We start from the raw sequence: 57671 nt of genomic DNA, 5'->3' as shown, positions 1-57671 counted from the left end.
TATTTACCGAGAGTGACTGGATTGGTGTTTGTGGCCAAATGCAACATGCAAGTATTACCACTTAATACCAACTCATAGATATAATTAGTAGAAATGCCAGCCTCTATCGTCACTTGTGCAATCATCTGATTTAGTTCTTCAATAAGGAGTTGATTCATTTCGAATAAACCTTGTTCATTCGAAGCATATCTGATCCGAGATAATACATCTTGCGCCAATCGGCTTTGAGGATTAAGTGCTCCTGCTACTGCAAGTTCTTGACCTGTTAATAGATGAATTAGCGCAACAACAAGAGTCGTTGTTCCAATATCAATAGCCAAACCATAACTATCTTGTTCTGTATCACCTTGTTCGCTAGCAATGAATTGTTCATTGCGATAAACATTAGTTCTACCTGTCTCGGCAATATATTTTTTATTGATCACACCGTCGATCTCTACAATTGACGCTAAACCCTCATGCTTGATTTGAAGATTCCCATTGTCCTGACGCTCAATAATTTCCACCGTTACATCATTCTGAACATTCGTGTTGCAGGCTAGCACCGTCTCTGTCTGTTCATCAAGTACCGATACTTTTACTTTGCACTTACCGCATGTTCCATTGCCGTTACAGGGTGAATCTAGTATCACCCCTGCTTGCCTCGCAGCCGTCAAAATACTTTCACCAGCATGAACGATAATACTTGTCGTCTGCCCAGCGTGGTGAAATGTAACCTTCTTCATCATGTTATCCCTCCTTGACAGCATCAATCATGGTCTTGATTAATTTTAATGAAGTCGATGTACTTAGTCCACAAGCAGGGGAAATAATATCCACCCCATCCTTAACTAAACGACGAGTCTGGCTAGCCACCTTTTCAGTTGTTCCAAATTGCAATAGATAGGTACTCACATTCCCCATAGTCGTAAGCCCAGGAATATAGGCTTTGAGTTCTCGCAAGTTAACAACCGCATCCGTACTAATCGCATCCGCTCTAATTTCAGATATAAGAGAACGTACAGTGTTCATATTGCCACAAATATGAAGCAATATAGGAATATTTTTTTCATGCACGGCATCAACAATGCGGTTAATATAAGGAATGGCAAATTCTCGAAACATATTAGGCCCTAAGATTTCACCCGTAGCTGTCGGATCACTAATGGAAATAATTGTAGCGCCATTTGCAATCATTTGCTTAGCAAAACCAATTAATAGATCAGTAACATAATCTAATACCCTGTGGCAATCTTTTGGTTTTTTTCGAAATTCTTTCAATAAGGACACTGGATCTACGAGGGAAGCCGCCGTACTAACAGGTCCAGTCAAGTTACCAATAATAGGTACATCAGGATAACGTTTGGCTAGAATCCCCACAGCTTCCACCACTGTTCCAACGCGTCCACTACCCAACATTTCATTGACATCCCGCATTATGACTTCACTAGCAGTCAGAAAAACTTCTTTAGTAATTTTAGGCTCACAGGCTAATGTACCATAAGTGACTTCACTCCCCAAAATTTCAGCTTCAACTGTCATACAGAACGGGATTCCAATATTCTCAAACCCAGTTTGTTCATAAATGGCAGCAGCAAGGTCAGCCATTAATTGCGGATCACTGTGAGCTTCTGGCAAGGTATGGCCTGAATTGTTCATAATCTCAACAGTAGCTGCGTTCATCATTCCCCCTGTACATATCACTGGTGGACGATCTACTTTATCTCCCCTTAGTACTGTAAGCAATCGTTCCTTAGGATTTATCACATTAAATCATCTCCTCTTTTAATTTATTTGCACATATGAATAAGAAAATATAAAAAAAGGCTAAAGAAACGGTCTATGCCGTATCTCTAGCCTTCAGTTCTTTGATCAGCTTTAACTCTATAATTTTGCTGTAATTATATTATTTTTTACCATTCCTGTCAATCGTTAACAATGCCTTTTCGATTCGATGTAATGCTTCTAGCAATACACTTCGTTGCGTCGCAAGATTAATGCGAGCAAATCCTTCCCCTTGAGTGCCGAAATTTGCACCAGAATTCAAACCAACTTTTGCTATATGCACAAGGAAATGCTCTAACTCTTTTGCATTTGTGAAATAGGCTCGAAAATCCAGCCATGCCAAATAAGTCCCCTCTGGCTTATTTACTTTAACTCCAGGTAGTCTTGTTTGGACAAAATCAACTAAAGCATCCGCATTTTTTTCTAAATAGGAAAGTAGCGCATCTAGCCATGCATCACCTTCTTGATAAGCAACTTCCGTGGCAAGTACACCAAAGAGATTATTGCGGTTAATATGCAACCTATGCATCCACCTTTCAATCAGAGCACGTCGGCGCTGGCAAGGGATAATGATAAAAGAAGAGTTGAGCCCTGCGATATTGAAGGTTTTGCTAGCGGCCATAAAAGTGACACTTTGTTTACAAACAGGCGTGCCAAGAGAAGCAAATACAGTATGCTTATGCCCAGAAAATACTAAATCATTATGTATTTCATCAGACAAGACATCCACCTTGTATTTTTGACATAGTTCATAAACTTTTCTCAGTTCTTCTTCCGTCCACACACGTCCAACCGGATTATGTGGGCTGCATAATAACAGTAACTTATTTTTCGGGTTAGAAAGTTTTACTTCTAAATCTTCAAAATCAATTTCATAACGACCATCTTTTAAAAGAAGAGGATTTAGAACTATTTCTCGCTCATTATCTTTGATCGTGGTGAAAAACGGTGGATATACAGGAGGTTGAATGATAATACCATCACCAGGCTCTGATAGGGCAAGAATGGAAAGAGCAATGGAGGGAACAACCCCAGGAGCAAGCAAAATCCAGTCCCTTTCAATTTCCCATCCATGACGAACCTTAACCCAATCGACGATAGACTGATAGAGTGATGGTTCTTGTGTATTATACCCATATATGGGATGACTAGCACGCTCATTTATTTTTGTAATCACTGCTTCAGGCGGCGGAAAATCCATATCAGCAACCCATAGAGGCAATACGTCTTCACTGCCAAACACTTTTGCTAAGGAATCCCATTTAGAACACCCTGTAGCATGACGAGGTATTATTTGATCAAAGTTAAATGTTGTATTTTCTTTTGTCATTGTACGATATCCTCACTTATTTTTTGTAGTAAATAACTTTAAAACAGGTCAATTTCTTTTAGTCCTTCTTCTGCCGTAGGCGATTATAATAAGAATGTGCTGTATACAATGCTGCCACAGGATTGTGTCCTGTAACTCGATCTTTAGTAACCAGAGTGGTCACTAGTGCATCTGAGTATTTTGTAAACAAGGAATCATGCCCAACACATAATCCAACCACTACGTTCAAATCTGTTTTCTGGTAATTCAGGATGCGAGCTTGTAAGATAGGGTTACACATAGATTCATGAGTACCTGGTCTTATTTTATGTTCTTCTAGTATTCCAATTTCCGCCTTATCCACTGAACCCACTTTGCAAATAGCGCTATAAGATTCTAAACCTTTAGCCTTTAAAATCTCCGCAAAAATTTTAGCTTCTTCAATCAATCCAGCACAAGTAGCAATACCAATTTTTTTCGCATCAATACGATTCGCAAATTCAATAATTTCCTCTACTCTAGTTAGCTTTCCATAAAATAAGCCTTCTACTTGAGCCGATGCTCTAGCTACGACAGCGTCCTGTTCATCCCCTTGCAAATGAAGCTTAATTTCTTCAATATCATCCGCAATAGAATGTCCTTCATTATCTTTTGTAGTTAAACAAAACCCCGGAAATTGTTTACTTCTGTTTCTACAATTGTAAATACTGCAATCTGTACAACTTAAGTGATTCAACTCTTCCTCTTTACTCATTATAATGCCTCCAATTAATTACTGTTATTTATCATAAGAAAGGACTTGGCCTGTGCCAAGTCCCTGGACGCAGGCAGAAGACTTAGCCGTTCTTACTTGGAATCAGAAAGTGTTATACTTTCTGATTCCGCAAAAAAAGCCGAAAATGTATAAAACATTTTCAGCCTTCAGTTTCTCTGATCAACCAAAATAATAAACCTTTATTTATATTGTCCAGCTAATTACATTCTAATTGCAGCTAAAGGCTGAAATCAAAAAATTTTATTCTTAATCTATCATATTAGCAGTTTACTGTCAAGTTATATAATATCATTTTATTAACGGAATTTAAACTTCTCCACGGTATAATCGCTTGTAAAGTTAAAGGACTAGTTAGTGTCATTCTAGCGATTGCTATAGTAGATTTGACCATCTTTGTACAACGCCTGATTATCATCTGGACTAGGCCAGCTATGATTATGTCTATGCCAACCAAATCTATAATTATGCCTATGATTATGCCTATGCCAGCCATCTCTATCATTAAATCTAGTGTCAAATCTATTGCCATTGTTATACCTAGTATCATAGTGAGAACCGTTGTTATCTCTGGTATCATAACTAGCACTAGTATTCCTGTTATCATACCTAGTATGATAGGTAACGTTATTGTTATTCCGAGTATCGTATCGAGTGTCATAATGAGAGCTGTTATTATTTCTAGTATCATACCTAGCACCATAGTTAGAATGACTGGTAACTACTGTTTGTTGCTGTATAGGATGAGAATTTGCAGGATTTTCTGCAGCAAAGGTAGTTGCAGGAATTGCTGCTCCTGCTCCTGTTAGTATAGCAGCACCTGCTAAAGCTGCAGCATAGTGTTTATATTTACGACGAAGCATTTTTCTTTTCGATAATTTTCTTTCCATACATATCCTACCTCCTTTTTTTTTAGTTTTCCATAAACTCACCTCGAGCATCCGTGGAAAATTAACCTACATAAATTGAATTAAGTTTTTCTAAATTGACAGCAGTCTTTGTAACAGATCGTAACCTTGCTAAATAAGAAATTAGTTTTAAAATTGTTTTTACATTAAGAAATAGGCTGCCTCAAATAAAAATAAAATTTCTATTTTGGGGCAGCCCATTTTTATTGCTATATATGACAACTATATATTTTTATTATTTCTAAGTTGGACAATAGTGTCCAAAAGCAATTTTATTGCTTTTCTAGGACTTGTAGCAACAACAAAATAGCAATCCTTTGGCGTTTTAAGTAATAAAAAAGGCTTCGTAAATGCTTACGAAGCCTTGAATTTACTGGTGGAGATGAGCGGGATCGAACCGCTGACCTTCTGAATGCCATTCAGACGCGCTCCCAACTGCGCTACACCCCCACACGATCAATTGTGTCATCAGCAATGCTAACATTCCTGCCGACATGAATTATATTATCACAGATAGTTACATAATGTCAATAAGATACATAAGATATTTCTTCTAATTACAAACACTTATCATCCAAAATGCCTATCAATTGGACAATTTCCGGTTTGGAAACTTGACCATCTGCGCCAATAGCTTCACCCTTGCGACGCATTTCTTCATTAATTAAAGAAGAGAAAATCACTACAGGTAATTTTGCCAATGCTCTATCTTCACGAACTCTTTTCAGCAGGTGATGACCATCCATTTGCGGCATTTCAATATCGGTAATAAGCATATGTACATTTTCTTCAATAGGTGATCCTGATTCAGCTAATGCGTACAAAGCATCCCAAGCCTCTTTACCATTATTATAGGCAGTTACATTCAGATAACCTGACTCATGAAGGGTTTCAACTAATAAATCTCTTAGCATTTTAGAGTCTTCCGCTATGAATATTTTTTTAGTTTTGCGCTGTTCTTTTGCAGCATCTGTACTTTCAGGTAATGTAGTTAACTTAATGTTAATCTGAGGATTAATCTCAGCAACAATCTTTTCAAAATCTAGGAGTATAACTATTTTTTCTCCCATCTTAATGATACCAACAACCATATCAGAGTTAGTAACATTCGGAGGTGGTTCCATAACTGACCAGGACACTCTATGGATACGGGATACCTCATTTACTAAAAATCCGATAAAATAATTATTTAATTCACTTACAATAATATTCTTAGTATTTGATTCTGAATTCTCAGCTCCTAAACAGCGAGGCAAATTAACAAGGGGCATTACCCTTCCACGCAATGTAAAGATACCATCAACGTAAGGGTGAGAATTTGGCATTTCGGTAATAGGAACTAAATTAATAACTTCTCGAACCTTTGCTACATTAATTCCATAATTGACCTTGCCAACTGTAAATTCTACAATTTCAAATTCATTTGTACCCGTCTCTAATAAAATTCCCTTTTTAGCATTTGCAGCATCGCTCATAGAAACGCCTCCAATTTTTTATACTGACTCACCGCAACGAACTTGCGACTGCCTATATTTTTTAATTATCTCTTAATCCTTAATTTTCTCGAAAAAACCAATAATTCCTTCTTTACAAAAGGTCATTTTGACAAAATTACGCTAAAAAGAAAGATTATTGTCACTTTTATTGACAATAATCTTATTTAAGACCTATTCCTCTGTATTATCTAATTCTCGAAGATATGTCCATCCTTCTCTCTGCTCTACATATCCTGTTCTAATTAGATTACCCAGGGCTCTTTTAAAGGCCGATTTACTAATATGAAACCTTTCCTTAATGATTTCAGGCGAAGTAGCATCACTATATGGCATTTTACCATTACGAGAATGCAAGAGGGAAAGAATCGCATCGGCATCTGCACTAATCGCTTCGTGCTTTAAAGGACGCATGGAAACATTGATCCGTCCGTCTTCTCGAATATGCGTAATACGCGCCGTAATCTCATCTCCTACATTGGGTCTCGTTGTAATTTCACTTTTATGCATAAATGCAATATAACGTTCTTTTGTAAAGAGGAAGGCACCTTCTTCATTGTAGTTGTAAACTGAACCTGTTACCATATCACCAATTTTAGCCTCTGTTGCTGGAACAGATGCAATTCTAAGTTCATCTTCTACTTCCATACTAACCGCAGGTCGTCCTGATTTATCGATATAGAGTTTCACCCATACTTTATCACCGCGCTTTAGATTACCGCGCATGCCAGCAAAAGGCATAAATACACCACGTTCGGCACCAATATCGACAAAAGCTCCATCACGAGTGGTATTAATTACAGTAACACGAGCTACTTGTCCTACTTGCATCTTAGGCAACTTCAGACTAGCAGTAAGCCGGCCCTTAGGATCAAGATACAAATAGACAGGAATTTCATCCCCAACCGCTACTGTTTCTGTTCCTTGCTGTTGTTTATGCAACAAAATATCATCGTTTGTATTACCCGTTCCAGCGTCTAGAAATACGCCAAATTCACTTGCTCTAACTACTTTAAGTGTTACTACACTACCAGGAGTTAGTTTACTTGTATTTTCTATTTCCATTCTAACTACCACCTATACCAACAGTATTTCGCCACATTAGGCTAAAACTGTCAGCAATTTATTCATTTTCATTTAATTGGTCTTGCGTCAATTCACCACTCCGTGCATTACCCCACAGACGCTCCAAATTATAATATTCCCGCTCTTCTTCCAAAAATACGTGGGCAATGCAAGTACCAAAGTCTAATAAGATCCAACGTCCTTGACGATGCCCTTCTTTGTGTAACATATTTATCCCTTGTTTTTTTAATTCATCTTCAATATTATCAGCAATAGCCTGAACCTGGATCGTTGATTTCGCACTGCAAACTACATAAGAATCAGTAACAGAAGAAACCCCACCCACGTCAAGAATTACAACATCTGTAGCTTTTTTATCCTCGGCAGCCACCACAATCTTTTCTGCTAAGGTCTTAGTTGTGTCACTCATAAAATCCTCCTATTTTTCAAATAAATTATCATCTTTATTATTGTCCCCATTTTTTAATTGGGATTTACCGAAGTAGAAAATATTCCACTCATTTTAGCATCTTCATTAACAAACATACGGTCTACCAGTTGTTTTGTCTGTTCTTGATTATGACTCCAAAAACTGATGCCATCAATTGTAGCGAAGTTTCCTGGCAGCATGTCCGCGTGCAAATCGCCAGTCTTATATGATTTAAGAACGTTTGCCAGTTTTATCATTTTGAAGGTAGTTATATCTGTTGTTACATATTGCCCCATAGTATGTAGTAAGGTAGGTACTTTTAAAATTGTACTAGCGTGCATTGTCCTTTCCATCATAGCTTTTAAAAAACGCTGCTGGCGCTGCACACGACCAATATCACCTAATTCATCACTACGAAATCTAACGTACTGTCCTGCCTTATTACCATCTAAATGTTGGTACCCTTTTTTAAGATGAATTGCTAAATTGGCATAAGGATCTTCATAATTCATGTCAGCTTCCACATAAAGATCAACCCCGCCTAGTATATCAACCACTTTTATAAAGGCCTGCCAATCAATGACCACATAATAATGGACGGGCACTTGCAATAGTTGCTCAACCGTAGTAATGGCCAAGGAGGAGCCCCCATAGAAAAAAGCATGGGTAATTTTTTCTGCACCCTTATGCCCAGGAATCGTAACTCGAGTGTCCCGGGGAATGGATAATAGATTTACAGTTCCATTTTCCTGATTGACACTGGCTAAAATCATAGTATCAGATCGTTGTGGCGCATCAGGGTGCTCATTATCACCTTCGTCAACACCCATTAGCAATATATTGATGTATTTACCAGTGACCTCTGGCTTTTTGCGGGTTTCAACATTGCTACTGGCAACGGGTACAGAAGAAAATCTTTGGTAAGCATATACTGCGGCCCAAGATAAAGATACCAAAAAGGCTACTAATATAAACAATAGCAAGTACAATCTTTTCCAACGTATTTTGCGACGCTGAGGACGCAGCTCTGACATGCGTTTTCCTCCTCTCTAGAGCATAACCTAAAGAATTTCTAAATAGTGCATAACATTTTCAGGAACTCAATCTATATTAAGTCTTCTTTATCAGTAGTTCATTCCGTGCTTCAATTGTAGCTGGATGCAGTAGTCCGCCACGTTTTAAAATATACTGTATGCTTTGATCCAATGTCATTAGTAATGCCTTGTCCAAATCGATGCGAGCTATCGCTCTAAGTTCTTCCAAATCTTCATACTGACGACCTGGCTCAATGGCATCTGCCACATAAATAATTTTATCTAACAAAGACATGTGAAGTCCGCCAATCGTATGCAAACAAATCGCTTGAAAAATTTCCGCATCATTAATACAAAAATCAGACTGAGCTAACTTCGCAGCAATAAAAGCATGTAACAGAATTGGCTCTGCTCTTTCTATATCACTCATTACTATACCAAAGGCCTCAGCTCTTGACAAGAGTTCATCCACTGGTATCTCCCGCGCTACATCATGCAAAAGCCCTGCTACCCTAGCCTTGCCTTTGTCACAGCCGAATATTCCAGCTAATTCTTCCGCTGTTTCACTTACACCAATTGAGTGCTGCAATCTTTTTGGCGTTAAGATTTTTGATAATTGGGCTATCATCTGTTCATAATCCATTTTTTCACCACAGTATTTTTATATTTAGAACCATTCTTTCCCCAAACAACTAATTATATGTAATATAGTAAAATTCGTCAAATTATATCATTTTCCTGCTAACAAAAAAATAAAAGCCTTCATCAGAAGGCTTATTTGTTACTTATTGTTCTCGTGGTCTGGCCTCATTGACTACCAGTTGTCTTCCTCCAAATTCACTACCATTCATCATAGAAACCATTTTTTCAGCATCATTGTCATCTACTTCTACAAATCCAAAGCCTCTAGAGCGACCTGTTTCTTTATCGGTAATTATACGACTGGAGACTACATTACCATGTTCTCGAAAAGCATCTGCTAAATCGCTATCATTCGTTGACCAGGGCAGGTTGCCCACATAGAGTGTTTTTGACATTTGGAAATTCACCTTTCTTTTGCTAATTTATAAAGATCTTTCTACTAACATTATGGTACGAATGGCTAGTATTTATGCCTAACTTTATTTGCCAAAAGAAAGGATAGTCTCCACTACTTACCTTACTAAAATCTTTTATATAAATTTTCTTTTATAATATAGTTTTCTACGCTTTCAGGGACGATATATTTAATAGATCTCCCTTGACGTACTCGTTCACGTATATCCGTCGAAGATATTTCTAGTTCTGGAGTCTCTAATGAGTGAATACGCTGACACCCCTTCACGCCAAAATGCTTAATAATATCTTCTAATGTATAACTACACCCTGGACGGGTAGCTGCAATAAAATGACACACCTCCAAAAGCCGATCCACGTCTTTCCACGTTGACAACTCCTGAACTGCATCAGAGCCGGTAATAAAATAAAACTCTGTGTTATTTCCATATTGTTCAATTAATTCCAATACCGTATCAATGGTATAGGAAAGCCCTGCTCTCTCTAGCTCGATGGGCGATACAAAAAAGTGAGGATTGGAATAAGTAGCCATTACAGCCATCATGTAGCGATGCATTGCCGTTTCCACTTGAAAATGTTGTTTGTGAGGTGGATTGGCTGCAGGAATAAACAGAACCCTCTCAAGATCATATTCAACACGTACAGCTTCCGCTATAACCAAGTGCCCCGTATGAATAGGGTCAAAGGTACCACCCATTATACCGATCTTACGTTTCGTGTCTGCCATAAAGATTCTCCTATGATACATTTAGTTTGTATCATTATATCATACCCTATGGGGTATGATTATTTTTTTCTGGATTAACTAGGGTTACATGTTAAATAATGTATTAATTAAGATGCGAATTCCGATCATCACTGCTGCCATAATCAAAATTGCTCGAATATAATCCAAACAATCATGTCTTCCCTTATCTGTTTTTAAATACTGTACTAACGAATAAAAATATCCCATACCTTTCTCCTCATATATCTAAGATAAAAATATACTTCCACATGCTGCCATTTTTTATTCATAACGCAATGCATCAATTGGATCCAATAATGCAGCTTTTCTTGCAGGATATATGCCAAAAAACAACCCAATGGCTACTGAAAATCCAAAAGCCATCAAAATTGACTCAGCAGAAATAGAAGTATTCCAGCCAGCAACTGCCGAAATGCCATATGCTGCGCTAATACCCAAACCAATGCCAATCAGACCACCTGTTACACCAATCACAATGGCTTCTATAAGAAACTGCAATAGAATATTATGATACGTAGCTCCTAACGCCTTACGAATTCCGATTTCTCTCGTACGCTCTGTAACAGATACTAGCATAATATTCATAATACCAATCCCACCTACTAACAGCGAGATTGCCGCAATATTCCCTAAAAGCAATGTAATGGTACGAGTCGTTTCTTCCGCCGTAGCCATTACTGCAGCTAAATTACGTACCGTAAAATTATCCGGGATATCTTTTGCTAACTTGTGCCGTGAACGTAATAAGGTTGTTATATCATCCTGCACTTGATTAATCACGTCTGGAGTTGCAGCCTGTACGCTTATGGTTTGCACGTAACTAATCCCCATCATACGTTCTTGTGCTGTTGTAAGAGGAATCACGACAACATCATCTTGATCCATACCACCAGCTGACTGTCCTTTCCCCTCAAAGACACCAATCACAACGAAGGGGGCCGAATTAATACGAACCGTCTGGCCAACTGGATAAATTTCACCAAATAGATTGTCTGCCGTAGTTTTTCCGAGGACGACAACTCTCATCCTCGTATCTAAATCTTGGTTGCTAAAAAAATGTCCTCTTTCAACATTAAAATTACGAACACTTACAAACTCGGGCGTTGTCCCTTGCACTGTTGTCATCCAGTTTTTGTTGCCATACACTAATTGGTATTGTTTGCTAACACTAGGGGCTACGCCACTGACTCCTGCAATTTGCCGGCCAATGGCCACAGCGTCTTTATTGGTAAGGGTAGTACTAGAACCAGCTGCTAGTTTTACGCCAGAAGGTGATGTAGCACCAGGAGTAACAATAATGAGATTACTCCCTAAACCGGCAATCGAACTTTGTACTTTTTCTCTAACGCCCATACCAATTGACACCATTGCAATTACAGCCCCCACCCCTATGATAATCCCTAACATAGTCAATATGGAACGCAGCTTGTTCGCTCTTAACCCTTCTAACGCTATCATAATGCTCTCAAAGAACATAATATCACCTCCTTATCGTCGCTCATCACTGACAATCAGACCATCGCGGAAATAAACCACACGCCTTGTATAGGTAGCAATTTCTGGCTCATGCGTAACCAAAACAATGGTCCGCCCTTCCTGATTAAGACTCGTAAAAATATCCATTATTTCATCCCCAGACTTGCTATCAAGATTACCTGTGGGTTCATCTGCCATGATAATGGTAGGATTATTCACTAAAGCCCGAGCAATGGCTACACGTTGGCGCTGTCCCCCGGATAACTCATTCGGGCGATGCTGCATACGATCTTTTAAACCTACCATTCCCAAGGCTTGTGCTGACAGCGCATCCCTTTCCTCTTTTGTTACTCCTGCATAAACAAGAGGCAAGGCCACATTTTGTTGTGCTGACATGCGAGGCAGCAAATTAAAATTTTGAAAAACAAAACCGATTTTCTTGTTCCTAGTAATAGCTAATTCATCATCGTTTAAAGTAGCAACTTCTTCACCATCTAGTATGTAAGAACCACTAGTAGGCCTATCTAGACACCCTAAAATATTCATTAAGGTAGACTTTCCTGATCCTGAAGGTCCCATAACGGCAGTAAATTCTCCCGCAAGAATTTCTAATGAAACTCCCGCCAAGGCTGCAACCCGATTATCCCCCATTTGATATATTTTGCTTACTTTGGAAAGTACAATACTCATTTCATCCTCTCCCTTAGCGACCTAATGCACTGCGCATTGTACTAGAACCTTTAGCAGCATCCGATGCTTGCGGCATTCCTTTAGCCTGTGGCAATAAAATTTGATCAGTATCTGTTAAACCACTAAGAACTTCTACCTTCTCATCCCCTGATAGGCCAATTGTAATATTGATATTTTCTACTTTACCATTAACCATAGTCTGGACATAAGACTGTCCTTTGTTTTCTTTAATCGCGGCAAGAGGCACCAGAATTGTATTTTTGCTTTCCCCAACATGAATTGATACTCTAGCAGTCATAGTTGGTTTTAACATAGTTCCAGCTCCCTCTACGTCAATTGTTACGTTATAATACACTACGTTTTGCTGAATATTCGCCTTCTGCGAAACATTAGAAACGATACCATTAAATATTTTCCCAGTATAAGCATCAACCGAAAAATCAACTTTTTGTCCTATTGAAATTTTTCCGATATCTGATTCATCCACTTGGGCTTCAATTTGCATTTTTGACAAATCAGCTACACTCATCAGTACCATTGGAGTGGAAATACCAGGGGCTACCGTTTGACCTGCTGGAATAGGCTTACCAATAATAACACCGTCAATCGGTGCTTTGATGACAGTGTCATCTAATTGTGACACTGCGTCATCATAAGTCGCCTGTGCCACACTATAATCCATACTGGCAGCATCTAATTGCTGGTTAGAAACAGCACCAATACGATTTAGCTGCTGATTTCGCTCATAATTCGCTGCTGTATTAGCCAATTTCGCTTTCGACTGGGAAACTTGTGCCATAAGCCTTTTATCATCTAATAAGATTAATATTTGCCCTGCTTTTACCTGCTCATTCTCGTTCACCCTGACTTCTTTTATTAGTCCAGTTATCTTCGAACTAACATCCACCATATTTACAGGTTTAATCGTGCCCGTTGCTGACACGAGTGATACAACATCACCTCGTTCTACTGATACAAGTTGTCCTGTCATTACTGGTTTGTTTTTGTCTGCATACATAGCTATTCCAAATTTCCCTGCCACAGCTACTATCAGCACTAATAATATTACTTTTTTATATCGATACACTTTTTTCCATAATTTACTACTCTCCATGAGGCACCTCCATAAAATACATCCAAATATTACAATTCTATTGTATGTTGTTTCGATTGCACGGTCAATTAGCCTTCTATGAAAAGCCCTCAGGAAAGCCTTTAATCCCATTAACCAATGCCTTGTGTTTTGCATACCATATAATAGTAAAAGTTCTTTTAAAAGATTTAAAAGGAGGGGCTTATAAATGAATTCTAATTGCGATCGTTTCAGACCTGGCCAAAGAAATAACGGAACGGGAATTATCGTCATTGTTATAATCATTTTATTGTTTTGCTTCATAGGTTGCGATGATGAGTCGTCTTGTACCTTCTTCTAAAAAAGCTCACGAAATTAACCCCATGTTATGAATATCATATTATTTTTTACATAAACCGCCTCCTTATTGGGACTGCGGTTTATTCTTTCCAGCAGATTTTTTACTTCTACCTCGCTGAATTATCATGCTTTTACAGTGTAAAGGACTATTAATAGAAGAGATGCAGCATCTGTTAATATCCTGATTAATAAACCAGGTAGGTGAATGATTTTGATGACAATCAGTTTATGCCTTATTGTGAAAAATGAGGAACAAACCATAGCTCGTTGCCTTGAATCGGTTAAATCTGGCGTCGAGGAAATTATTGTGGTAGACACGGGATCAACTGATAAAACAAAAGCAATTGCATTAACCTTTACAGACAAAGTATATGATTTTAAATGGATCGATAACTTTGCCGCGGCACGTAACTTTGCCTTTAGCCATGCCTCGCAGGATTACATTCTCTGGCTTGATGCAGATGATGTACTACTTAAGGATGATTTACAAAAACTGTTATTCCTAAAACAAAATTTCGATTCTCGTGTAGACTCTTATACCATGAACTATAATCTATCTTTTGATGAAAGTGGAAACGTGGTTACAAGTCTACGCAGAAACAGACTAGTCAAACGATCAAGAAACTTTGAATGGATCGGTGCCGTGCATGAGTATCTTGAAGTTGGCGGATTTATTATGAATAGCGATGTAAGTGTGACTCACAAAAAGGAACGACATGATACTTACGACCGTAACCTAACTATCTACGAAAACCGTCTTAGTAAGGGTGAAACCTTTTCCCCTAGGGATCTGTATTACTATGCCAATGAACTAAATGACCATAGAATGTATGAAAAAGCTGCTGAATATTATCAAAAGTTTTTGGATACTGAATTGGGTTGGGTAGAAGACAACATCGCTGCATGCGGAAAATTAGCAGATTGTTTCAACGCACTTGGAGATGAACAAAACAATTTGAAATTTATCTATAAATCCTTCGAATATGATACCCCACGAGCAGAATACTGCTGCCGCTTGGGGTACCATTTCTTGAGCGTAAAAAAATACTCCCAAGCTATATTTTGGTATAAACTTGCGACAGAATTAGAAAAACCAAAACAACACATCGCTCTCTTGAACAATGCTTGCTGGACGTGGCTACCTCACCTTCAATTATGTGTTTGCTATTCCAATATTGGTGAAGTGGATTTAGCCTACAAACATAACAAAATAGCAGAATCCTATGCTCCCAATAATCCTAGCGTTCTTTTTAATAAAGATTATTTTGAAAAATTATTAAAGGGATCCTCATAAGAAAGTCTGAAACTGCTTCTCATCTAGCAGGGGAGCAACTATGATTTTGTGTCAAGACATACTATTTATGTCACACCATTATCACCATTCTCATACGATACTATAGAAACAGATTTTTAAAAGGTGGCGAATAACAATATGGCTTTTAATGATCACCCAACGATTTGCGAATATTGCGGCGGAGAGCAAGATGGAAAGATCATAGAGAATGCAGAAACGCTTTGTAAGCGATGCAAAAAATGTCGGTACAGGCGCAAATGTAAGAGTAAATCCCATTCAAACTCTCATTCAGGTAAGCCTCCAGAACCTTGCCATGGCATAACTGGTCCTAAGGGAGCAACTGGTGCCACGGGACCAACTGGTCCTAAGGGGCCTACAGGAGCAACTGGCCCTAAGGGAGAATGTCATTGTAAGCATTGCCATCCATGCAAACATTCCGAATGCCATCCATGGGAAGATTCCCATTCTTGTGGACATTTTGAATGTCATTCATGGGAAGATTCCGAATGCGATACATGGGAAGATTCCCATTCATGTGAACATTCCGAATGTGATTCATGCAAGCATATTAAATGTTGCTGTGTAACTGGCGCTACTGGCGCTACTGGCGCTACTGGACCTACTGGTACTACTGGAGCTACTGGTGCTACGGGAGCTACTGGCGCTACGGGCGCTACTGGACCTACTGGATCTACTGGCGCTACGGGTCCTAGTGGACCTAGTGGACCTACTGGGCCTAGTGGCGCTACGGGCGCTACTGGACCTACTGGCGCTACTGGACCTACCGGACCTACCGGACCTACTGGACCTACCGGCGACACCGGCGACACTGGTGATACTGGTGCTACGGGAGCCACTGGTGCTACGGGTGCTACGGGAGCTACCGGGGCCACTGGAGCTACGGGAGCTACCGGAGCCACTGGACCTACCGGAGCCACTGGACCTACCGGAGCTACCGGAGCCACTGGACCTACCGGACCTACTGGACCTACTGGACCTACTGGCGCTACTGGCGCTACGGGCGCTACGGGAGCTACTGGCGCTACGGGTACCTGTGAATGCAATGAAGTAGCCTGTGCGTGTGAAGCGCAGATGGTAAATATTATACAGCAAATCATAGCAGCCTTCCCAACCTCAAACATTACCGTAAACTTCAATAATGGTGGTACAGCATCTGGAAGACCATTTGCAATCGTTAATAATGGTGTATTTGAATTAACAAATGGAGCCGGAGCCATTACCGATAGAATCAATATCTGTTCAATAGCCTTTATTAGTCTAACTGGTGAGGACACTTTTACCGGCTTCACCTTCTTACCACCACCTTCACCTCTTCCAACAGATTGCGCAGCACAATGCGAACAGGCGGTAAGAATTGTCCTACAATCCTTTGTAGGCGGCGCTAATGTAAATGTCAGGGCAGGTGGTTCCTCAACTGGTAGTAAGTCTGTCACAAGTACTGCATTTGGAGTTGCGATATTAGGTAATAATACTGCTGTATCAACATGTGCCGTAGAAAATATAACCTAATATCGTGTCTTATGGGAAGTATTATGCATTGTTTCTCTAGGTGCGATTAGATGCTTGGCGATTAATCTTCTCCTAGATTGTAGGGCAAACTATTTCAAGAGAGGATGAGTCAAAGGGAAACCTTTGACTCAACTTTTCCTGTAACGAACCTCTCATCCTCTAAAACTTTGAATGTCTCAAAATATACCTTTCAAACAATTTTGATCCGTAAATATCCATGCATATTCGTTCTTATTTTTTGATTCTTTGATCTCTGTATTTTTAGGTATCGAATTGGATTGCAATCATCATAACATAATTACATTTTCTCTACGTAAACAGCACACCATTATCATCATTCACATAGGATAGTATGGAAGTAAATTTAAAAAAGGTGGCGAATAATGATATGGCTTTCAATGATTATCCTACGACTTGCGAGTACTGTGGTCGTGTGCTTAATAGCAACATAGAGACTGCAGAAACGCTTCGTAGCTGTTGTAAAAAGTGTCAATCTATGCACAAATGTAAGAGTCACTCCCATTCAGAATGCCATCCGTGCAAACATAATCAATGTTGCCAATGTGCTACTGGAGCTACGGGACCTACTGGATCTACGGGGGCCACGGGAGCTACGGGGTCTACTGGATCTACGGGGGCCACGGGAGCTACGGGCACCACTGGCGCTACGGGGCCTACGGGGGCTACCGGGCCTTCTGGTGGGGCTCCTGGGCCTACTGGACCTACTGGACCTACTGGCAATACCGGACCTACCGGTAATACTGGACCTACCGGTAATACTGGACCTACCGGTAATACCGGACCTACTGGCAATACCGGACCTACTGGCAATACCGGACCTACTGGCAATACCGGATCTACTGGCAATACCGGACCTACTGGCAATACCGGACCTACTGGCAATACCGGACCTACCGGACCTACCGGATCTACCGGAGCCACTGGTGATACAGGCGATACTGGAGCTACGGGAGCCACGGGAGCCACGGGAGCCACGGGCGCCACGGGAGCTACGGGAGCCACGGGAGCCACGGGCGCTACGGGAGCTACGGGAGCTACGGGAGCTACGGGTGCTACGGGCGACACTGGCGACACGGGTGACACAGGCGCTACAGGAGCCACGGGCGCCACGGGAGCCACGGGAGCTACGGGACCTACGGGCGACACGGGCGACACGGGTGACACAGGCGCTACAGGAGCCACGGGAGCCACGGGCGCTACGGGAGCTACGGGAGCTACGGGAGCTACGGGTGCTACGGGCGACACTGGCGACACGGGTGACACAGGCGCTACAGGAGCCACGGGCGCCACGGGAGCCACGGGAGCTACTGGACCTACGGGCGACACGGGCGACACGGGTGACACAGGCGCTACAGGAGCCACGGGCGCCACGGGAGCCACGGGAGCCACGGGAGCCACGGGAGCCACGGGCGACACGGGCGACACGGGCGATACTGGCGCTACGGGAGCCACTGGCGCTACGGGCGCTACGGGAGCTACTGGCGCTACGGGAGCCACTGGCGCTACGGGCGCTACGGGAGCCACTGGCGCTACGGGCAATACTGGACCTACTGGACCTACCGGAAATACTGGACCTACTGGCGATACGGGTGACACGGGCGCTACTGGACCTACCGGACCTACTGGACCTACCGGACCTACCGGCCCTACCGGCCCTACCGGCGATACGGGTGACACCGGCGCTACGGGTTCTACAGGTGCTACGGGAGCCACGGGGCCTACCGGACCTACCGGTGGTACGGGACCTACTGGCGATACGGGCGATACTGGTGCTACCGGGCCAACCGGTTCTACGGGAGCTACAGGAGCCACGGGGCCTACCGGACCTACCGGTGGTACGGGACCTACGGGGGCTACTGGCGATACCGGCGCTACGGGACCTACGGGTTCCACAGGAGCTACGGGTGCCACTGGACCTACCGGACCTACGGGCGGTACGGGACCTACGGGGGCTACTGGCGATACTGGTGCTACCGGACCAACCGGTTCTACGGGAGCTACAGGAGCCACGGGGCCTACCGGACCTACCGGTGGTACGGGACCTACGGGGGCTACTGGCGATACCGGCGCTACGGGGCCTACTGGCTCAACAGGAGCTACTGGAGCTACAGGATCCACTGGACCTACCGGACCTACTGGCCCTACTGGACCAGGAGGAAGTACGATCTATTTAGGTTCAGATCAATCAGTTAGCAATAATGATTTCCTTGGACTAGGTACCTCATCTTCGTCGTTTGTACGAAATACCCTAGTCATACCACAGGGCACAACGATTACAGGCTTAGCTTTTAGTATCCGTGACAATGCTTTAGGCGCACTTGCTACAGCATCGGCTGAAATATTTCTAAGCACAGATTGCGGTGTTACGTCTACAGCCACAGGTATCATAGCAACGATAACCGGACCAAATCCGCCAAATTGTTTTGCATTTACCGCCTCTAGTCTCAGCGCTGCCCTAGGTAATCTAATATCAGTAAGGGTTACTACTGGTGGCGGAGCTCTTGCGGGTGGTGCAGCAGCCACTATCCTATTTTCTGTCCCATAATGAAGGGAAATCGGATCTTTATTTAATATTGATTATAGGGCAACTTTCAAGAAAGGATGAGTCAAAGGGAAACCTTTGACTCATCTTTTCCTTTAATGCATCATTACATAATCACACTTTTTTTCTACATAAACAGCACACCATTATCGCCATTCACATAGGATAGTATGGAAGCAAATTTTTAAAAGGTGGCGAATAACGCTATGGCTTTCAATGATTACCCTACGACTTGCAAGTACTGTGGTCGCGAGTATAATAGTAACGATATAGAGACTGCAGAAACGCTGCGTAGCTGTTGCAAAAAGTGTCAACTCGTACACAACTGTAAGAGTCACCCCCATTCATGCAAACATATTGATTGTTGCCAAGGTGCTACTGGAGCTACCGGACCAACAGGCACCACTGGCACGACGGGAGCTACCGGGCCTACTGGCACGACAGGTTCTACTGGCGCAACAGGCACCACTGGCGCTACTGGGCCAACAGGAACCACGGGACCTGCTGGTGGACCTCCTGGACCTACCGGCAATACTGGACCTACCGGCAATACCGGACCTACTGGTAATACGGGATCTACCGGAAATACTGGACCTACTGGCAATACTGGACCTACTGGCAATACTGGATCTACTGGCAATACCGGATCCACTGGCAATACCGGGCCTACTGGCAATACCGGGCCTACTGGCAATACTGGACCTACCGGTAATACCGGACCTACCGGTAATACCGGACCTACCGGAAATACTGGACCTACCGGTAATACTGGTGATATAGGACCTACTGGTGCTACTGGAGCTACCGGCAATACTGGACCTACTGGCAATACCGGGCCTACTGGCAATACTGGACCTACTGGTAATACCGGACCTACTGGTAATACCGGACCTACTGGCAATACCGGACCTACTGGTAATACCGGACCTACTGGCAATATAGGACCTACTGGTAATACTGGACCTACTGGCAATACTGGACCTACCGGTAATACTGGACCTACCGGCAATACCGGACCTACTGGCAATACTGGACCTACTGGCAATACTGGACCTACCGGTAATACTGGACCTACCGGTAATACTGGACCTACCGGTAATACTGGACCTACCGGTAATACTGGACCTACCGGTAATACTGGTGATATAGGAGCTACTGGAGCTACTGGAGCTACTGGCGCTACTGGCGCTACCGGAAATACTGGGCCTACTGGAAATACTGGACCTACTGGCGATCTTGGAGATACGGGCTCGACGGGACCTACTGGTTCAACAGGAGCTACGGGTGCCACGGGACCTACTGGACCTACGGGAGGTACAGGACCTACTGGTGATATTGGCGACGCAGGGGCTACGGGACCTACTGGCTCCACAGGAGCTACGGGTGCCACGGGACCTACTGGGCCCACTGGCGGTACAGGACCTACTGGCGATATTGGCGATATTGGCGCTACTGGACCCACGGGTTCTACTGGTGCTACGGGAGTCACTGGCCCCACCGGACCTACTGGACCTACGGGATCTACTGGCGATATTGGCAATACTGGCGCTACGGGGCCTACTGGCTCCACGGGAGCTACGGGTGCCACTGGACCTACTGGACCTACTGGCGGTACGGGACCTACTGGCGATGTAGGTGATACGGGTGCTACAGGGCCCACGGGAGCTACGGGAGCCGCAGGAACTGCTGGCGCTACAGGAGCTACCGGGCCACAAGGATTATCAGCATATGCCTATATTTATAATCTAGCTGCTCAAGTTGTAGCGTTAGAAGCAGATGTGACTTTTAGTACTAACGGTGTCATTGTAGGCGGCATTACCCATGCACCAGGAACAGCTTCAATTACCCTTACAACTGCTGGCGATTATGAAATATCCTTCCTGGTGGCAGGTGTGGAGCCAAATCAATTTACACTCTTTCAAAATGGTGCTCCTGTTGCTGGTAGCACCTACGGATCTGGAGCTGGCACTCAGCCTAATCCAGGTACAGTAATTATCACTGCTGCTGCAGGTGATGTACTAACTGTGCGAAATCACACGAGTGCAGCAGCTGTTACCTTGCAAACCTTAGCAGGAGGAACGCAAACGAATACCAATGCCTCTATTAAAATTGAAAAAATAAGTAGTTAGACCATGGCTATCTCCTTAGGGGCACCCTTCCGTCTATATGGAATGGGTGCCTATTCTCTTTTAACAACATAACAACACAGCAATTATCTCATTGACATAAGAACACTTTTTTTGTATTTCGCATAATATACATTGGTAAAGTACTTCTCAATCAGTCAGTTTTTCGTGATGCATAAATATTTTGGAGGTGTACCATTTTTATGACTAATCCTGAATTTGATACCTTGTTCCGCGCAGATGGCGCTACTGGTCCAAGTGGCCCTACAGGTCCTACTGGGGCTACTGGTCCTACTGGCCCAACTGGTGCTACTGGACGTACTGGCGCGACTGGCTCAACAGGAGCTACTGGTCCAACTGGTTCTACTGGCATTACTGGTCCTACTGGTTCCATTGGTCCAACTGGTGCTACTGGACGTACTGGCGCGACTGGCCCTGCTGGCAATATTGGGCCAACTGGTACTACTGGTCTTACTGGAGATACTGGTCCTATAGGTCCTACTGGTGCCACCGGACGTACTGGTGCTACTGGCATTACTGGCGCAACTGGTCCTACTGGTTCTACTGGCATTACTGGTCCTACTGGTTCCATTGGCCCTACTGGTCCTACTGGACGTACCGGCGCGACTGGCGCTACTGAAATTGGTCCTACTGGCACTACTGGAATTACTGGTCCTACTGGTTCCATTGGTCCAACTGGCGCTACTGGACGCACTGGTGCTACCGGTACTACTGGTGCAACTGGCCCTACGGGCTCAACTGGTCCTACTGGAGATACTGGTTCCATTGGCCCCACTGGTGCGACTGGACGTACTGGTGCTACTGGACCCACTGGTTCTGCTGGCGTAGCTGGTGCTACTGGCCCTACCGGTCCTAGTGGAGCTACTGGTGCTACTGGGTTAGCTGGCGCTACTGGCCCTACTGGCGCTACTGGTGCCACAGGGGCAACAGGCGCAACAGGCGCTACTGGTACTACTGGAGCCATTGGACCCACTGGATCTATTGGACCGACTGGTGCGACTGGGGCTACTGGTGATATTGGTGATACTGGTCCTACAGGTGCTACTGGCGCTACTGGACCAACCGGCACTACTGGACTTACTGGAGATACTGGACCTACTGGCGCGATTGGTGATACTGGTGCTACTGGCGCTACTGGGGCTACCGGCGCTACAGGACCCACTGGACCGATCGGACCTACTGGAGGTACTGGGGCTACTGGTGATATTGGCGATACTGGTGCTACGGGACCTACTGGCTCAACTGGAGCTACTGGAGTTACTGGACCTACTGGACCTACTGGTGGTACTGGACCTACTGGGGCAATTGGCGACACTGGTGCTACGGGACCTACCGGCGCTACTGGTGCTACTGGAGCTACCGGAGCTACTGGTGCTACTGGTGCTACTGGTGCTGGCTTAGCTGCATTCGGCTACGTGTATGAACTTGCCACAATTGCTGATGCAACAGTTGTTGGTGGAGCAGATGTTCCGTTTTCTAATAACGGTCCTTTAACTAATATATCTCATACAGCAGGTACTACTACTATAACCGTAGCTACTGCAGGCGTATATCAAATTGATTATGGTATTAATATAACTGCTGGTATAGGATCTCAAATAGCAATTGCTGTAAATGGTACTGTTAATCCATCTACTCCTATCTCTGCACTTGTTGCTGTTGGTGAAATATCAGGCCATGCAATGCTGAGCCTTGCTGCTGGTGACGTAATTACTCTACGCAACAACTCAGCCATAGCTCTTACTTTGACCTTAGCTCCTTCAGTTGGTGCACAATTAACTATTATAAAGTTGAATTAACTTCGACAACTGACCTTCTGCTGTAATGCAGAAGGTCTTCTTTCATAAGCACTACAACGAATATTACTCAAGGAAGGTGTGTAAAAATCAATTTTAAAGTGAAAAATGAAATTAATCATAAGCAATCGGGCCATGACTTAGTCACGGCCTGATTGCTTATGTAGAACTTACCTTGATAAATTATGTAGCGATGATTTCATCCTAGCTAGCAAAATGATCTTAATGAAACCAGAATTTCTGCAGTCATTTGGATTACATAATCACACTTTCTACATAGTCATCATATTATACATTGTTGATAGATGATTCAGTATACAGGTTTAAAATGTATACAATAACATGGAGGTGTAATGTTTTTATGGAAGGTTCTGAATTAGATTATAAACAAGCGCTGCTTCTTCGTGCAGATGGCGCTACTGGCCCAACTGGGCCTACCGGTCCAACTGGTCCCACAGGGGCGACTGGAGCTACGGGCCGTACAGGATCTACGGGAGCTACAGGTGCCACGGGTGCTACGGGCGCTACGGGTGATACTGGTCCCATTGGTCCTACTGGTGCTACAGGTCGTACTGGTGCTACAGGACCAATTGGGGTTACTGGCCCTGCTGGTGCTACTGGAGTGCAAGGTCCTACAGGTGCTACGGGTGCTACGGGTGCTACGGGACGTACTGGCGCTACCGGCACAACGGGAGGCACTGGCCCCACTGGTGCTACCGGTCTTACTGGCGATAGTGGACCTATAGGTCCAACAGGTCCTACGGGGCGTACTGGCGCAACAGGACCTACTGGCTTTACTGGACCTACTGGAACCACTGGTGCTACTGGTGCTACCGGCATCGGTGTTACTGGCGCTACTGGCCCTACTGGTGCTACCGGAGCAGGCGTTACTGGCGCAACAGGCGCTACTGGCCCGGCAATTACTGGCGCTACTGGACCTACGGGTGCAGTTGGTGATACTGGTGCCACTGGGCCTACTGGCACAACGGGCGCTACAGGGCCTACCGGTTCTACAGGCCCTTCTGGCATTACTGGCCCTATTGGAGATACCGGCCCTACTGGCTCTACTGGCCCAACTGGTATAGGAGCAACGGGAGCAACAGGAGCAACGGGTAGCACTGGCCCAACTGGTGACATTGGTGATACGGGTGCCACTGGACCAACTGGTTCTACAGGCGCTACAGGACCTACTGGACCTACGGGAGGCACTGGAGCAGTTGGAGCTACTGGTGACACAGGAGCTACAGGCGCTACAGGGGCTACTGGAACTACTGGTGCAACGGGAGCTACTGGTACAACGGGAATTACAGGTGCTACGGGCGCTACCGGCACAACCGGCGCTACGGGACCTACCGGATTTACTGGCGCTACGGGGCCTACTGGCAACACGGGTGCGGTTGGAGCTACTGGGGCTACTGGCGCTACTGGTGATGTTGGCGATGCAGGGGCCACCGGTGCTACTGGAGCTACTGGAGCTACTGGTTCTACTGGAGCTACGGGCGCTACTGGAGCTACTGGTGACATTGGCGATACAGGTCCTACTGGACCTACTGGAGATACTGGTGTTACGGGACCTACGGGACCTACTGGGGCAACAGGTGCTACGGGTGCTACTGGCGATATTGGCGATACGGGTGCTACTGGCCCAACGGGATCTACGGGCGCTACGGGTGCTACTGGCCCAACAGGTGCTACAGGCGCTACCGGACCAACGGGAGCTACGGGAGATACTGGTGCCACAGGTACTGGAAGTACCTTAGCATTCACACAAGCAACAACCGGAACTGCTCTTCCTCTCACTACAGAAACATCTGTTCTCTCCCTCGGAGTAACTACTACTGCTGGCCAAACATTAAAATTAGATTCTATGGCTGAAGTTGAAATTACAACAGGAACTGCCAGCCCAAATCAATATACGATCACCTATAGCCTCTTTTTAGACGGAACTGCTATTTCTACGGTCACGGCTGAAAAGGAACAGGATAATATAGCAACAACAACCCGTTTACTAAGTGAAATCCCTAATATGACTTGGATCGATACACCTGCTGCTGGCACTCACACTTACGAAATTCGTATTACCGTTACTGGCACAAATATTGTAAGTGCTACAGCGTTAACTAGAGCTCTCAATGCTGTCATCTTTGGATAAATCATGATATAAATCCTTATATCTCCTATGGTCTACACCAGCTTGGTCATACTAGAAAAAAACATTGACAGAGATCGATATATTTCAATCTCTGTCAATGTTTTTCATTTTATATAGTTTTTTCACTTTTTCTAATTCTAATATTACACTTAACTAGGCTATTCAATTGCATTATAATCCTTTCCTATTCCTTTTTCTCCTTTTATTTTTATCTCCTTCGTTTCGTAGCGTCTGCACCATATCTATCTCACAAGCTTCCGCTTCAATAATTGTCTGTTTCATTTCCTTGGACTGCCACCTTTGAGACAAAGTTGCTAAATCGCTTTTTACGATTGCAATCTCTTTGAAAAAAAATTTACCTTGCTTTTGAACTTCTGCACCTTGTTTTCTTATTTCTTCTAAAATCTGTTGAAAATGCTGCATACTTTCAATCAACTGTCTTTGACAACTCTCTATTTTTTTGTCTTGGTCCGCTGCAAATGATTTTTCTTGTACAGTATAATATTCCTGAGACTGTTGCAATGAGTTTAACTGCTCTTTCAGCAATTTTACTTCCTCTTGTATCACATGATCCTGATATTGTAATTGCTCTACTATAAATTCGAAATAGGTAGTAAACTCCCCTGTAATGCTCTGACGCATTTCCCACATTTCTGCTAGGAAATTAGTCTCTTGATCGATTAATTTCTTTTGCCATTCGGTTTCCAAAAGTCGTATTTTTTCCTCCTGCTTGCCTTGTATCTGAATAATAGTTGTAAGCTCATTCTTAATGAATGAAAGCTCTTGATTCACCATTATTTCCATCATCTTACTTTGTTCTACCGGACTATCACATACAGTAAGATTCTCAGCAACCTCATTATTTACCTCCCTTTTAATGATTGGTTGAATTTCTAGTGTACTTTTTTCTAATAATTCCATTTTTCCGGTCCGTAGAGCCCACTTAATTTGTTCTATGGTAAAAGGTTGTATAAAATCACCATTTTTTCCAATCACAAGTCCAACTCCCTCCGTGGCTTTCTTTTCACCGAACTCCATACACACACTTGGGGTGAGGTTCAATAATGTACTTTAATATATGTAACAATCCCAATTTTAGTGAGGCCATAAATAAAATGCCTCAAAACAGCAAAGCCACTGTTTTGAGGCGTTTATTATAAAACGTTATTATTCTCGTATCTGTCCATTTCCACAAATCGTATATTTACTGCTAGTAAGTTCTGCCAATCCCATAGGACCTCGGGCATGCAGTTTTTGGGTACTAATACCAATTTCAGCACCAAAGCCGAATTCAAACCCATCTGTAAAACGAGTAGAGGCATTCACATAAACTGCTGCTGCATCTACTTCATGCTGAAAACGCTTTGCATTATTAGAATCTTGCGTAACAATTGCTTCTGAATGACGAGTACTATACTCTGCAATATGTTCAAGTGCCTCATCCAGATCTGCTACTACTTTTATTGATAAAACAAAGTCTGAGTACTCTGTAGCCCAGTCTTGTATGCTAGCTGGTTTAACAGCGGAATGATACTTCTCAGTTAAAGGACAACCTCTAAGCTCTACACCAGCTTGCTGATAAACGCTAAGCATCCTTGGCAAAAACTGATCTGCCACTTTTTTGTGTACCAAAAGGGTTTCCATCGAATTACAAACTCCAGGTCTTGATACCTTAGCATTATAGGCAATAGCCTGTGCCATAGTAAGATCAGCCGATTCATCTACAAAAGTATGACAGATACCTGTACCCGTTTCAATAACAGGCACTGTGCTATTTTCAACCACTGTTTTAATTAGGCCCGCCCCACCGCGAGGAATAATTACATCAAGGTATTGATTAAGTTTTAGCATATCATTTACAGCTTGCCGATCGGTAGTTTCAATTAACTGAAAAGCTCCTATTGGAATTCCAGCATCATAGGCGCCTTGAGCAATAACTTTAATGATCGCAGTATTAGAGTGAATTGCCTCAGACCCTCCTCGTAGAATTACAGCATTTCCAGTCTTTAAACAAAGTCCTGCTGCATCAACTGTCACATTAGGACGTGCTTCATAGATAATACCAATTACACCTAGAGGAACTCGGACCTTAGTAATTTCTAGACCATTAGGCCTATAATTTGTACTAAGAACTTCACCGATTGGATCGGGCAATTCAGCAATTTGCCTTAAGCCATCCGCCATGCTTTGAATTCTACTTTGGGTTAGCAATAAACGATCTAGTAAGGATTCGGACAAACCCTTTTCTTTACCATTCTCTATATCTATCACATTAGCGGCTAAAATGGTTTCCCATTGTCCCTCTAGAGCATCTGCCATACTAACAAGGGCCTGATTTTTAACCGTAGTGGATAGGGTAGCAAGTTTTCTCGCTGCCTGTTTGGCACTCTTACCTTTAACTTCTAGTTCTGATAGATGTCCCATATAAACCTCTCCTCTTTATACTAGCAATACCATGTTGTCTCTATGGATCACCTCATCATATGGTTTTGATCCTAATATAGAAACAATCTCATTCGTGTGAGCTCCCATAATTTTTCTAGTATCCGCTCCATTATAATTGGCAATGCCTCTAGCAATTTCCCGCCCTTCCATAGTGACTACACTAATGGTATTACCATGTTCAAAGTCTCCCCTGACTAAAGTAACGCCAGCGGCTAATAAGCTAGATCCTCCTGATAGTAGTGCCTGTTCACAGCCTTTATCTATCGTTAGTATTCCTTGGGTACGAGCACCAAAGGCTAGCCACTTTTTACGTATTTGTAAGCGATTTTCTTTTGATAGAAAAATCGTCCCCACATTTTTACCACTTAACACCTCTCGCAAAATACCGTCTTGTAGACCAGAGGCAATGACCATCGTTACACCTGAATTAACAGCAATTTTCCCGGCTTGTATTTTCGTATACATACCGCCTGTCCCCCTTAGCGTACCAGCTCCACCAGCCAAAGCTTCAATCTCTGGTGTAATATCTGTTATTTCTCCAATTAACTGTGCATCAGGGTTATTTTGTGGATTATCTGTGTATACTCCTTCAATATCTGATAAGATAATTAATACATCCGCATCAACAATACTAGCTACCATGGCGGACAAGGTATCATTGTCGCCAATCTTTAATTCATCGATCGCAACAGCATCATTTTCATTGATTACGGGGATGACACCCATTTTGAGTAAGGTTAATAAGGTATTACGACAATTGGTATAACGAGTTCTTTTTACTGAATCTTCACGAGTTAACAGTACTTGTGCTACCACTTGTCCGCATTCACCAAATAATTTTTCATAAGTATGCATCAGCCTGCCCTGACCAACAGCTGCTGCAGCTTGTTTTTCTGGTATGGTTTTAGGTCGTTCTTTCAGCCCCAGAACGTCCATGCCAGCACCAACTGCCCCGGAGGTAACCAAAATGATTTCCTTACCTTGGTTGGCCAAATCAGCTAACTCTCGTACCAGTTTTTCAATACGCCACAAGTTTAGTTTACCAGTGTTATGTGTTAACGTACTGGTTCCTACTTTTACAACTACCCGTTTGGCTTTAGCCAAATTTTCTCTGGTAAACATTCCGCTCCCACCTATATTACAAATTTGACACTAAGCACGAAGGGACACAAAGGGAGTTATCATCCTTTTGTGTCCCTTTTATCTCATAGTTAAGGTAATTCGATTTTATTACTTTTTTGTGGATTGCGGTTGCGCTTATATAAAAGTCCATTACGTCCAATAACTTGTACTAATTCAGCACCAATTCCTTGTGCCAATTCCGCAATGATGTCTTTCGGTTCTTCACTGCAATTTTGCAATACACGTACTTTGATTAATTCCCTGGCAATTACCGCATCTTTTGCACTATCAAGCAGGGTTGCTGATATTCCTGTCTTGCCAATTTGTACAACAGGATCCATAGTGCTTCCCAGCGAACGCAAATAACGCTTTTGTTTTCCTGTTAATTCTGTAATTTCTTCCACTTATATTTCCCCTTATGTTCTAAATTCAAATTCCATTTCGCCAATACGTACCGTATCGCCTTCATTAACACCTTTTTCTTTTAACGCTGCTTCAATACCTATGCGCTTAAAGAGTTGTTGAAAACGGCGTACGCCCTCATCATTATCAAAATTAGTCATTGCCACTAACCTTTCAATTCCTCTGCCACGAATTAAAAATGCACCGTCTTCATCACGGCCTATCGTAAAGTCTTCTTGTGGTTTCGCTTCATAGACAATTGTTTCCGTCGTTTCTTCTGGTATTTCTACATGTTCTAATAATAATTTCGCAGTCCGCTGCATGAGTTCTGGTAATCCTTCACCAGTAGCCGCGGAAACAGGGTAAATTTCATGACCGAGATTTTTCATGTATTCGGCTACCCTTGGGTAATTCTCCTGGGCTTCCGCTAAATCCATTTTATTAGCAACAATCAGCTGGGGACGAGTGGATAAACGCTCATTATATAATTTCAGTTCATTATTTATCTTGTTATAATCTTCTATGGGATCACGACCTTCTATGCCAGATACATCTAGTACATGAAGAATCACTTTCGTACGCTCAATATGGCGAAGGAAATCATGTCCTAGGCCAATTCCTTCATTTGCCCCCTCAATTAATCCTGGAATATCAGCCATTACAAAACTATGTCCTTCATCAAGACTGACTACACCAAGCACGGGAGTCAATGTGGTAAAGTGATATGCTGCTACTTCCGGCCTCGCTGCAGATACAACGGAAATAATGCTAGACTTTCCTACACTAGGATACCCTACTAAACCAACATCAGCTAGTAGCTTAAGTTCCAACTGCAGTATCCGCCCGGCACCAGGTGCACCATTTTCAGAAAAAGTTGGTGCCCGGTTAACACTATTTACAAATCTAGCGTTACCACGACCACCACGACCACCCTTAACAATGATTGCTTGTTGACCTACTTTCGTCAAATCTGCTACTACTTCTCCTGTTTCAGCATCCTTGACTAAAGTACCTGGTGGCACTTTGATATAGGTAGGCTCCGCATGCTGTCCATGCATATTCTTTGTTTGTCCATTTACTCCATTAGCGGCAACGAATTTACGTTTATAACGAAAATCGATCAACGTATTGGTATTAGCATCTACAATTAATATGATATCGCCTCCACGGCCCCCGTCACCACCACTGGGTCCACCTTTGGGAACAAACTTTTCTCGACGCCAGCTAGACATACCATTACCGCCGTTACCAGATATCACTTCAATTTTTGCTCTATCAATAAACATCTTTTCAAACCCCTTTAGGTATATACCTATCTATAATTCATTACTATCAGTAATATATGTCATTATGTAACAATTTACACGCCAACTATCTTCTTTTCCATAAAGATTTAGAAGCATTAATAAGATTCACTTATTAAAAACCTCTATAGAATGATCAATAGTTTATCGGCGCTTTCGTAGACCTTGTCCACTTCAAAACAGTTATGTACCTTTAGCCTATCCCTTATGCAGGCAACCACATTGCTCTTCATAAGCCTTTAGCGTATCCGATACGAGCCCAGGATCTTTCGCTAACTCTTCAATATAAAGAAGTGCCTTTTCCCCGCGCCCCATCTGTAACATGGCATGAATTACTTGCAAATGGTTGACAAAATCATGCCGTTGCTTTTTTAATAAGGTAACAATTTCTTCACACACTTCATGCTTCTCCATTTTTATCATCCCTTCTACCATAAGGCCAAACCGAATATGATCCCTATAATTATACAACAATTCTGTGTGCTTTTATATGTTTTTTTATCGAATACTGTTTAAAACAACTGCTTTGAAGTAGACAATTCTAAAAAAATAATACCTGCGGCTGATTAAGCCGCAGGTGTATATTAGATAGCTTCTTCCGTTGCATATACGCTTACTTGGCGGTCATTACGGCCTTTACGTTCAAAAGCCACACGTCCAGCAATTTTCGCATATAAGGTATCATCCTTACCAATGCCAACATTTTGACCGGTGTGGAAATGAGTACCTCTCTGACGAACCAAAATGCTGCCAGCAGTTACTACTTCACCTGCGTGACGCTTAACGCCAAGGCGTTTAGACTCACTGTCACGACCGTTACGAGTACTACCTACACCTTTTTTATGAGCAAATAGCTGTAAATTAAAATTAAACATCTGTACTTCACCTCCTGTGTTCAGAAATACGAACACTTTGCGGATTTATTTTTGCAATTTCGGTTAACCCGATTAGCATAGTTTCCAACACAGCATCCGTTAATGGATCCGGATTATCTAATAAACACATCTTTAAATTACCACTGGCAATTTCAAGATGTATCTTGGTTCCTAGGTGACGATCCAATCCCAGCACAGCCGTTTGAGTCAATGCAGATATACCCGCGCATACTATATCTTGTCCGTGAGGACCTGTATTAGCATGTCCAGTAACGCTAAACTCAACCATACTCTGTTCTGAGTTTCGAACAATCTTTATCTTGATCATCTTATGCTTCGATCTTCTCGATCATAACCTTAGTGAACGGTTGACGATGACCTTGACGTCTACGGTAGTTAGATTTTGCTTTGTATTTGAAAACAAAAATCTTCTTGCCTTTACCTTGAGAAACTACTTTACCAGTTACTTTTGCACCAGCTACTAGAGGTTTACCAATTTCTACATTACCTTCTGTTACCAAAGTAAGTACACGGTCAAACTCAACAGCTTCGCCATCAGCAGCTTCAACTTTTTCAATGAAAACAACATCACCTTCAGAAACGCGATATTGCTTACCACCAGTTTCAATAATTGCGTACATTATTATATTACACCTCCCTCGTTCTAATACTCGCCGAGTACGGTATCGCTATAAGAGCGAATTTTGGAACCTCTTCGTGCGGTTTGGGACGTAAGCACAGTGGCCTACATTGAATGATAATAGCATATGAAGACAGCTTTGTCAATTACTTTCCAAGGTCACTCACCTTCATGTAGTAAAGAAAACATTTCTGGATGCATCTCTGCCAAAGATTCAATTCTGAGGGAACAGGCCAATTCTTGTTCCATACGAGGCAGCTCGCCTTGGCTTTTAATGATCTCAGCGACAAGAGGATGTACTTGGATGACAATACATCCTTGACGTCTAGACTGGCTCATAACATGGCGCATCTTACGCCATATATTAATCACTACCGTCTCTGGAGACTGCACTCTGCCACGTCCCTCACAACAAGGGCATTCGCTATAAAGTACACCTTCTACATTTTGCCGTGCCTTTTTCCTTGTAATCTCGACTAATCCTAATCCAGTAAAACCTAGCACATTTGTTTTCGTACGATCACGTTTAAATTTTTCTTCTAATGCTGCTACAACAGCTTGTTTTTGTTCTTCCTTATCCATATCAATAAAATCGACAATAATAATGCCACCAATGTCTCTGAGGCGAATTTGCCGAACAATTTCGCTGGCTGCTTCTAAATTGGTCTGAAAAACGGTATCCGATAAATTGGTAGATCCGACAAATTTACCTGTGTTTACATCAATTACAGTTAACGCTTCAGTTTTATCGATTACTATGTATCCGCCGCATTTAAGCCAAACAGAGCGCTGCCCAAGTTTATTTAATTCCTCATCAAGACCATAATGAGTGAAAATATCTTCTTTTCCCTGGTATAATCGAACCCTGCTTACTAGTTCTGGTGAAGCATACTTTAGCAAATCACAGACCCGCCCATAGGCTTCTTGATGGTCTAATATGAATTCTTCCACATCATCGGATAAATAGTCCCGTACAATACGGATCACCAAATCAACATCACGATATAATAAAATAGGCGCAGTAGCTCGTTTTCCTCTGGCAACCAATGCTTTCCACAAATTATAAAGATACTCAATATCTTTCTGCAAATCTTCTTCGCTCTTACCTTCAGACATGGTACGGACAATAACTCCCATACCTTCCGGCCGCACTTTCTCTACAATCTGCTTTAGCCGCACCCGCTCTTCTTCACTTACAATTCGCCTGGAAGTAGCAATGTAATCTACCGTCGGCATTAATACTACATAGCGTCCTGGCAGAGTCAAATGTGTTGTAGCCCGTGGTCCCTTTGTGCCAATTGCGTCTTTCACAATTTGAATCATAACATCTTTACCTACTGTTAAAGCACTATCAGCAATGGCCTGGGCAGCAACTTGAGGCAACGCATCGCCAATATACAAAAAAGCATTTTTTTCTCTACCAATATCAATAAAGGCTGCTTGCATCCCCGGCAATACATTTTTCGTTTTGCCCTTATAAATATTGCCAACATTATGACCGCTACGAGTTCGTTCTATCGAAACTTCAATAAACTCTTCATTTTCGAAAACAGCCATTCGCGTTTCTTCTGGTGTAATATTTACGATAATTTTTTTCGCCATTTACTTTCCTCCTTTCTTTCAATTTTAAAATCTAACTCCTACCGAATTTTGCCCCAACCCAACACACCTTTAGCATTCAATCGGAGATACTGTTCTTTTCTCATCACAAATATAAAGTCCAGTGCGATGAATTAATAGATTATCAATGTCTACAGGTAAGTCGAACATATCTACTAATGCTGCTACGACTTCACCTGGTTTAACGCTGCCAGTAGGTGTAATTTTTATATCAATCATCAAACGAACTGCTTTTTCTAAGATTATGATTTTGACGGCTTGCGCCATATACTGTTTAACTTCAATCTCCTTTCTTCCTTTAGGAGACTCGCGGGTATACGGAACTGTTTCTGCTTCATTAAACCAGCGGATGCTATCTTCAATAACCCCAATATCCTCCGCCAAGAGAGGCATCGTCACTTCATAAGTTGCTAAATTAACGATTGCCATTAAGGCGGGAACATTACCATACATATATCTGGCGCCCTTTATTTTAATCCCAGGTGGAAGGGACTGAGTTAAGCGAACTACCGCTTGGCTCAATTCTACTTCTTCTTTAAATTCAACATCAATATATTCGGCTTGACTTGTTACCCCTACCGCTAAAGCGGAGGCAAAAGATATTTTCATATGAGGATTAAAGCCTTCTGAATAAGCTGCCGGTAATTTAGCCCTGATAATCGCTCGCTCCATTGCACTAGCGTAATCAAGATGGGAAATATAGCGGATTTCTTCCCCTTTTGTAATCTCTAAACGTAATTTTGCCATTATGCTTTATTCCCCCAATCTAAAACCTCAACACCGAGTCCCGGACAAACACCGCAAGCACTACACTTTTCTCTCCGACAATCACAAGTCAGTTCTTCTTGTACCGCTTGCTGATACTCCCTCTGTAAAAAGTCTTTGGTAGCCCCTGAAGACAAATGATCCCATGGCATAACTTCCTCAAAGCTTCTTTCCCTTGTGGCATAGAAATAAGGATCCAGGTCAGAAGCCTTAAAAGCATCTATCCACACATCGTATTTAAAGTATTCAGACCAGCCATCAAATCTAGCACCATTTTGCCATGCCTTAAGTAATACTTGTCCCAGCCTTCTATCACCACGAGCAAAAGCTCCTTCTAAAAAGCTGGTACGGGCATCGTGCCAATTAAAGGTGATATTTCTGTCACGAAGTTTCGCCTTTAACAGTTGTTGTTTGCGTTCAAATTCAGACGCATGGTTCTGAGGAAACCATTGGAACGGAGTATGAGGTTTCGGAACAAAACATGAAACACTCACCGTTACCTTAGCACCCCTGCGTCCTGTAATTTTTTTATACAAATCAAGTACTTTATAAGCCAAATTCGCAATTTCAAGCACGTCTTCATCCGTTTCTGTCGGTAAACCCATCATAAAATATAGTTTTACAGTAGACCAACCAGCTTGAAAAGCAGCACTGACAGCATCTTCTAAGTTCTGCTCTGTTACACCTTTATTAATTACATCACGCATACGCTGGGAGCCAGCCTCAGGAGCAAAGGTTAAACCACTTTTACGTACCTGCTGCACCTTTTGTGCTAACTCAATAGAAAAGCTATCAATTCTAAGGGATGGCAACGAAACGCTCACACCCTGTTCTTTTAAATCGTCAACAAGAGATTGCACTAAGTCTGGCAAGCAGGAATAATCAGCAGAACTAAGAGAGGTGAGGGATATTTCATTATACCCTGTGCTATCGACCATTTCCTTCGCCATTTTTAAAAGAACCTCAGGGCGGCGTTCTCGTACTGGGCGATACAAAACACCGGCTTGGCAAAAACGACAGCCCCGTGTACAACCACGAAACAACTCTAGCATAATACGATCATGAACAATATCCAAAAAAGGGACAATTGGTCTAGTAGCATACTCTACAGTGTTTAAGTCTTTTACTACTCTCTTCGTGACAATTGCCGGTGCATCAGAGCAGTTAGGAACAATCTTAGCTACTGTACCGTCATTATGATAAGTCACATCATATAAGGAGGGAACATAGATGCCTTCAATTTTGGCTATTTTTTTTAACAGCCCTACCCTACCATCTGCTTTTCCTGATTGTTTCCAAGCTGAAACTGCCTCAATTAGGTCTTCCATGACTTCTTCGCCTTCCCCTAATATTAGACAATCAAAGAAATCCGCAACGGGTTCTGCGTTAAAGGTACAAGGTCCGCCTCCCACGATAATGGGCATCTTCTCATTACGCTCTGCTGTAAATAAAGGAATCCCGGCTAGATCAAGCATATTCAGTACATTGCTATAACTCATTTCATATTGTAAAGAAAAACCTACCACATCAAACTCACTGACTGGTTTTAAACTTTCTAATGTAAACAGTGGAATGTTCCGGGCTCTCATTTCCGACTCCATATCTACCCAAGGTGCATATACCCGTTCCGCTGCTGTATCTGTACGATTATTTAATATCTGATACAAAATTTTAAGCCCCAAATTAGACATACCTACTTCATATACATCTGGCAAAGACAAGGCCACTGTTACATTTACCTTATCGTGATCTTTTTTTATACTATTCCACTCATTCCCAGTATACCGAGCGGGTTTAATTACCCGATTTAACATGGCAGGATCTAAAGTTATCATAAATACTATTAACCTCCACAAATTTTGCTACGAAATTTATTATATAGTAAACCTATAAAGAAGCATTCCCCTTTTTAGGTTTTATATATTATATACTGCCCAAAAATATCCAACATTTAGTCAGATATCCTACCTAACGTTCTACATAATAAAAAAAAATCCTGCCAGAAACGATACATATTGCCAATAATGTTCTATTCTCATTTATTTACGATGGACTTTTACGGAGATATAAGTTCCCTAATCGTTGCATTTAGTCCTTTCTTCGGCAATTCCTCCCACATCTCAGTTTCCGTTATCGTCCCGCAAACCTTACACTCTGCATTTAAAACAAGCATAATATAATATTGGTCAGGTCTAAACAAACGAACAATATCCTTTAGTACAACCTCCTCCACCACAGTAATATGGGTAATTGGCATAACACCTCGCGCTCTTAGTAAGTTTTTTTTTTGTGCCATAACACGTAAATTACGAAAACCAGCTACTTTTACTTCACTTTTTGCCGTTGTATATAAAAATATAGCTGCTACTAGAAAGGTTATATTAATTGTACCTCCCACAATATACTGATACACCACAGTACCAACCAAAGAAATACTGCCCCATTGACTAATACCAGCTGCAATGGCAGTAGCCTTACAATAGTCTATTTTCAAGGCCAGCCAAGCCCTGAAAATACGTCCGCCATCAAGGGGCAAACCTGGTATCATATTAAAAATTACTAGCATTAGATTGGTCTTATAATAAAACTCCCCCATTTCACTCCAATCATTCAAGTAGAACATACCGCTATAAATAAGAGCCGCCAAAACCGAACTTGCTATGGGTCCGGCGGCGGCTATTATTATTTCACTCCTTGAACTAGCGATCCCTAGCCCTTCAATCCTTGCCACGCCTCCAAAGGGGAGCAGTTCAACCTCATGGACCTTAAACCCCAAAGCCAGAGCAGTTCCCGCATGTGCTAACTCATGCCACAACACTGCGCTAAATACCAAGCAAACTTTCACCAACATTCCCGCGAGGGCAAACAATAGAATCATTGCAATAAACCAATAATTCAATTTCAGTTCAATACCCGCAATAGTAGCAACCCGCAAACAATTCACTTCTCCTCTCCAACAGGAAAATCACCTTTTAATCTAGTTGCAGGATCAATCGGTTTACCTTTTTCTCTTACTTCAAAGTAAAGGACTGGAGTATTTATCATACCACTCTTGCCTACCTTAGCTACGACTTGCCCTTGGCTGATTAGGTCTCCTTGATGTACTAGCACTTCCCCTAAATGTCCATAAAGTGTCTCAATATCTTGGCTGTGTTCAATAATCAATACTTTTCCCAACTGCGCACTGTCTGTAATTATTTTAACCTTACCAGGCGCGACAGCCCTCACATTGGTTCCAATTGCTGCTTCAATATCAATTCCTTCGTGCATCATTTCTTGTTTCAGTACTGGGTGAACTCCCCAGCCAAAAGGAGCTATTATTTTCCCACTGACAGGCTTATTCATATACAATAAAGGATCCGCAGGTTTCGACACCGTTGTCTGCACTTTTTTTAGCACTGATAAATCAATGCTTGGCGGAACACGGCTAACGATTTGTTCTAGCACATAGTTAATATCCGTCTGTGTTGATAAAGTATAATGAATTCCATCATCTACCATCTTTCCAAGGGCAGTTTCTGATATATGAGCACAGTAAACAACAGTAAACAAAACACCTGCCACTACTGTCTTTTTTAACCAACTATAATCAGATGGCTCATCTTGATACTGCCATGAATAATCATACCCTCTATTCTCTTCTACTCTATTTTTTTTCCACTTACTCCACAGCCCCGCCATATAGGCACCCCCCGCACAGCACATACTACTACAAATATATATGAGCAGTGAAAGGTAATATATGCTTAGAATATAAGAAAAGACTTGGCTTGTGCCAAGTCTTTCAAACTTGGAATCAAGAAAGTGTTATACTTTCTGATTCTGTAAAAGAGATGCGCCAAATGGCGCATCTCTTTATCGCTAGGCTTTTAAAACATAATTTTCTGCCTACGCATATATATATTTAGTAGTATTCCAATACTAACCATATTGGTCGTAAGAGCACTAACTCCATAACTCATAAGAGGTAAAGGAATACCTGTTACTGGCATAATGCCAGCAGTCATGCCTACATTAACTAATACATGAAAGGTCAGCATAGAAGTAATACCAGTAGCTAGCAAGGTTCCAAAATTATCTTTCGCTGCTCCAGCAATTTTTACACCCCGATATAGCAAAATAAAATACAATGATAAGATAAGGATTGCTCCAATGAAGCCAAGTTCTTCCCCAATTACCGCAAAAATAAAATCCGTATGATTTTCCGGTAAAAAATTCAGTTGACTTTGCGTGCCGCCAAACAAGCCCTTACCAAATAACATCCCTGATCCAATGGCTATTTTCGATTGTATGATATGGTAACCAGAACCTAAAGGATCCACATTGGAATCAAGAAAAACAGATAGTCGCATTTTTTGATAGTCCTTTAAAAAATGCCAAAAAATAGGCAAAAAAGCGGCGCCTGCCCCAAAAATTATCATTAAATGCTTATTTTTAATACCTGCAATAAAAAGCATACCAAATAAAATTGCTAAGAATACCAGAGAAGTTCCAAGATCAGGTTGCTTTAATACCAATAAGAATGGAACTCCAACATACAAAAAGATCGGAATTAGATCTTTAAATGAATTTAGCTTTCCCGCCTTTTTATCAAGCAAATCTGCCAGGGCAATAATCATAATCAATTTAGAAAATTCGGAAGGCTGCAGACTAATCGGACCAATTTGTATCCAACGCTGGGCACCCAGAGCCGATTGGCCGATGAACATAACCGCTAATAACATGATTAAATTGATAAAATATAACCCATTCGCAAATTTCGATAAGATTTTATAATCAAAGTTAAGTATAACAAAAATGATCATAACATTAAACACTGCGAATAGACCTTGACGTTCCACATACCAGTACCGTTCTTCGCCGGGAGTATTTATGTGAGTTGCACTTCCAATAATTACTAAACTTATTAAGATAAGTAGAGTTACCGTAGCAATTGTAATAAAATCTAAATTCCGTAATAACCTGCGATTTAACATTCCTTACACTTACCTTCCATAGCAAAAGTCATTCCTATATTATAATATCATTTCCCAATTCCGTCCACTTAAAAAGGCACAGTATGCAATACCGTGCCTTGGTAATTTTTACTCAAAGAATAATCTTAACAAAAATACAATTTTGATCAATTAAATCTACCTACTCTTTAACCTTTTGGGGTTCCGCCTCTTTTCATACTCGTTACAGGAATATTAGCGACTAGGGTTACGGATGAATCCGTATGAGTAAGGCTAACCTCCATACACTTTTCATTAATATCCATATAGTTAGATATAGCTCTAAACATATCATCTTTTAATGTTTCCATTAATTGTGGCGAAACATTTACACGATCATGTACTAATACTAATCGTAGACGCTCCTTGGCAACATCTTTCGAGCAAGAAGACTCTTTGCCAAAAAGTCTTTGAATTAAATCAAGCATTTTCATCCCCCCTAAAAATTAAACATTTTTTTTAGTTTAACAAAAAATCCATCGTTTTCTTCAATGGACATTAAAGGCACATTTTCACCTGTTAAACGCCTTACAATATTTTTATATGCTGTACTTGCTTGGGATACAGGATTAGCAACTGCTGGTTCTCCTCGATTTGTAGAAACAACAATATAATCGTCTTCTGGTATAATTCCCAGTAAATCGATAGCCAAAATTTCGATAATATCATCAATACTCATCATATCGCCTTTTTTAACCATCTTGGGACGAATCCGATTTACAATCAATTTCGGATTATGTTTTCCCTCAGATTCTAGTAGCCCAATAATACGGTCAGCATCACGCACTGCTGAAACCTCAGGGGTAGTAACAATAATCGCCCGATCAGCACCAGCAATTGCATTTTTAAAGCCTTGTTCAATACCCGCGGGACAATCAATAATAACAAAATCGAAATCTTCTTTTAGTTCATCACACAATTTTTTCATTTGATCTGGAGTTACTGCATTTTTATCTCGGGTTTGAGCAGCAGGCAAAAGGTATAAAGATTCATACCGTTTATCACGAATTAATGCCTGCTTTAATCGACAATTCCCGTCTGTCACATCAATTAAATCATATACAATTCGATTTTCAAGGCCCATAACTACATCTAGATTACGTAATCCAATATCTGTATCCACCAATACTACTTTCTTACCTAACAGCGCAAAACCTGTACCTATGTTGGCAGTTGTAGTCGTTTTTCCAACTCCACCCTTACCAGACGTTATAACAATAACTTCCCCCATGTACATCCTCCTATAGATAGATTAATCTATCTTCTTTATAATTACAGTTCCATCTTCAATCAGTGCTACCTCTGCTTCTGTAGGATCCTCCAAATGATCTGGAGCCCTCGCTATTAAGTCTGCAATTCGGATTTGTGAGGCTAAAAGCCGCCGCGCCGTAATTGTCGCTCTACTATCACCATATGCCCCAGCATACACGAGCCCACGACAAGTTCCATTTATGACAATATTCCCCCCCGCTATTATCTTTGCACCGGGGTTAACATCGCCTTCAATAACCACTGAACCTTGGTGTATAACTTCCTGTCCGCTGCGTATCGTTTTACTAATGACTAAGTTTTGTATCTCTTGAGGCTCAAACGTAGTATTTTCCTCATCGGCACATTGCTCTTTTGCTTCATAAAAAACTAAACCATAATTAGCTAACACTTTACTTAAATCTTCTTGTTCCTCTGAAGAAAGAATACGCACTGCCTTTAGTACTTCTACCTTTGTCCCTTTTGTAAAAAAGTCAACTGCAGACTCCAACTTAGCCTTTAAATTTTCTAGAATGAGTTCAAACTCTACCGATTGATCAAGCACTAGCTGCAATCCATTTCTGCTGCCCTTAAATATTACATATTCGCGCATGTCCATCTCCCAAGTATTGTACAAGTTATATATTATCTGCCACTAAGAATTCGCGATTTTCGTCAATATTCCTGCCAAAAAAAACAAGTTAATTTAAGAAAGTGAAATTAGTAAAAAGGACTTGGCATTCGCCAAGTCCTTTCTTATAATGCAGTCTGCGGCTTATAGGTCTGAGTTGCTTCAACAGGAGCCTGATTAATATTAAAGGCAGCCTCCATAATTTTCCTAGCAATTGGAGCTGCAGAGCCTGCTCCGAAGCCCCCCTGTTCTACAATAACTACAACGACAATACTTGGATCTTCATAAGGACCGTAAGCAATAAACCAGCCATGATCGCTCCCATGAGGATTCTCTGCTGTCCCTGTTTTTCCGGCAATTGACACAGGAAAGTTTTGAAAGGCTTGGGCAGCTGTGCCTCCCTCAAGAGCTACATCTCTAAGAGACTCACGAATAAGCCCTAAAGTTCTGGGAGAGATCTGAATATTACCTACTTCTTCAGGCCCAAAGGTCTGAATCGTGTCCCCATTATCTGAACTAATCTTATTGACCACGTAAGGGCGATATCGATGACCGCCATTTGCAATTTCACTCAATAAAACGGCAACCTGCAGGGGAGTTACTAACTGGAACCCTTGGCCAATAGCAGCATCAAATGTTTCTGACAAATACCATTCCTCACCATATACCTTTTCCTTATATCGTTGGTTGGCTACCAATCCATCCGATTCTCCTTGCAATTGTATACCAGTTAATGCGCCTAATCCAAACATGCGAGCATATTTTTCTAAGTTGTCGATACCTAAGCGATTACCCATTTCATAAAAGTAAACATTATCTGATTTAGTTAGAGCCTCTTTAAAATTAATCCAACCTAGAGCCTCACCTTCAGCATTTCCTTTAGCAATAATCCAGTGCTTACCTGTATCCAGTATTTTTTCTTCGGGAGTGACTTTACCTAATTCTAAGGCTGCCGTACCCGTAACTATTTTAAAAGTGGAACCTGGGGGATATTCCCCGGAAATAACTTTATTATCCATAGGGTTATTAGGATTTTCATTTAACATCTTCCAATCCTTACTCGAAATCCCCCCTGAAAATAAATTAGGATTAAAGGCTGGCCTACTTACCATGGCCAAAATTTCACCTGTCTTAGGATTCATAGCAATAGCTGCCGCTGCTTTAGCATTACGAAATTCGCTCTTAGTTTGCAAATATGTAAGCTGTTCATCAATAGCGACTTCGGCTGCCTTTTGTATTCGATAATCAATCGTTAGTGTCAGGTTTTTCCCTGGTATGGTTTCCTTACGCCCTAACACATTTACTGGCCGCCCCGTTACATCAACCTCAACTTGATTGCCTCCATCGACACCACGTAATTCACGATCATACATCTTCTCTAAGCCAAATTTACCGACAATATCTCCTGTCTTATACTCATTGGCCTTTGGGTTTGTTTTTGCTTTTAACTTTGCCTTTTCTAGTTCGTCATCATTGATTTCACTCACATATCCAAATAAATGAGCCGCTAACTCATTGTTGACATAATTGCGAATCGGTTGAATTTCAATCACTACTCCAGGTAGTTCTGCCCGACGTTCTTCAATCTTTGTTACAATATCTTGACCAATATCTGATTTAATACGCACCGGCTCAAACTTTCCATTATGCTGGCTAAGTTTCGTCTTGATCTCATCGATGGGTATATTTAAAATACTAGCCACTTTAGCAATAATTTCATCAGGAACAGGTCCTGTAAGAGGCAGTATTGACACTGTAAAACCAGGGCGATTCGAAACCAGTGGAACTCCGTTCCGATCATAAAACATTCCACGGGGAGCCATAATAGGAGCTAGCCTAATACGATTTCCATCAGCTTTTTGTCCATAATACTTTCCCTGAACCACTTGCAAATATCCCAAACGACTGATCAATGCTACAAATACTAATATAATAATAATTGCCAATACATCCAGTCTGTAATTTGATCGTTTTACCAACATGATTACAACCTCCCTTCTTCCAGCTATTACAGTAAATAAACGTAAGGAAAATGTTCACGAATCTTTAACAATAGGATATTCTGAACCACAAAGACACAAAGGATATTTTTAGATTGCCCTTTGTGTTTCAATTAGCACATTGTGTCTTTGTGGCTCATAAAACCCCATATGATCACTTAAAAGGACTTGGCTATGCAAGTCCTTTACGCAGCTCTCAGGAAATGAAATCTATTGTTCCCTTTTTTATTCTGCTGTGAATTTAACCACTCGGTAAACAATATGGTGTACCGGGATAGCTATAATCAGATTATAGCCCATCAGCGGTACTATATTTTGCAAAAGTGCAGTAATAAAGTCAACCTTATGGCCTAATAAAATTAACAGTACAACCCCTGCTAGACCATTAAATAAAGTAGCAACTAACGTAGCTAATAGGGGTAATAGTACGTGCTCCTTAAACACTTTACGTTCAGCCAAACCAAATAAATAGCCTGTAGCCAATTTTGATAAGGTATTAATACCAAAAATACTTCCTGCAACTAAATCTTGTAATAACCCAGCAAAGAATCCGATTCCTACTCCATTTTCTTTCCCTGACAACAGGGCGCAAGATACAACCGTTACAAGTAACAAGTCGGGGTGGATCCCTTTAAAAGAAACTAAGGGCAGTAAAGTTGATTGTAAAATAAGGGCGATAAGAAGTAGGCTCAGCCAAATTAATATACTCATCGTCCTGCTCCCTGAGATGGTGCTGCTGCCTTTCCAGGAGCGGTAGGGGCAGGAATCGCCACAGGTGGCGGCGGTAGTGTAGGAATCGGTTCACGAGAACCTACGATGACTGAAACCTCTTCTAATCTATCAAAATCCACTGCGGGATTCAAGACAGCATATTTTAACAAACCACCCTCTTCATTGACAAGGTCTATCACTTCACCAATTAACAGTCCCTTAGGATAAATTCCACCAAATCCGGATGTAATGAGCTTATCCCCTTTGACAATATCGGCATCACGAGCAATATTTACCATTCGAGGTGTTAACGGTGTCCCACTGTGACCTTCTACAATCGCAGCAACCCTTGATTCAGGTCGTTGCACCAAAGCTCCCACTGCACTACGTGGGTCAAGAACTAACTGTACTTTAGCTACATTCGCATATGCTGTTACAACACTACCAATAAGCCCTTGTGGAGCCACTACAGCCATGTCTTTGGTGACGCCATCAGCAGTTCCACGATTAATAATAATAGTACTGGTCCAATTCCCTGGATCACGCCCCACCACTGCAGCAGTGACCAAATCAAACTGAGGCACCCCTTTTTTGTAATCCAACATGGCTTTTAGGCGTGCATTCTCTGCTGCAATTTCGGTCACATTTAAGTTGTTTTGACGTAGCTCATCATTTTCTGCCCGTAACATTTTATTATCACGGTATGCAGTCATCAATTCCCCAGTAGATAAACTAATAGTACGGAAAGTGAAACCTACATTAGAGACAACATATTCAACAGGTGCCAAAACAGTGGTAATAATTTTCTCCATAAAGGCAAATTTAACTTTACCTTGGGCGAGAGAACTAGCCAGCAAAAAGACGATTACTACAGCCACCAAAAGGATGACCGTCTTTTTGTGAAACAAACGCACTAGTGTAAGCTCCTCTCTATCCTTTTATCCTAATTTTTTGGGAGACATTAATACCCGTTTTAGTAAATCAATACTTTCTAAAGCTCGTCCCGTACCCATACATACACACAATAAGGCATCTTCAGAAATATGCACTGGCATACCTGTTTCCTTACATAAAAGCCTATCAAGTCCTTTTAGCAGAGAACCACCGCCAGTCATTACAATACCCCTATCCATAATATCAGAAGCTAACTCAGGCGGTGTTTTTTCTAAAGTGACCTTAACAGCCTCAATGATACTGCTAACTGGTTCACTTAAAGCCTGCTGTACCTCACTGGCTCTAATGGTTAATGTCTTAGGCAGACCGCTTACTAAATCACGGCCTCTAATTTCCATCGTCTGATCCACTTCAGGTACAATAGCAGCTCCAATCGTCACTTTTACTTCTTCAGCAGTACGTTCGCCAATCATCAAATTGTAGGTACGTTTAATATACTGTATGATTGCCTCATCCATCTCATCGCCACCTACACGGATTGAACGGCTTGTTACGATTCCGCCTAAAGAAATAACAGCTACTTCTGTTGTACCGCCACCAATATCAACTACCATATTACCTGTTGGCTCATGAACAGGTAATCCGGCACCAATAGCCGCAGCCATAGGCTCTTCAATTAAATACGCTTCCCTAGCACCTGCTTGGATAGTCGCATCAATTACAGCGCGCTTTTCCACTTCTGTAACTCCAGAAGGTACACCTACAATTACACGAGGGCGAATAAAGGATTTTGTATCGATTGATTTACGAATAAAGTATTTAAGCATTGCTTGGGTTACATCAAAATCAGCAATAACTCCATCTTTTAACGGTCTAATAGCCACAATATTACCGGGTGTACGGCCAATCATTTGTTTTGCTTCTTCCCCTACTGCCAGAACCTCACCTGTATCGCGTTGAATCGCGACTACAGAAGGCTCACTAAGGACAATTCCTTTCCCCTTCACATGTACCAACGTATTCGCAGTACCAAGATCTATACCCATGTCTCGGGAAAATGATCCAAAAAAACTCTTCATAATATATAGCCCCTTTCAATAAGCAAGTATATATATATCTTGCTACTTAACAAATTCATTCTATTATTCCCTTTTCTTTAAGGCTAACATACTTGTTATCGCCTATAATTACGTGATCTAACACGGAAATTTCTAAAATTTTCCCTGCATCCACTAATTTTCGAGTAAGTACAATATCCTCTGAACTCGGAGTTGGATCTCCACTTGGATGATTATGTGCTAAAATAACAGAAGCCGCTGCATGATGAATGACCTCGCGAAATAACTCGCGGGGATGCACAATAGAAGCATTTAAACTGCCAATTGAAATCGTTGGGGTCGCTAATACATGATTTTTAGTCGATAAGAGTAACACAATAAAATGTTCTCTTGATTCGTAGCGCAGCCTAGGCATCAGCAAATTAGCAGCATCTTGCGGGGAACGAATAATCACTTTTTGCGCCGATGATAAGCTATTTAGCCTTTTACCAATTTCAATAGCGGCTGCAACAGTTACTGCTTTTGCTGGACCGATCCCTTTTATTTTACTAATCTCCTGAGGTCCAATACCTGAAAGAGCAGCAATACCTAAGTCTTCATACTTTTTTAAAAGTCGTTCGGCAACTCGCAAAACAGAATCATTTTTTGTGCCTGTTCTAAGTAAAATGGCCAATAATTCGGCATTACTTAAAGCTTGAGCACCTTTTGTTAGCATTTTTTCCCTTGGTCTTTCATCTTGTGGCAATTGTTTTATCATGAGTGGCTTACTGTCATTCATAATAACGTGACACCAGCCTTTAGTAACAAATCGGATAATTTATTGAGTGGTAATCCCACAACATTCGCATAGCAGCCAGTAATACTTTCTACCATAAGTGCGCCTACCCCCTGGATAGCATATGCACCAGCCTTGTCCATGGGTTCGCCAGTAGCTAAATAGGCTTCAATCTGCTCACTTTTACTATCCCTCATTCTTACAGTGGTAATACCAAAATCAGTCCAAACTTGTTTCGCTGTAACAACAGCAATACCTGTAATCACTTCATGCTCTCTGCCAGCTAGCTCAGTCAACATACGCCTAGCATCTCTTTCATCTACAGGTTTGCCATATACTCGTCCATCTAACACCACTATCGTGTCAGCACCAATGACAACATCATTTTGCTGAACATTCGAAAATACATCTAATGCCTTATCTTTTGCCTGTAAAATGGCAAGCTCATGAGGTGGCAATTTCTGTGTATTATCTTCTATCAAGGTACTAGTAATGGCAATAAATTTACAACCAACTTGTGTTAAAAGTTCACGGCGTCTTGGTGATGCTGACGCCAAAATAATTGTCATGAGCAAGACCTCCTATGACATAACTCAAACACGTCTAAATAGCAAGAGAGCTACCACCATGCCTAGAATACTAATTAAATTAGGCTGCAGTGCAAAACCTAACATAAATCTTACAACATACAAATTGATAGTAACGGGTGGTACATCCAAAATAAGAAAGGTTTTCACTAAATAGGGAGCAAAACCAATTGCAATTTCTGAATGGGAAATGAGTTCTCCTAAAATACCACCGAAAACTGCACCAGTAAGCAAAACTAATATTAACATACCATATCCATTACTTTTACCGCCTCGCAATATTCTTACCCCCTGTATTTATTATAAGATAGTATAAATACATATGAACGATAGCAGTTTTTGCCTTTAGACTAGCTTTGGAGCCTTTCTTAAGAAATAAACCACTATCATTCCAGTAGCCCAACCTGTCGGCAAAGCAAATAGTAGAAGATAAGGTAAATACCATAATAAAGTTCCACTCGATACTATCAGAGCTGCAACCACAATTTGTGCTACATTATGCGCTACAGCACCCAGTATACTCATGCCAATAAGAGAAAAAGCGGACCGCCAATGTTGATAGACATAAGCCATAACAACAGTACTACCGACTGCACCACTTAAACTCATAGCAAAGCCTGGTCCTAAAAAAACTCCTCCAAACAAAGATGCTAAAAAGACACGTACGACTACCACATATATAGCATCACGCCACCCCAAAGTTGCAATTATAACAAGGGATACAATATTGGCCAATCCTAGTTTAATCCCTGGTACAGGGAGTGGAAACGGTATCCACGATTCTACTACATGCAATACACTGGCTATAGCTATAAATAAAGCCAATAGCACTAAACGTTTCGTTTTATTCATATTGTATCAGCCTTTGTTTTTATTACTTTGCAACCTTGTGAGTTAGTCTAGATTATTTTACCGCAAAAACCCCTAACATGCAAATAAGAACAGGGTAAAAAAACCGCAGAAGATGTAATCTTCTGCGGTTAGCTACTATTCTTTCTATTTTGCGCAAGATGCACAAGCAATGGCGATACTTTCCTCATCTTCTGTACCCGGTACAATTCCTGTTACAAAAGGACGAATAGCCTTTGTTGGGCATTTACTTAAACATACAGCATCTGAGCATTTTTCTTCACAAATTTTGGCATCTACAATAGCTAAATTATTTTCCATTTGTATAGCGCCATGTGGACATTGCCGCATGCATAAGGAACAACCAATACAGGCAACACTACATGCCTTTTTAGCTACAGCACCTTTATCTTTTGAACTGCAATTTACACGTACCCTCGCCCCTGTCGGCATAAGGGAAATAACTTTTTTCGGACATACTGTTACACATTTTCCACAGGAAGTACACTTCTCAGGATCAATGATAGGTAATCCATCTTCACTCATAACCATAGCATCAAAAGGACAGCTTTTTACACAAGTTCCCATCCCTAAGCAGCCATATTTACAATTTTTCGGTCCGCCGAAGAGTAAGTTTGCAGCAACACAATCTTCTACACCAGTATAGGCATAAGATTTTCCCGCTTTTAGATTTGTGCCGGCACATTGAACCTGAGCAATTTGCGGCTCCATCGGAGCTGCTGCTTTACCAGTTAGTTCAGCAACTATTTTAGCGACTGCCTCTTTACCTGGTGTGCATAAATTAGGGGCAACATCAGGGTTGAGTACAACAGCCTCAGCATAAGCCATACAACCGGCAAAACCACAGGCACCACATTGTCCTTTAGGCAAAACGTCTTCTACAATATGAATGAGAGGATTGACCTCAATAGCAAACTTTTTATTAGCAAAAGCCAGTATAAAGCCAAAAATTAAACCTAATGCTGTCAATACCAACAATATCAATAACGACTTATCCATTTATTCTCCCTCCGCTCTATTTTACAACAGTTTATAATACTATCTACTTATAGCGGAATCATGCCTGAAAAGCCGAAAAACGACAATGCCAGCATTCCTGCTAAAATAAAGGCAATACCTAATCCCTCTAGTGATTTAGGAACATCCGCATATTGCAATTTTTCCCGTAAGCTAGCCATTAAAATAATCGCTAACGCAAAACCAGCACCGGAACCAATGGCATGCACAATACTTTTTCCAAAAGCAAAATTCGACTCAGCATTTAAAAGTGGCACACCTAGTACTATGCAGTTTGTTGCAATTAGTACTAAATAAATACCCCACATATTATATAAAGCTGGCGCATGCTTTTTAATTACCATTTCTAACAATTGTACGAAGCTGGCAATGAGCACAACAAACACAATTGTAGTCAAAAAGGTAAGACCAAAAGGATGCAGAACATAATTATACACAACCCAAGCTAATATGGAGCTAATTGTCATAACAGACGTAACAGCCATCCCCATACCAATTGAGGCATTTAGACTTTTTGATACGCCGAAGAAAATACACAAACCAAGAAAACGGGTCAGTACAAAGTTATTCACAATTACCGCACCCATAAACAGCGTAAAATACTCACTAAACATTTCAGCCATTTACTGCTTCACCCCTTTGTACAACAGCTTTCGCATTTGCTGTATTCTTTGCTTTTGCCTTATCTTGGTATTGACCAATAATATTAAAGCTAGCAATTAGTAAACCAATAAGGATAAATCCGCCTGGTGGTAAAATCATAATTAACGCTGGATTATACCAAGATCCAAAAATTTGGTAGCCAAGGATAGCTCCCGTACCAAAGAGTTCACGAATAATACCAATAAAAACCATCGCCAGCGTAAATCCTGCTCCCATACCTAACCCATCAAAGAAAGATGGAATTACCGTATTCTTAGCAGCAAAAACTTCAGCACGAGCTAAGATAATCGCAAATACTACGATTAGAGCCAAGTAAATGCTAAGTTCCTTATACACTAATGGTGCATAGGCTTGCAGCGTTAATTGTACCAAGGTAACAATGGTAGCAATCGAAGTAATATAAACTGGAACACGCACTTTTGGGTTTACCCAATGACGAAAAAGAGAAACAACAACATTGTTTAATGAGATAACAACCATAACGGAAAGCCCCATTGCCAATGCATTTAATGTAGTAGACGTAACCGCCAATGCTGGACATAGACTTAAAGCCAGGCGGAATATGGGGTTTTGCTCAAATAAACCTTTATAAAAAATATCCCATAACTTCATATTCTCACACCTCACTTATTTTGAGAAGCTGCATAAGCAACAACTTCCTCTACAGCCTCTTTAATACCTTTGGTCACTGCACGAGACGTAATCGTTGCCCCTGTCAGTGCTTGAATATTCTTATCCGTCGGTACTTTTACTACTTCTAAATCCTCTGTAGATTTACCCGCAAATTGATTTTTAAATTTTGGCTCACTTGCCTTATCACCAAGTCCTGGTGTTTCATTATGCTGTAATATCTTGTAATCCATTACTTTTCCCTCAGGAGATATTGCAGTTACCATTTTAATAGCTCCGCCATATCCCTTAGTTTCAGCGGGGACAACATAAGCAATTACTTTACCATCTTTCATAGCTGTATACCAGTCGGTCTTACCAGCTATTGGTTTGAAATCTTGCGCCTCAGCGACTAACTCCACCATAGCTTTATTTTTAAGATTGATCCGTTCTTGCGCTGCTACTGGCTCAGTTACTGCATATGTGGCAGCAATGATTCCGCCTGATAATAAACACGCCAAGGTTAAATTAATTCCTATTTTAAAAATGCTATCATTTTTTTCATGTCCATCATGTGCCATAAGTCTTACCTCCTTGCCCCGTATTTTACGGGTTTTACCACACGATCAATTAGTGGAGTTACACAGTTCATCAATAAAATGGCATAACATACGCCTTCAGGATAACCGCCGAGTAAGCGAATTAACACAGTCAGCGTACCAGCTCCAACTGCAAATAGAATTTGTCCCTTAATTGTTATCGGAATGGTAACCATATCAGTAGCCATATAAAATGCACCTAAAATAAGTCCGCCTGACATCATATGCAAGATAGGATCGCCAGTGAATAATCCTGCTTTTCCACCAAATGCAAAAGTTAAAAGTCCAACAGTTCCAATCATAAATACAGGAACTTGCCAGTTGATATATCCACGATAAATAAGAAAGATTCCTCCAAGAATTAAAAGTACTGCTGAAGTTTCTCCCATACTACCGCTACGTGTACCAAAAAACATAGCTGTATATAAATCAGATTTGTCGCCAAATATTTGTACTAATTTGTCATAGCCTTGCAATTTTAAGATTCCTAGTGGCGTTGCTGATGTAACACCATCTAATTTACTAGCCATACTAGGCCAAGTCGTCATAGCAATCGGCCAAGAGGCTAATAAAAATGCACGACCAACTAATGCAGGGTTATAAATATTGTACCCCAAGCCCCCCATTGTGTGCTTTGCAATCCCAATCGCCGCGATAGAGCCGACAAGTGGTATATACCAAGGCACAGTAGCTGGAATATTCATAGCTAATAGTAAACCTGTTAAGAAAGCACTGCCATCATTAATTACCATAGGTTTTTCTTGCCATTTTAATATCAGATATTCAGTAGCTACTGCTGCTATAATGCAAATTAACATGTTTGTTATAGCAGGTAGACCAAATTGATATACTGAAAAAAGCGCCGCTGGTGCTAATGCTCCATTTACGCTCCACATAATTTTCCCGATCGACTCGTCACACCGGATGTGCGGTGATGCCGAAACCGTTAATGTACCTACATCTATTTTTGCCTCTGCGCTCATGCCGCCACCTCCTATTTCTTAACCGCCACAGCCGCATTTTGGGCTTTGGATAATTTAATATAATGTACAATATTGCGTTTTGCTGGACATACATAGACACAAGATCCACATTCTACGCAGTCTAATAAATCATATTCTTCTTTTGCAACTTGGAATAAACCTCGTTCACCTACTATGCTGAGCATACTAGGTATTAACCCCATTGGACAGGCATCTACACAACGCCCGCAGCGAATACAAGGACGTTCTGGACCAATATTCACATCCGTTTGACTTAATGCCAAAATACCTGAGGTTCCTTTTATGATAGGTACATCGAGAGTACGTTGCGCCATGCCCATCATAGGACCACCCATAATAACTTTAGCTGGCACTTCCGTAAATCCACCACATAGTGCTGCAGCTTGGGAAAAGGTTGTACCGATCCGAAGCAGTAAATTTTTAGGATTGGCTACAGCGCCACCAGTTACCGTTGTCACTCTTTCAATCAATGGTATCCCTTTTTCGACTGCATCTGCAATGGCTACTACAGTACCTACATTCTGCACGACTACTCCAACGTCCATTGGTAATCCGCCTGTAGGAACATCCGTTCCACAGATTACACCGATTAACGTTTTCTCTGCGCCCTGAGGATATTTTGTTTGCAATGCAACTACCTCAAGACCAGTAATTCCACTACAGGCCTTATTCATAGCAGCAATAGCATCAGGTTTATTTTCTTCTATTCCTATATATCCTTTAGTCACACCTAACACTTTCATTGCTATTTGTACACCAGTTACAACTCTTTCTGACTGTTCTAGCATTACTCGATGATCAGCTGTAAGGAAAGGCTCACATTCTGCTCCGTTTAAAATAAAGGTATGAATCGGTTTCTCAGCAGGTGGTGCCATTTTTACATGAGTAGGAAAGGTTGCTCCCCCCATACCAACCATACCTGTCTGACGAATAATTTCCTTAATTTCCGTTATTTCAAGAGTTTCCCAATCGCGTTGTAAAGGTAACCCTTCAACCCATTCATCTTGGCCATCACTTTCAATAACTACAGACAAGCAAGTGCCAAAAACCGGATGTGGATATTCTGCAATCTCTACTACTTTACCAGAAGTAGATGCGTGAATCGGACTCGAAACAAAAGCTTGTGCCTCTGCAATAACCTGTCCTTTTTTAACTAGATCTCCAACCTTTACCGTTGATGAACATGGTGCACCAATGTGTTGTCTCACAGGAATAATGACTTTTTCAGGTATCGGAGCTATTTCGATTGGTTTACTTGCCGTATACCTTTTTCGGTCGTCAGGATGTACACCCCCACGAAAGCTTTTTGCCATAATTTCACCCCTCTTAAACTACTAAATGCTCTTTATTTCCCTAGTTTGATAGAATGCGTATAATAATCGGCTGCATCTTAGCATCTGATCTAGCATTAGAATCAAAGAATTTAATATACAATACTGATAAAATAAAGGCAATTATACCACCTGCAATCTGAGGTCCTAATAGTGGATAACCGAAAGATTCTGCACAAAATCCTCCTGCTACCACACCAACGAAAACCATAAGAAGTGGTAGTATATACACTATAAAAGCAGCTTTTAGCATATTAATCTCTTTTATCTCTATTGCTACACGCTGACCCACTTTGGCCCCTATATCATTCCTAGCATCTAGTACTAGTGCTGAATTCCCTGGACAAGCGCCACAGTTTTCACAATCATTATGGCGACTGGTCTTAACCCTTGCCATATGATTGCTAATGGCCTCAATCACGATACCCTCCTGCTGCTTATCCATATAGAACTCCTTTCTACACCAGTTTCGATTAGAATATAAATCACATAAACTTACTCTACACCAAGTAATTAGACTCTGTCAATATTATGAGAACAGTTACTTTTTTCACGTTATTTCTACATTTTACCCTAATTTCACAATCAAATTTAACTGATTATTTGCGCAATTTCCGGTTACCAGCTAATGGTTAAATAATTAAATTTACTTATATAAAAAAACCAAGGTCTGCGCAAGCCTTGTAGGTAATAGAATAAAAAAATAAACTTATAAGAAAAACGCTACGCGTCCTTTTTGAACCACAAAGACACAAGGGTCACAAAGGGGTTCTATCCATTTCATTCCCCTCTTCTTTGTGTGCCGCGATAGCGGCATTGTGTCTTTGTGGTTCAATCTTTTTAACTAGATACTTATAAATTCTGTGATACCACAAAAAAAATTGTGCAGTTATAAATAACTGCACAATTTCCTCTTTTATAATTTATGTTAAATAAATTATATTACTTAATAACAGCTAAAACTTCGTTAGGTTTTACGCTTTGGTCAGCAGCAACATTAATTGATTTTACTGTACCATCAACAGGAGATGTAATTTCATTTTGCATTTTCATAGCTTCAAGAATCATTAATACATCGCCTTTTTTCACTGCTTGTCCAGCTTGAACAAGAACTTTTACGATTTTACCAGGCATTGGAGAAGGAAGACCAGTTTCACCGGCACCAACCACAGCAGCAGCAGGAGCGGCAGCAGCAACAGGAGCAGCTGCTTTAGGAGCGGCTGGAGCGGCAGCTTTAGGAGCAGCAGCTGCTGCTACCTTAACTTCTTTTACTTCTTCTACTTCTACCTGATATGCAGTACCATTTACAGTAATATTAAATTTCTTCATTGTACAAACCTCCAAATTTTTTTATAAATTATATTTATGCGTTTTTACGACCATCGACAGTCCATACTTCACTGTCACGTCTAATTTTTACAGCCTGAAAGCCTGTACCCATCATTTCATAAATAGCCGCAGTAATTGCTGCTACTACTTGAGGGGAAACACCTTTTGCATCTATTGTCATACTATTCCACACCTTTCTTTAAGACTGTCGCAAAACATCCATCTGCGTCGTTGCTCCTGCGCGTTCTACCCGCAAGGGGTAAGCCGAAGTTCTAAGGTGCTGAAGCACCAAGAACTACGCATTCCCTCAACGTACGACCTGTACGATTTCGCTCAAATGCTCGTCACGCCTAGCATCTGAATATTTTTCCCCAGTCTAATTACATTAAGGTTCTGTGTTTTACAACACATTCTTATTATAGCGGAATATTGCCATGTTTCTTTTGTGGCCTTTGCTCGCGTTTGCTAGCCAACATGCTTAAAGCGGTGATAATACGTGGTCTAGTTTCTTTTGGTTCAATAACCTGATCAACAAAACCACGTTCAGCTGCTTTATAAGGAGTGGCAAATTCTGCTATATATTGCTCAGTTTTAGCCTTTACATCTGGATCTCCACGGAAAATGATATTAGCTGCACCAGCTGGTCCCATTACCGCAATCTCAGATGTTGGCCATGCCATTACTTGATCAGCGCCCAAATCTTGGGAACACATAGCCAAGTAAGAACCGCCGTAAGCTTTACGAGTAATTACCGTTATTTTTGGTACAGTAGCTTCTGAATAGGCATACAGCATTTTAGCGCCATGGCGGATAATGCCGCCATATTCTTGGCTAACGCCAGGTAAGAATCCTGGAACATCAACTAAGTTAAGTAAAGGAATGTTAAAAGCATCACAAAAGCGAATAAAGCGTGCTGATTTATCAGATGCATCTACATCCAGACAACCTGCCATTACGGATGGTTGATTTGCAATAATACCCACTGTTTGTCCATCAAAACGAGCAAAACAAGTAATGATATTTTGTGCAAAGAACGGTTGTACTTCGTAATATTCGCCATTATCCACTATAGATGTAATAATGTCCTTCATGTTGTAAGGTTGATTTGGATTGTCAGGTAAAAGAGTATTTAATGATTCATCCATACGATTAACATCATCTGTGTTAAGTGCAACTGGAGAACCTTCTAAATTGTTACCTGGTAAGAAGCTCATCAAGCAACGAATTTGTTCTAAGCAATCATCATCATTTTCGGCAACAAAATGCGCAACACCAGAAGTAGTATTATGAGTCATTGCTCCACCTAATACTTCAGCTGTAACTTCTTCACCGGTAACGGATTTAATAACTTGTGGGCCAGTGATAAACATTTGACTGGTGTTTTTAACCATATAGATAAAATCAGTCAAAGCTGGAGAATACACTGCGCCACCAGCACATGGTCCCATAATAACTGAGATCTGAGGAATTACCCCTGATGCCAACGTGTTATTATAGAATATTTTGCCATATCCAGATAAAGCATCAACTGCTTCTTGAATACGTGCGCCACCGGAATCATTAATACCAATAATAGGTGCACCCATTTTCATAGCTAGTTTTTGTACTTTAACAATTTTATTCGCATGCATTTCTCCTAAAGATCCACCTACTACAGTGAAATCTTGGGCAAATACATACACCAAGCGTCCGTCAATTGTACCATAACCAGTAACAACGCCTTCAGCAGGGGCTTCAACGGAAGCCATATCAAAATTTACACAACGGTGGGTAACAAACTGATCTAATTCCACAAAAGTATTAGGATCCAGTAATTTCTCCACACGTTCACGAGCAGTTAATTTGCCAATCGCATGTTGCTTGTCAATACGTTTTTGACCGCCACCTTGCTTTATCTTTTCCTGTCTCGCTTTTAAGTCTTCGATTTTCTCTTGGACTGTAGCCATTTTACACCTCCAACAACATTCAAATATTACTATATAGTAAGCCTATATATTATGCAATATTTTCTAATTGTATACATCTTATTAATCTACACAAACCTTATTTGCGCTGTGATAGTTCAAGCAAAATCCCGCCTGTAGCTTTTGGATGAACAAAAGCAATACTCGCACCACCAGCACCATAACGAGGTGTTTCGTCAATCATACGAACGCCTTTTGCTTTAAGGTCAGCAATGGCTGCTTCAATGTTGTCTACACGAAGGGCAATGTGTTGCATGCCTTCGCCATTTTTTTCAATGAACTTAGCAATTGGGCCGTCCGGTGAGGTAGATTCAAGTAATTCTACTTCACTATCACCGCAAGGAATAAAGCAAACTTTTACTTTTTGTTGCTCTACTGTTTCCTCACCCATTACTTCCATACCAAGCACTTCGGTATAGAATTTTTTTGCTTGTTCTAAATCTTTTACTGCAATACCAATATGGTCTACTTTTAATGTTTTAAACATCAAAAATCCCTCCTAACCTACTTTTGCAAAATAGTGGCCATTATATCATTGACAACACCATATGGATT

At 41.4% G+C, this 57671-nt stretch carries 59 protein-coding genes and 1 tRNA gene (1 of these 60 running past the window's edge); 6 read left to right on the top strand and 54 right to left on the bottom strand.

Translation table 11 applies throughout. The annotated features are described in order from the left end of the window. The 17 genes from QSJ81_RS17350 to QSJ81_RS17270 all read right to left on the bottom strand — a co-directional run. A protein-coding gene (locus QSJ81_RS17350) for an ASKHA domain-containing protein (RefSeq protein WP_285718608.1) crosses the window boundary here: on the bottom strand, positions 1-728 show its 5' end (the start). 907 nt of this gene lie to the left of the window's left edge; 728 of the gene's 1635 nt are visible here — the first part of the coding sequence; its start codon is at positions 726-728; the stop codon falls past the left edge of the window. A gap of 1 nt (position 729) precedes the next feature. Further along, the gene (locus QSJ81_RS17345; protein ID WP_285718607.1) at positions 730-1746 is read right to left on the bottom strand and encodes an MtaA/CmuA family methyltransferase; all 1017 of its coding nucleotides are present in this window, start codon (positions 1744-1746) and stop codon (positions 730-732) included. 139 nt (positions 1747-1885) lie between these two features. Further along, positions 1886-3094: a MalY/PatB family protein gene (locus tag QSJ81_RS17340; RefSeq protein WP_285718606.1), complete on the bottom strand. Its 1209-nt coding sequence runs from the start codon at positions 3092-3094 to the stop codon at positions 1886-1888. A 58-nt stretch (positions 3095-3152) separates the two neighbouring features. Next, positions 3153-3827 (bottom strand): DUF1847 domain-containing protein, encoded by a 675-nt coding sequence (locus tag QSJ81_RS17335; protein WP_285718605.1) that lies wholly within the window; start codon positions 3825-3827, stop codon positions 3153-3155. A 383-nt stretch (positions 3828-4210) separates the two neighbouring features. Next, positions 4211-4735 carry a hypothetical protein gene (locus QSJ81_RS17330; protein ID WP_285718604.1) on the bottom strand — a complete coding sequence of 175 codons (525 nt, stop codon included), beginning with the start codon at positions 4733-4735 and terminating at the stop codon, positions 4211-4213. A 392-nt stretch (positions 4736-5127) separates the two neighbouring features. Further along, a tRNA-Ala gene (locus tag QSJ81_RS17325) sits at positions 5128-5203 on the bottom strand. A gap of 107 nt (positions 5204-5310) precedes the next feature. Beyond that, positions 5311-6228 (bottom strand): chemotaxis protein, encoded by a 918-nt coding sequence (locus tag QSJ81_RS17320; protein WP_285718603.1) that lies wholly within the window; start codon positions 6226-6228, stop codon positions 5311-5313. 192 nt (positions 6229-6420) lie between these two features. Next, positions 6421-7305 carry a CvfB family protein gene (locus QSJ81_RS17315; protein ID WP_285718878.1) on the bottom strand — a complete coding sequence of 295 codons (885 nt, stop codon included), beginning with the start codon at positions 7303-7305 and terminating at the stop codon, positions 6421-6423. Positions 7306-7369: 64 nt separating this feature from the next. Next, the gene (gene rsfS / locus QSJ81_RS17310) at positions 7370-7741 is read right to left on the bottom strand and encodes a ribosome silencing factor (RefSeq protein WP_285718602.1); all 372 of its coding nucleotides are present in this window, start codon (positions 7739-7741) and stop codon (positions 7370-7372) included. Positions 7742-7794: 53 nt separating this feature from the next. Next, entirely contained in the window at positions 7795-8775 is a 981-nt protein-coding gene (locus QSJ81_RS17305) for an LCP family protein (protein ID WP_285718601.1), read from the bottom strand. A 76-nt stretch (positions 8776-8851) separates the two neighbouring features. Then, complete coding sequence (gene yqeK, locus QSJ81_RS17300) at positions 8852-9418, bottom strand: bis(5'-nucleosyl)-tetraphosphatase (symmetrical) YqeK (protein ID WP_285718600.1); 567 nt, start codon at positions 9416-9418, stop codon at positions 8852-8854. A 142-nt stretch (positions 9419-9560) separates the two neighbouring features. Next, positions 9561-9812: an RNA-binding regulator gene (rbp, locus tag QSJ81_RS17295; protein WP_038671890.1), complete on the bottom strand. Its 252-nt coding sequence runs from the start codon at positions 9810-9812 to the stop codon at positions 9561-9563. 125 nt (positions 9813-9937) lie between these two features. Then, a complete protein-coding gene (gene nadD / locus QSJ81_RS17290; protein ID WP_285718599.1) occupies positions 9938-10558 on the bottom strand; it encodes a nicotinate-nucleotide adenylyltransferase in 621 nt (206 codons plus the stop codon). A gap of 84 nt (positions 10559-10642) precedes the next feature. Next, entirely contained in the window at positions 10643-10786 is a 144-nt protein-coding gene (locus QSJ81_RS17285; protein ID WP_285718598.1) for a hypothetical protein, read from the bottom strand. Positions 10787-10840: 54 nt separating this feature from the next. Then, the gene (locus QSJ81_RS17280) at positions 10841-12055 is read right to left on the bottom strand and encodes an ABC transporter permease (protein WP_285718597.1); all 1215 of its coding nucleotides are present in this window, start codon (positions 12053-12055) and stop codon (positions 10841-10843) included. A gap of 12 nt (positions 12056-12067) precedes the next feature. Then, positions 12068-12745, bottom strand: a complete 678-nt coding sequence (locus QSJ81_RS17275; RefSeq protein WP_285718596.1) for an ABC transporter ATP-binding protein — start codon at positions 12743-12745, stop codon at positions 12068-12070. Between the two features lie 13 nt (positions 12746-12758). Next, complete coding sequence (locus QSJ81_RS17270; protein ID WP_285718595.1) at positions 12759-13859, bottom strand: efflux RND transporter periplasmic adaptor subunit; 1101 nt, start codon at positions 13857-13859, stop codon at positions 12759-12761. Between the two features lie 532 nt (positions 13860-14391). On the opposite strand from QSJ81_RS17270, the gene QSJ81_RS17265 reads away from it, so the two are divergent. From QSJ81_RS17265 to QSJ81_RS17240, 6 genes are all read left to right on the top strand, one after another. After that, complete coding sequence (locus QSJ81_RS17265; protein WP_285718877.1) at positions 14392-15471, top strand: tetratricopeptide repeat-containing glycosyltransferase family 2 protein; 1080 nt, start codon at positions 14392-14394, stop codon at positions 15469-15471. A gap of 138 nt (positions 15472-15609) precedes the next feature. After that, positions 15610-17001: a collagen-like triple helix repeat-containing protein gene (locus QSJ81_RS25740; RefSeq protein WP_352230910.1), complete on the top strand. Its 1392-nt coding sequence runs from the start codon at positions 15610-15612 to the stop codon at positions 16999-17001. Between the two features lie 388 nt (positions 17002-17389). Beyond that, entirely contained in the window at positions 17390-19567 is a 2178-nt protein-coding gene (locus QSJ81_RS17255; protein WP_285718594.1) for a hypothetical protein, read from the top strand. Positions 19568-19770: 203 nt separating this feature from the next. Next, positions 19771-21693 carry a BclA C-terminal domain-containing protein gene (locus QSJ81_RS17250; RefSeq protein ID WP_285718593.1) on the top strand — a complete coding sequence of 641 codons (1923 nt, stop codon included), beginning with the start codon at positions 19771-19773 and terminating at the stop codon, positions 21691-21693. 200 nt (positions 21694-21893) lie between these two features. Continuing rightward, positions 21894-23510, top strand: a complete 1617-nt coding sequence (locus QSJ81_RS17245) for a BclA C-terminal domain-containing protein (protein WP_285718592.1) — start codon at positions 21894-21896, stop codon at positions 23508-23510. A gap of 358 nt (positions 23511-23868) precedes the next feature. Beyond that, a complete protein-coding gene (locus tag QSJ81_RS17240; RefSeq protein ID WP_285718591.1) occupies positions 23869-25659 on the top strand; it encodes a hypothetical protein in 1791 nt (596 codons plus the stop codon). 171 nt (positions 25660-25830) lie between these two features. Here the strand turns inward: QSJ81_RS17240 and QSJ81_RS17235 are convergent, their stop codons facing one another. The 37 genes from QSJ81_RS17235 to mce all read right to left on the bottom strand — a co-directional run bounded on the left by QSJ81_RS17235 (position 25831) and on the right by mce (position 57603). Continuing rightward, positions 25831-26655, bottom strand: a complete 825-nt coding sequence (locus tag QSJ81_RS17235; protein WP_285718590.1) for a hypothetical protein — start codon at positions 26653-26655, stop codon at positions 25831-25833. Between the two features lie 171 nt (positions 26656-26826). After that, positions 26827-28083, bottom strand: a complete 1257-nt coding sequence (locus QSJ81_RS17230) for a glutamate-5-semialdehyde dehydrogenase (protein ID WP_285718589.1) — start codon at positions 28081-28083, stop codon at positions 26827-26829. 15 nt (positions 28084-28098) lie between these two features. After that, positions 28099-29226 (bottom strand): glutamate 5-kinase, encoded by a 1128-nt coding sequence (proB, locus tag QSJ81_RS17225; protein ID WP_285718588.1) that lies wholly within the window; start codon positions 29224-29226, stop codon positions 28099-28101. 89 nt (positions 29227-29315) lie between these two features. Beyond that, on the bottom strand, positions 29316-29630 hold the full coding sequence (gene yhbY, locus QSJ81_RS17220) for a ribosome assembly RNA-binding protein YhbY (RefSeq protein WP_038671935.1): 315 nt from the start codon (positions 29628-29630) through the stop codon (positions 29316-29318). A gap of 12 nt (positions 29631-29642) precedes the next feature. After that, positions 29643-30914 (bottom strand): GTPase ObgE, encoded by a 1272-nt coding sequence (gene obgE, locus QSJ81_RS17215; protein ID WP_285718587.1) that lies wholly within the window; start codon positions 30912-30914, stop codon positions 29643-29645. A gap of 216 nt (positions 30915-31130) precedes the next feature. Next, entirely contained in the window at positions 31131-31346 is a 216-nt protein-coding gene (locus QSJ81_RS17210; protein WP_285718586.1) for a Spo0B domain-containing protein, read from the bottom strand. A gap of 170 nt (positions 31347-31516) precedes the next feature. Then, positions 31517-31807, bottom strand: a complete 291-nt coding sequence (gene rpmA / locus QSJ81_RS17205; protein ID WP_038671941.1) for a 50S ribosomal protein L27 — start codon at positions 31805-31807, stop codon at positions 31517-31519. Between the two features lie 7 nt (positions 31808-31814). Beyond that, entirely contained in the window at positions 31815-32135 is a 321-nt protein-coding gene (locus QSJ81_RS17200) for a ribosomal-processing cysteine protease Prp (protein ID WP_285718585.1), read from the bottom strand. Between the two features lies 1 nt (position 32136). After that, positions 32137-32448 (bottom strand): 50S ribosomal protein L21, encoded by a 312-nt coding sequence (gene rplU / locus QSJ81_RS17195; RefSeq protein WP_038671945.1) that lies wholly within the window; start codon positions 32446-32448, stop codon positions 32137-32139. Between the two features lie 158 nt (positions 32449-32606). Beyond that, positions 32607-34049 carry an Rne/Rng family ribonuclease gene (locus tag QSJ81_RS17190; RefSeq protein ID WP_285718584.1) on the bottom strand — a complete coding sequence of 481 codons (1443 nt, stop codon included), beginning with the start codon at positions 34047-34049 and terminating at the stop codon, positions 32607-32609. Positions 34050-34118: 69 nt separating this feature from the next. Next, complete coding sequence (locus QSJ81_RS17185) at positions 34119-34814, bottom strand: TIGR03936 family radical SAM-associated protein (protein WP_285718583.1); 696 nt, start codon at positions 34812-34814, stop codon at positions 34119-34121. Further along, positions 34814-36667, bottom strand: a complete 1854-nt coding sequence (locus QSJ81_RS17180) for a TIGR03960 family B12-binding radical SAM protein (RefSeq protein WP_285718582.1) — start codon at positions 36665-36667, stop codon at positions 34814-34816. Before QSJ81_RS17180 ends, QSJ81_RS17185 begins: the two co-directional genes overlap by 1 nt. Before the next feature lie 221 nt (positions 36668-36888). Beyond that, a complete protein-coding gene (locus QSJ81_RS17175; RefSeq protein ID WP_285718581.1) occupies positions 36889-37776 on the bottom strand; it encodes a M50 family metallopeptidase in 888 nt (295 codons plus the stop codon). Then, positions 37773-38513, bottom strand: a complete 741-nt coding sequence (locus QSJ81_RS17170) for a M23 family metallopeptidase (protein WP_285718580.1) — start codon at positions 38511-38513, stop codon at positions 37773-37775. The genes QSJ81_RS17175 and QSJ81_RS17170 overlap by 4 nt, the downstream gene beginning before the upstream one ends. 188 nt (positions 38514-38701) lie before the next feature. Continuing rightward, positions 38702-39808, bottom strand: coding sequence for a rod shape-determining protein RodA (gene rodA / locus QSJ81_RS17165; protein ID WP_285718579.1), 1107 nt, complete (start codon positions 39806-39808; stop codon positions 38702-38704). Positions 39809-39975: 167 nt separating this feature from the next. Beyond that, complete coding sequence (minE, locus tag QSJ81_RS17160; protein WP_038671957.1) at positions 39976-40254, bottom strand: cell division topological specificity factor MinE; 279 nt, start codon at positions 40252-40254, stop codon at positions 39976-39978. Positions 40255-40265: 11 nt separating this feature from the next. Next, positions 40266-41057 carry a septum site-determining protein MinD gene (gene minD, locus QSJ81_RS17155; RefSeq protein ID WP_285718578.1) on the bottom strand — a complete coding sequence of 264 codons (792 nt, stop codon included), beginning with the start codon at positions 41055-41057 and terminating at the stop codon, positions 40266-40268. 21 nt (positions 41058-41078) lie between these two features. Beyond that, positions 41079-41687 (bottom strand): septum site-determining protein MinC, encoded by a 609-nt coding sequence (gene minC / locus QSJ81_RS17150; protein WP_285718577.1) that lies wholly within the window; start codon positions 41685-41687, stop codon positions 41079-41081. A gap of 143 nt (positions 41688-41830) precedes the next feature. Further along, positions 41831-43687 carry a penicillin-binding protein 2 gene (gene mrdA, locus QSJ81_RS17145; RefSeq protein WP_285718576.1) on the bottom strand — a complete coding sequence of 619 codons (1857 nt, stop codon included), beginning with the start codon at positions 43685-43687 and terminating at the stop codon, positions 41831-41833. Between the two features lie 243 nt (positions 43688-43930). Further along, complete coding sequence (gene mreD, locus QSJ81_RS17140) at positions 43931-44416, bottom strand: rod shape-determining protein MreD (protein ID WP_285718575.1); 486 nt, start codon at positions 44414-44416, stop codon at positions 43931-43933. Beyond that, complete coding sequence (gene mreC / locus QSJ81_RS17135; protein ID WP_285718574.1) at positions 44413-45330, bottom strand: rod shape-determining protein MreC; 918 nt, start codon at positions 45328-45330, stop codon at positions 44413-44415. The genes mreD and mreC overlap by 4 nt, the downstream gene beginning before the upstream one ends. A gap of 24 nt (positions 45331-45354) precedes the next feature. Beyond that, a complete protein-coding gene (locus tag QSJ81_RS17130; protein ID WP_285718573.1) occupies positions 45355-46389 on the bottom strand; it encodes a rod shape-determining protein in 1035 nt (344 codons plus the stop codon). A gap of 55 nt (positions 46390-46444) precedes the next feature. Next, positions 46445-47146 (bottom strand): RadC family protein, encoded by a 702-nt coding sequence (radC, locus tag QSJ81_RS17125; protein ID WP_285718572.1) that lies wholly within the window; start codon positions 47144-47146, stop codon positions 46445-46447. Next, complete coding sequence (locus QSJ81_RS17120; RefSeq protein ID WP_285718571.1) at positions 47143-47712, bottom strand: Maf family protein; 570 nt, start codon at positions 47710-47712, stop codon at positions 47143-47145. Before QSJ81_RS17120 ends, radC begins: the two co-directional genes overlap by 4 nt. 24 nt (positions 47713-47736) lie before the next feature. Beyond that, positions 47737-48009 (bottom strand): DUF4321 domain-containing protein, encoded by a 273-nt coding sequence (locus tag QSJ81_RS17115; protein WP_038671974.1) that lies wholly within the window; start codon positions 48007-48009, stop codon positions 47737-47739. Between the two features lie 66 nt (positions 48010-48075). After that, the gene (locus tag QSJ81_RS17110) at positions 48076-48582 is read right to left on the bottom strand and encodes a Gx transporter family protein (RefSeq protein ID WP_285718570.1); all 507 of its coding nucleotides are present in this window, start codon (positions 48580-48582) and stop codon (positions 48076-48078) included. Positions 48583-48726: 144 nt separating this feature from the next. Further along, positions 48727-49599 carry an RnfABCDGE type electron transport complex subunit B gene (rnfB, locus tag QSJ81_RS17105; protein WP_038671978.1) on the bottom strand — a complete coding sequence of 291 codons (873 nt, stop codon included), beginning with the start codon at positions 49597-49599 and terminating at the stop codon, positions 48727-48729. A 47-nt stretch (positions 49600-49646) separates the two neighbouring features. After that, positions 49647-50240 carry an electron transport complex protein RnfA gene (locus QSJ81_RS17100; RefSeq protein ID WP_236639209.1) on the bottom strand — a complete coding sequence of 198 codons (594 nt, stop codon included), beginning with the start codon at positions 50238-50240 and terminating at the stop codon, positions 49647-49649. Continuing rightward, positions 50233-50892 carry an electron transport complex subunit RsxE gene (gene rsxE / locus QSJ81_RS17095; protein WP_285718569.1) on the bottom strand — a complete coding sequence of 220 codons (660 nt, stop codon included), beginning with the start codon at positions 50890-50892 and terminating at the stop codon, positions 50233-50235. The genes QSJ81_RS17100 and rsxE overlap by 8 nt, the downstream gene beginning before the upstream one ends. 11 nt (positions 50893-50903) lie before the next feature. After that, positions 50904-51470, bottom strand: coding sequence for an RnfABCDGE type electron transport complex subunit G (locus tag QSJ81_RS17090; protein WP_285718568.1), 567 nt, complete (start codon positions 51468-51470; stop codon positions 50904-50906). 5 nt (positions 51471-51475) lie between these two features. Continuing rightward, positions 51476-52471: an RnfABCDGE type electron transport complex subunit D gene (locus QSJ81_RS17085; RefSeq protein ID WP_285718567.1), complete on the bottom strand. Its 996-nt coding sequence runs from the start codon at positions 52469-52471 to the stop codon at positions 51476-51478. A gap of 11 nt (positions 52472-52482) precedes the next feature. Continuing rightward, complete coding sequence (rsxC, locus tag QSJ81_RS17080) at positions 52483-53805, bottom strand: electron transport complex subunit RsxC (RefSeq protein ID WP_285718566.1); 1323 nt, start codon at positions 53803-53805, stop codon at positions 52483-52485. Between the two features lie 40 nt (positions 53806-53845). Then, positions 53846-54268 (bottom strand): SoxR reducing system RseC family protein, encoded by a 423-nt coding sequence (locus QSJ81_RS17075; protein ID WP_038671986.1) that lies wholly within the window; start codon positions 54266-54268, stop codon positions 53846-53848. 497 nt (positions 54269-54765) lie between these two features. Beyond that, a complete protein-coding gene (locus tag QSJ81_RS17070) occupies positions 54766-55152 on the bottom strand; it encodes a biotin/lipoyl-containing protein (protein WP_285718565.1) in 387 nt (128 codons plus the stop codon). A 34-nt stretch (positions 55153-55186) separates the two neighbouring features. Further along, positions 55187-55333, bottom strand: a complete 147-nt coding sequence (locus QSJ81_RS17065) for a hypothetical protein (RefSeq protein ID WP_285718564.1) — start codon at positions 55331-55333, stop codon at positions 55187-55189. Positions 55334-55568: 235 nt separating this feature from the next. Then, positions 55569-57098 carry a methylmalonyl-CoA decarboxylase subunit alpha gene (mmdA, locus tag QSJ81_RS17060; RefSeq protein ID WP_038671990.1) on the bottom strand — a complete coding sequence of 510 codons (1530 nt, stop codon included), beginning with the start codon at positions 57096-57098 and terminating at the stop codon, positions 55569-55571. Positions 57099-57195: 97 nt separating this feature from the next. Next, on the bottom strand, positions 57196-57603 hold the full coding sequence (gene mce, locus QSJ81_RS17055; RefSeq protein ID WP_285718563.1) for a methylmalonyl-CoA epimerase: 408 nt from the start codon (positions 57601-57603) through the stop codon (positions 57196-57198). Between the last annotated feature and the right edge of the window lie 68 nt (positions 57604-57671).

Source organism: Pelosinus sp. IPA-1 (assembly GCF_030269905.1).
GTDB lineage: Bacteria > Bacillota > Negativicutes > DSM-13327 > DSM-13327 > Pelosinus.
This window is presented reverse-complemented; position numbering and strand designations above follow the sequence as displayed.

Bases quoted from the DNA above. Each gene is read 5' to 3' on its own strand.
- obgE (WP_285718587.1), bottom strand. From the start codon at position 30,914: ATGTTTATTGATAGAGCAAAAATTGAAGTGATATCTGGTAACGGCGGT.
- QSJ81_RS17340 (WP_285718606.1), bottom strand. From the start codon at position 3,094: ATGACAAAAGAAAATACAACATTTAACTTTGATCAAATAATACCTCGT.
- QSJ81_RS17305 (WP_285718601.1), bottom strand. From the start codon at position 8,775: ATGTCAGAGCTGCGTCCTCAGCGTCGCAAAATACGTTGGAAAAGATTG.
- QSJ81_RS17265 (WP_285718877.1), top strand. From the start codon at position 14,392: ATGACAATCAGTTTATGCCTTATTGTGAAAAATGAGGAACAAACCATA.
- QSJ81_RS17185 (WP_285718583.1), bottom strand. From the start codon at position 34,814: ATGGCAAAATTACGTTTAGAGATTACAAAAGGGGAAGAAATCCGCTAT.
- mmdA (WP_038671990.1), bottom strand. From the start codon at position 57,098: ATGGCTACAGTCCAAGAGAAAATCGAAGACTTAAAAGCGAGACAGGAA.
- QSJ81_RS25740 (WP_352230910.1), top strand. From the start codon at position 15,610: ATGGCTTTTAATGATCACCCAACGATTTGCGAATATTGCGGCGGAGAG.
- QSJ81_RS17320 (WP_285718603.1), bottom strand. From the start codon at position 6,228: ATGAGCGATGCTGCAAATGCTAAAAAGGGAATTTTATTAGAGACGGGT.
- rodA (WP_285718579.1), bottom strand. From the start codon at position 39,808: ATGTTAAATCGCAGGTTATTACGGAATTTAGATTTTATTACAATTGCT.
- rpmA (WP_038671941.1), bottom strand. From the start codon at position 31,807: ATGTTTAATTTTAATTTACAGCTATTTGCTCATAAAAAAGGTGTAGGT.
- QSJ81_RS17190 (WP_285718584.1), bottom strand. From the start codon at position 34,049: ATGGCGAAAAAAATTATCGTAAATATTACACCAGAAGAAACGCGAATG.
- QSJ81_RS17230 (WP_285718589.1), bottom strand. From the start codon at position 28,083: ATGGGACATCTATCAGAACTAGAAGTTAAAGGTAAGAGTGCCAAACAG.
- QSJ81_RS17275 (WP_285718596.1), bottom strand. From the start codon at position 12,745: ATGAGTATTGTACTTTCCAAAGTAAGCAAAATATATCAAATGGGGGAT.
- QSJ81_RS17285 (WP_285718598.1), bottom strand. From the start codon at position 10,786: ATGGGATATTTTTATTCGTTAGTACAGTATTTAAAAACAGATAAGGGA.
- QSJ81_RS17200 (WP_285718585.1), bottom strand. From the start codon at position 32,135: ATGATCAAGATAAAGATTGTTCGAAACTCAGAACAGAGTATGGTTGAG.
- mrdA (WP_285718576.1), bottom strand. From the start codon at position 43,687: ATGTTGGTAAAACGATCAAATTACAGACTGGATGTATTGGCAATTATT.
- QSJ81_RS17330 (WP_285718604.1), bottom strand. From the start codon at position 4,735: ATGGAAAGAAAATTATCGAAAAGAAAAATGCTTCGTCGTAAATATAAA.
- minD (WP_285718578.1), bottom strand. From the start codon at position 41,057: ATGGGGGAAGTTATTGTTATAACGTCTGGTAAGGGTGGAGTTGGAAAA.
- QSJ81_RS17240 (WP_285718591.1), top strand. From the start codon at position 23,869: ATGGAAGGTTCTGAATTAGATTATAAACAAGCGCTGCTTCTTCGTGCA.
- QSJ81_RS17120 (WP_285718571.1), bottom strand. From the start codon at position 47,712: ATGACAATTATTTTGGCGTCAGCATCACCAAGACGCCGTGAACTTTTA.
- QSJ81_RS17245 (WP_285718592.1), top strand. From the start codon at position 21,894: ATGACTAATCCTGAATTTGATACCTTGTTCCGCGCAGATGGCGCTACT.
- QSJ81_RS17170 (WP_285718580.1), bottom strand. From the start codon at position 38,513: ATGGCGGGGCTGTGGAGTAAGTGGAAAAAAAATAGAGTAGAAGAGAAT.
- radC (WP_285718572.1), bottom strand. From the start codon at position 47,146: ATGAATGACAGTAAGCCACTCATGATAAAACAATTGCCACAAGATGAA.
- QSJ81_RS17255 (WP_285718594.1), top strand. From the start codon at position 17,390: ATGGCTTTCAATGATTATCCTACGACTTGCGAGTACTGTGGTCGTGTG.
- QSJ81_RS17335 (WP_285718605.1), bottom strand. From the start codon at position 3,827: ATGAGTAAAGAGGAAGAGTTGAATCACTTAAGTTGTACAGATTGCAGT.
- QSJ81_RS17280 (WP_285718597.1), bottom strand. From the start codon at position 12,055: ATGTTCTTTGAGAGCATTATGATAGCGTTAGAAGGGTTAAGAGCGAAC.
- QSJ81_RS17270 (WP_285718595.1), bottom strand. From the start codon at position 13,859: ATGGAGAGTAGTAAATTATGGAAAAAAGTGTATCGATATAAAAAAGTA.
- QSJ81_RS17250 (WP_285718593.1), top strand. From the start codon at position 19,771: ATGGCTTTCAATGATTACCCTACGACTTGCAAGTACTGTGGTCGCGAG.
- yqeK (WP_285718600.1), bottom strand. From the start codon at position 9,418: ATGGATTATGAACAGATGATAGCCCAATTATCAAAAATCTTAACGCCA.
- QSJ81_RS17180 (WP_285718582.1), bottom strand. From the start codon at position 36,667: ATGATAACTTTAGATCCTGCCATGTTAAATCGGGTAATTAAACCCGCT.
- rbp (WP_038671890.1), bottom strand. From the start codon at position 9,812: ATGTCAAAAACACTCTATGTGGGCAACCTGCCCTGGTCAACGAATGAT.
- rsxE (WP_285718569.1), bottom strand. From the start codon at position 50,892: ATGAAGTTATGGGATATTTTTTATAAAGGTTTATTTGAGCAAAACCCC.
- rplU (WP_038671945.1), bottom strand. From the start codon at position 32,448: ATGTACGCAATTATTGAAACTGGTGGTAAGCAATATCGCGTTTCTGAA.
- nadD (WP_285718599.1), bottom strand. From the start codon at position 10,558: ATGGCAGACACGAAACGTAAGATCGGTATAATGGGTGGTACCTTTGAC.
- QSJ81_RS17075 (WP_038671986.1), bottom strand. From the start codon at position 54,268: ATGGATAAGCAGCAGGAGGGTATCGTGATTGAGGCCATTAGCAATCAT.
- rnfB (WP_038671978.1), bottom strand. From the start codon at position 49,599: ATGGATAAGTCGTTATTGATATTGTTGGTATTGACAGCATTAGGTTTA.
- proB (WP_285718588.1), bottom strand. From the start codon at position 29,226: ATGTTTACCAGAGAAAATTTGGCTAAAGCCAAACGGGTAGTTGTAAAA.
- QSJ81_RS17110 (WP_285718570.1), bottom strand. From the start codon at position 48,582: ATGAATAAAACGAAACGTTTAGTGCTATTGGCTTTATTTATAGCTATA.
- rsfS (WP_285718602.1), bottom strand. From the start codon at position 7,741: ATGAGTGACACAACTAAGACCTTAGCAGAAAAGATTGTGGTGGCTGCC.
- mce (WP_285718563.1), bottom strand. From the start codon at position 57,603: ATGTTTAAAACATTAAAAGTAGACCATATTGGTATTGCAGTAAAAGAT.
- QSJ81_RS17065 (WP_285718564.1), bottom strand. From the start codon at position 55,333: ATGACAATAGATGCAAAAGGTGTTTCCCCTCAAGTAGTAGCAGCAATT.
- QSJ81_RS17090 (WP_285718568.1), bottom strand. From the start codon at position 51,470: ATGGCACATGATGGACATGAAAAAAATGATAGCATTTTTAAAATAGGA.
- QSJ81_RS17130 (WP_285718573.1), bottom strand. From the start codon at position 46,389: ATGAAGAGTTTTTTTGGATCATTTTCCCGAGACATGGGTATAGATCTT.
- rsxC (WP_285718566.1), bottom strand. From the start codon at position 53,805: ATGGCAAAAAGCTTTCGTGGGGGTGTACATCCTGACGACCGAAAAAGG.
- QSJ81_RS17085 (WP_285718567.1), bottom strand. From the start codon at position 52,471: ATGAGCGCAGAGGCAAAAATAGATGTAGGTACATTAACGGTTTCGGCA.
- minC (WP_285718577.1), bottom strand. From the start codon at position 41,687: ATGCGCGAATATGTAATATTTAAGGGCAGCAGAAATGGATTGCAGCTA.
- QSJ81_RS17070 (WP_285718565.1), bottom strand. From the start codon at position 55,152: ATGAAGAAATTTAATATTACTGTAAATGGTACTGCATATCAGGTAGAA.
- minE (WP_038671957.1), bottom strand. From the start codon at position 40,254: ATGCTTGATTTAATTCAAAGACTTTTTGGCAAAGAGTCTTCTTGCTCG.
- QSJ81_RS17100 (WP_236639209.1), bottom strand. From the start codon at position 50,240: ATGGCTGAAATGTTTAGTGAGTATTTTACGCTGTTTATGGGTGCGGTA.
- QSJ81_RS17210 (WP_285718586.1), bottom strand. From the start codon at position 31,346: ATGGAGAAGCATGAAGTGTGTGAAGAAATTGTTACCTTATTAAAAAAG.
- mreD (WP_285718575.1), bottom strand. From the start codon at position 44,416: ATGAGTATATTAATTTGGCTGAGCCTACTTCTTATCGCCCTTATTTTA.